The 56,870-nt window shown below is 72.2% G+C and carries 51 protein-coding genes (1 of these 51 cut by a window edge); 25 read left to right on the forward strand and 26 right to left on the reverse strand.

Translation table 11 applies throughout. From position 1 onward, the window contains the following. The first annotated feature begins 136 nt into the window (after positions 1–136). The 4 genes from OG736_RS18345 to OG736_RS18360 all read left to right on the forward strand — a co-directional run bounded on the left by OG736_RS18345 (position 137) and on the right by OG736_RS18360 (position 4,448). Positions 137–682: a cysteine dioxygenase gene (locus OG736_RS18345; protein ID WP_327183401.1), complete on the forward strand. Its 546-nt coding sequence runs from the start codon at positions 137–139 to the stop codon at positions 680–682. A 119-nt stretch (positions 683–801) separates the two neighbouring features. Further along, positions 802–1,761, forward strand: coding sequence for a 2-phospho-L-lactate transferase (cofD, locus tag OG736_RS18350; protein ID WP_327183402.1), 960 nt, complete (start codon positions 802–804; stop codon positions 1,759–1,761). After that, complete coding sequence (locus OG736_RS18355) at positions 1,758–3,107, forward strand: coenzyme F420-0:L-glutamate ligase (RefSeq protein WP_327183403.1); 1,350 nt, start codon at positions 1,758–1,760, stop codon at positions 3,105–3,107. The genes cofD and OG736_RS18355 overlap by 4 nt, the downstream gene beginning before the upstream one ends. Before the next feature lie 336 nt (positions 3,108–3,443). Further along, complete coding sequence (locus OG736_RS18360; RefSeq protein ID WP_327183404.1) at positions 3,444–4,448, forward strand: DNA-3-methyladenine glycosylase family protein; 1,005 nt, start codon at positions 3,444–3,446, stop codon at positions 4,446–4,448. A gap of 220 nt (positions 4,449–4,668) precedes the next feature. On the opposite strand, the gene OG736_RS18365 is transcribed toward OG736_RS18360, so the two are convergent. Both OG736_RS18365 and OG736_RS18370 read right to left on the reverse strand, forming a co-directional pair. After that, complete coding sequence (locus tag OG736_RS18365) at positions 4,669–5,751, reverse strand: mannose-1-phosphate guanylyltransferase (RefSeq protein WP_327183405.1); 1,083 nt, start codon at positions 5,749–5,751, stop codon at positions 4,669–4,671. Between the two features lie 230 nt (positions 5,752–5,981). Continuing rightward, on the reverse strand, positions 5,982–7,733 hold the full coding sequence (locus OG736_RS18370; RefSeq protein WP_327183406.1) for a peptidoglycan recognition protein family protein: 1,752 nt from the start codon (positions 7,731–7,733) through the stop codon (positions 5,982–5,984). A gap of 139 nt (positions 7,734–7,872) precedes the next feature. On the opposite strand from OG736_RS18370, the gene OG736_RS18375 reads away from it, so the two are divergent. The 4 genes from OG736_RS18375 to OG736_RS18390 all read left to right on the forward strand — a co-directional run bounded on the left by OG736_RS18375 (position 7,873) and on the right by OG736_RS18390 (position 13,997). Further along, positions 7,873–8,631 (forward strand): TIGR03089 family protein, encoded by a 759-nt coding sequence (locus OG736_RS18375; protein ID WP_327183407.1) that lies wholly within the window; start codon positions 7,873–7,875, stop codon positions 8,629–8,631. A 499-nt stretch (positions 8,632–9,130) separates the two neighbouring features. Further along, positions 9,131–10,264 (forward strand): LCP family protein, encoded by a 1,134-nt coding sequence (locus OG736_RS18380; protein ID WP_327187638.1) that lies wholly within the window; start codon positions 9,131–9,133, stop codon positions 10,262–10,264. A 241-nt stretch (positions 10,265–10,505) separates the two neighbouring features. Beyond that, complete coding sequence (locus OG736_RS18385; protein ID WP_327183408.1) at positions 10,506–12,281, forward strand: LCP family protein; 1,776 nt, start codon at positions 10,506–10,508, stop codon at positions 12,279–12,281. Between the two features lie 99 nt (positions 12,282–12,380). Then, positions 12,381–13,997 carry an LCP family protein gene (locus OG736_RS18390; protein ID WP_327183409.1) on the forward strand — a complete coding sequence of 539 codons (1,617 nt, stop codon included), beginning with the start codon at positions 12,381–12,383 and terminating at the stop codon, positions 13,995–13,997. 85 nt (positions 13,998–14,082) lie between these two features. On the opposite strand, the gene OG736_RS18395 is transcribed toward OG736_RS18390, so the two are convergent. Then, entirely contained in the window at positions 14,083–15,126 is a 1,044-nt protein-coding gene (locus tag OG736_RS18395; protein WP_327183410.1) for a glycosyltransferase family 2 protein, read from the reverse strand. Between the two features lie 132 nt (positions 15,127–15,258). Here OG736_RS18395 and OG736_RS18400 point away from each other — a divergent pair, with 132 nt between their 5' ends. Both OG736_RS18400 and OG736_RS18405 read left to right on the forward strand, forming a co-directional pair. Continuing rightward, a complete protein-coding gene (locus OG736_RS18400) occupies positions 15,259–16,722 on the forward strand; it encodes an LCP family protein (protein ID WP_327183411.1) in 1,464 nt (487 codons plus the stop codon). Positions 16,723–16,852: 130 nt separating this feature from the next. Next, on the forward strand, positions 16,853–17,215 hold the full coding sequence (locus OG736_RS18405; protein ID WP_020128538.1) for a four-helix bundle copper-binding protein: 363 nt from the start codon (positions 16,853–16,855) through the stop codon (positions 17,213–17,215). A 68-nt stretch (positions 17,216–17,283) separates the two neighbouring features. Here the strand turns inward: OG736_RS18405 and OG736_RS18410 are convergent, their stop codons facing one another. Next, a complete protein-coding gene (locus OG736_RS18410; RefSeq protein WP_327183412.1) occupies positions 17,284–18,564 on the reverse strand; it encodes an LCP family protein in 1,281 nt (426 codons plus the stop codon). Between the two features lie 120 nt (positions 18,565–18,684). Between OG736_RS18410 and OG736_RS18415 the strand changes: the two genes are divergently transcribed. Then, positions 18,685–19,245, forward strand: coding sequence for an acyl-CoA thioesterase (locus tag OG736_RS18415; RefSeq protein ID WP_327183413.1), 561 nt, complete (start codon positions 18,685–18,687; stop codon positions 19,243–19,245). Between the two features lie 166 nt (positions 19,246–19,411). Here the strand turns inward: OG736_RS18415 and OG736_RS18420 are convergent, their stop codons facing one another. Next, positions 19,412–20,569: an acyl-CoA dehydrogenase family protein gene (locus OG736_RS18420; protein ID WP_020128535.1), complete on the reverse strand. Its 1,158-nt coding sequence runs from the start codon at positions 20,567–20,569 to the stop codon at positions 19,412–19,414. Between the two features lie 198 nt (positions 20,570–20,767). On the opposite strand from OG736_RS18420, the gene OG736_RS18425 reads away from it, so the two are divergent. Beyond that, positions 20,768–22,111 carry a UDP-glucose dehydrogenase family protein gene (locus tag OG736_RS18425; RefSeq protein WP_327183414.1) on the forward strand — a complete coding sequence of 448 codons (1,344 nt, stop codon included), beginning with the start codon at positions 20,768–20,770 and terminating at the stop codon, positions 22,109–22,111. A gap of 147 nt (positions 22,112–22,258) precedes the next feature. On the opposite strand, the gene OG736_RS18430 is transcribed toward OG736_RS18425, so the two are convergent. Continuing rightward, positions 22,259–22,786, reverse strand: a complete 528-nt coding sequence (locus OG736_RS18430) for a CGNR zinc finger domain-containing protein (RefSeq protein WP_327183415.1) — start codon at positions 22,784–22,786, stop codon at positions 22,259–22,261. A gap of 93 nt (positions 22,787–22,879) precedes the next feature. Here OG736_RS18430 and OG736_RS18435 point away from each other — a divergent pair, with 93 nt between their 5' ends. Together OG736_RS18435 and OG736_RS18440 are read left to right on the forward strand one after the other, a co-directional pair. Beyond that, positions 22,880–23,239: a VOC family protein gene (locus tag OG736_RS18435; protein WP_327183416.1), complete on the forward strand. Its 360-nt coding sequence runs from the start codon at positions 22,880–22,882 to the stop codon at positions 23,237–23,239. A 155-nt stretch (positions 23,240–23,394) separates the two neighbouring features. Beyond that, positions 23,395–23,793, forward strand: a complete 399-nt coding sequence (locus OG736_RS18440; RefSeq protein WP_327183417.1) for a VOC family protein — start codon at positions 23,395–23,397, stop codon at positions 23,791–23,793. Positions 23,794–23,841: 48 nt separating this feature from the next. On the opposite strand, the gene OG736_RS18445 is transcribed toward OG736_RS18440, so the two are convergent. Then, a complete protein-coding gene (locus OG736_RS18445; protein WP_327183418.1) occupies positions 23,842–25,005 on the reverse strand; it encodes a dipeptidase in 1,164 nt (387 codons plus the stop codon). A 104-nt stretch (positions 25,006–25,109) separates the two neighbouring features. Next, positions 25,110–25,469, reverse strand: a complete 360-nt coding sequence (locus OG736_RS18450) for a MerR family transcriptional regulator (protein WP_327183419.1) — start codon at positions 25,467–25,469, stop codon at positions 25,110–25,112. A 62-nt stretch (positions 25,470–25,531) separates the two neighbouring features. Between OG736_RS18450 and OG736_RS18455 the strand changes: the two genes are divergently transcribed. Next, positions 25,532–26,671, forward strand: a complete 1,140-nt coding sequence (locus OG736_RS18455; RefSeq protein WP_327183420.1) for an alkene reductase — start codon at positions 25,532–25,534, stop codon at positions 26,669–26,671. On the opposite strand, the gene OG736_RS18460 is transcribed toward OG736_RS18455, so the two are convergent. The 3 genes from OG736_RS18460 to OG736_RS18470 are packed head-to-tail and all read right to left on the reverse strand — an operon-like array spanning position 26,620 to position 29,494. Further along, positions 26,620–27,798 carry a dipeptidase gene (locus OG736_RS18460; protein ID WP_327183421.1) on the reverse strand — a complete coding sequence of 393 codons (1,179 nt, stop codon included), beginning with the start codon at positions 27,796–27,798 and terminating at the stop codon, positions 26,620–26,622. The two genes, OG736_RS18455 and OG736_RS18460, sit on opposite strands and share 52 nt — an antisense overlap. A 5-nt stretch (positions 27,799–27,803) precedes the next feature. Beyond that, positions 27,804–28,325, reverse strand: a complete 522-nt coding sequence (purE, locus tag OG736_RS18465; protein WP_327183422.1) for a 5-(carboxyamino)imidazole ribonucleotide mutase — start codon at positions 28,323–28,325, stop codon at positions 27,804–27,806. After that, positions 28,322–29,494, reverse strand: a complete 1,173-nt coding sequence (locus tag OG736_RS18470) for a 5-(carboxyamino)imidazole ribonucleotide synthase (protein WP_327183423.1) — start codon at positions 29,492–29,494, stop codon at positions 28,322–28,324. The genes purE and OG736_RS18470 overlap by 4 nt, the downstream gene beginning before the upstream one ends. A 198-nt stretch (positions 29,495–29,692) precedes the next feature. Between OG736_RS18470 and OG736_RS18475 the strand changes: the two genes are divergently transcribed. Continuing rightward, positions 29,693–30,208, forward strand: coding sequence for a GtrA family protein (locus OG736_RS18475; RefSeq protein WP_327183424.1), 516 nt, complete (start codon positions 29,693–29,695; stop codon positions 30,206–30,208). A 48-nt stretch (positions 30,209–30,256) separates the two neighbouring features. Here OG736_RS18475 and OG736_RS18480 read toward each other — a convergent pair whose 3' ends face one another. Together OG736_RS18480 and OG736_RS18485 are read right to left on the reverse strand one after the other, a co-directional pair. After that, complete coding sequence (locus tag OG736_RS18480) at positions 30,257–31,531, reverse strand: sensor histidine kinase (RefSeq protein ID WP_327183425.1); 1,275 nt, start codon at positions 31,529–31,531, stop codon at positions 30,257–30,259. A gap of 172 nt (positions 31,532–31,703) precedes the next feature. Continuing rightward, positions 31,704–32,381, reverse strand: coding sequence for a response regulator transcription factor (locus OG736_RS18485; protein ID WP_020128522.1), 678 nt, complete (start codon positions 32,379–32,381; stop codon positions 31,704–31,706). 527 nt (positions 32,382–32,908) lie between these two features. Here OG736_RS18485 and OG736_RS18490 point away from each other — a divergent pair. Beyond that, positions 32,909–34,414: a peptide MFS transporter gene (locus OG736_RS18490; protein ID WP_171397671.1), complete on the forward strand. Its 1,506-nt coding sequence runs from the start codon at positions 32,909–32,911 to the stop codon at positions 34,412–34,414. 78 nt (positions 34,415–34,492) lie between these two features. Here OG736_RS18490 and OG736_RS18495 read toward each other — a convergent pair whose 3' ends face one another. From OG736_RS18495 to OG736_RS18520, 6 genes are all read right to left on the reverse strand, one after another. After that, on the reverse strand, positions 34,493–35,761 hold the full coding sequence (locus OG736_RS18495; RefSeq protein WP_327187639.1) for a hypothetical protein: 1,269 nt from the start codon (positions 35,759–35,761) through the stop codon (positions 34,493–34,495). A 68-nt stretch (positions 35,762–35,829) separates the two neighbouring features. Continuing rightward, positions 35,830–36,918, reverse strand: a complete 1,089-nt coding sequence (locus tag OG736_RS18500; RefSeq protein WP_327183426.1) for a hypothetical protein — start codon at positions 36,916–36,918, stop codon at positions 35,830–35,832. Beyond that, positions 36,915–37,751: a COG1361 family protein gene (locus tag OG736_RS18505; protein ID WP_327187640.1), complete on the reverse strand. Its 837-nt coding sequence runs from the start codon at positions 37,749–37,751 to the stop codon at positions 36,915–36,917. The genes OG736_RS18500 and OG736_RS18505 overlap by 4 nt, the downstream gene beginning before the upstream one ends. A gap of 31 nt (positions 37,752–37,782) precedes the next feature. After that, positions 37,783–38,496, reverse strand: coding sequence for an LPXTG cell wall anchor domain-containing protein (locus OG736_RS18510; RefSeq protein ID WP_327183427.1), 714 nt, complete (start codon positions 38,494–38,496; stop codon positions 37,783–37,785). 751 nt (positions 38,497–39,247) lie between these two features. Then, on the reverse strand, positions 39,248–39,796 hold the full coding sequence (locus OG736_RS18515; protein ID WP_327183428.1) for an ATP-binding protein: 549 nt from the start codon (positions 39,794–39,796) through the stop codon (positions 39,248–39,250). 202 nt (positions 39,797–39,998) lie between these two features. Next, a complete protein-coding gene (locus OG736_RS18520; protein ID WP_327183429.1) occupies positions 39,999–40,394 on the reverse strand; it encodes an STAS domain-containing protein in 396 nt (131 codons plus the stop codon). Between the two features lie 239 nt (positions 40,395–40,633). Here OG736_RS18520 and OG736_RS18525 point away from each other — a divergent pair, with 239 nt between their 5' ends. The 3 genes from OG736_RS18525 to OG736_RS18535 all read left to right on the forward strand — a co-directional run bounded on the left by OG736_RS18525 (position 40,634) and on the right by OG736_RS18535 (position 44,661). After that, the gene (locus OG736_RS18525; RefSeq protein ID WP_327183430.1) at positions 40,634–41,569 is read left to right on the forward strand and encodes an RNA polymerase sigma factor SigF; all 936 of its coding nucleotides are present in this window, start codon (positions 40,634–40,636) and stop codon (positions 41,567–41,569) included. Positions 41,570–41,769: 200 nt separating this feature from the next. After that, complete coding sequence (locus OG736_RS18530; protein WP_327183431.1) at positions 41,770–43,335, forward strand: ricin-type beta-trefoil lectin domain protein; 1,566 nt, start codon at positions 41,770–41,772, stop codon at positions 43,333–43,335. Positions 43,336–43,635: 300 nt separating this feature from the next. Beyond that, a complete protein-coding gene (locus OG736_RS18535; RefSeq protein ID WP_327183432.1) occupies positions 43,636–44,661 on the forward strand; it encodes a DMT family transporter in 1,026 nt (341 codons plus the stop codon). On the opposite strand, the gene hutI is transcribed toward OG736_RS18535, so the two are convergent. The 4 genes from hutI to hutU form a co-directional block, all read right to left on the reverse strand. Then, positions 44,601–45,797: an imidazolonepropionase gene (gene hutI / locus OG736_RS18540; RefSeq protein WP_327183433.1), complete on the reverse strand. Its 1,197-nt coding sequence runs from the start codon at positions 45,795–45,797 to the stop codon at positions 44,601–44,603. The two genes, OG736_RS18535 and hutI, sit on opposite strands and share 61 nt — an antisense overlap. Positions 45,798–45,835: 38 nt before the next feature. After that, positions 45,836–47,161, reverse strand: coding sequence for a formimidoylglutamate deiminase (locus OG736_RS18545; RefSeq protein ID WP_442817178.1), 1,326 nt, complete (start codon positions 47,159–47,161; stop codon positions 45,836–45,838). Positions 47,162–47,181: 20 nt separating this feature from the next. Next, entirely contained in the window at positions 47,182–48,384 is a 1,203-nt protein-coding gene (locus OG736_RS18550) for an allantoate amidohydrolase (protein ID WP_442817179.1), read from the reverse strand. A 143-nt stretch (positions 48,385–48,527) separates the two neighbouring features. After that, a complete protein-coding gene (gene hutU, locus OG736_RS18555) occupies positions 48,528–50,192 on the reverse strand; it encodes a urocanate hydratase (RefSeq protein ID WP_327183435.1) in 1,665 nt (554 codons plus the stop codon). 427 nt (positions 50,193–50,619) lie between these two features. On the opposite strand from hutU, the gene OG736_RS18560 reads away from it, so the two are divergent. Genes OG736_RS18560 through OG736_RS18575 form a run of 4 tightly spaced genes read left to right on the forward strand, consistent with a single transcriptional unit; the run spans position 50,620 to position 52,926 of the window. Further along, positions 50,620–51,048: a hypothetical protein gene (locus tag OG736_RS18560; RefSeq protein WP_327183436.1), complete on the forward strand. Its 429-nt coding sequence runs from the start codon at positions 50,620–50,622 to the stop codon at positions 51,046–51,048. Next, positions 51,045–51,962, forward strand: coding sequence for a transcriptional regulator (locus tag OG736_RS18565; RefSeq protein WP_327183437.1), 918 nt, complete (start codon positions 51,045–51,047; stop codon positions 51,960–51,962). Before OG736_RS18560 ends, OG736_RS18565 begins: the two co-directional genes overlap by 4 nt. A 34-nt stretch (positions 51,963–51,996) precedes the next feature. After that, complete coding sequence (locus tag OG736_RS18570; protein WP_327183438.1) at positions 51,997–52,530, forward strand: roadblock/LC7 domain-containing protein; 534 nt, start codon at positions 51,997–51,999, stop codon at positions 52,528–52,530. A gap of 21 nt (positions 52,531–52,551) precedes the next feature. Next, positions 52,552–52,926 (forward strand): roadblock/LC7 domain-containing protein, encoded by a 375-nt coding sequence (locus OG736_RS18575; protein ID WP_020128504.1) that lies wholly within the window; start codon positions 52,552–52,554, stop codon positions 52,924–52,926. A gap of 39 nt (positions 52,927–52,965) precedes the next feature. Here OG736_RS18575 and OG736_RS18580 read toward each other — a convergent pair whose 3' ends face one another. The 3 genes from OG736_RS18580 to OG736_RS18590 form a co-directional block, all read right to left on the reverse strand. Beyond that, positions 52,966–53,550 carry a hypothetical protein gene (locus OG736_RS18580; protein ID WP_327183439.1) on the reverse strand — a complete coding sequence of 195 codons (585 nt, stop codon included), beginning with the start codon at positions 53,548–53,550 and terminating at the stop codon, positions 52,966–52,968. A 113-nt stretch (positions 53,551–53,663) separates the two neighbouring features. Then, the gene (locus OG736_RS18585) at positions 53,664–54,620 is read right to left on the reverse strand and encodes a MurR/RpiR family transcriptional regulator (protein WP_442817050.1); all 957 of its coding nucleotides are present in this window, start codon (positions 54,618–54,620) and stop codon (positions 53,664–53,666) included. Continuing rightward, positions 54,617–56,125, reverse strand: coding sequence for an aromatic amino acid ammonia-lyase (locus OG736_RS18590; protein ID WP_327183441.1), 1,509 nt, complete (start codon positions 56,123–56,125; stop codon positions 54,617–54,619). The genes OG736_RS18585 and OG736_RS18590 overlap by 4 nt, the downstream gene beginning before the upstream one ends. 142 nt (positions 56,126–56,267) lie before the next feature. Here OG736_RS18590 and OG736_RS18595 point away from each other — a divergent pair, with 142 nt between their 5' ends. Then, positions 56,268–56,870: the 5' portion of an ABC transporter ATP-binding protein gene (locus tag OG736_RS18595; protein ID WP_327183442.1), read on the forward strand. The gene runs 450 nt beyond the window's last position; only the first 603 of its 1,053 coding nucleotides appear in the window; the start codon lies at positions 56,268–56,270; the stop codon falls past the right edge of the window.

Consider the following 56,870-nt stretch of genomic DNA (forward strand, 5'->3'; position numbering starts at 1 on the left):
ACCGCGACTCGGCTGCTGTTTCCCATCGGCCCACACCAGGGCGCTCCTGCTCCACCCGTGATCCGGGCGGACGGTACGCGACACCCCGCAGGCCCCCCACTCTTCCGCCTCTTCCGCCGAGGAACCACCGCACCCCATGAACAGCGACAGCGACCTCCAGATCGCGGGCGACATCCTCGAAGTCCCGCACCTCCTCCAGGCACCGCGCGAGCACCCGGCCACCGTCGCCGAGTTCGTCGGCCTGGCCCGTTCGATCGCCGCGGACCGTGCCCAGTGGGAGCACCTGGTCCGGTACGACGCGACGACCCGCTGGTACCACCGGCTGCGCACCGGTCCCGGCTACGAGGTGTGGCTGCTGTCCTGGGTGCCCGGCCAGGGCAGCGGGCTGCACGACCACGGCGGCTCCTCCGGTGTGCTCACCGTCCTGGACGGCGAGCTGACCGAGCGCACCGAGCGCGGCAAGCGGGTACTGGCCTCGGGTGTGCAGCGGGTGTTCGCCCCGGGGTACGCGCACGAGGTCGTCAACGACGCGCTGGAGCCCGCGGTGAGCCTGCACGTGTACTTCCCGGGACTGACGGACATGCCCATGCATCCCCGGTCCCGGCTGCACCCGGCCGGGAGGGCCCCCATCGCCTGCGCGGCGCTCGACACGTACGAACAGGTGGACGCCGTCAGCTCGTGATCCGCTCGTGAGCGGACGCCGTCCGCGTCGGCACGTACGGGTGGACCGGATATCCACAGGCGGGTGGTTGTCCACAACCGGCCGACGGGCTGTCGTGGCCGCCTGCGAGACTTGCCCTCATGCGCATTGTGGTTCTGGCAGGCGGCATCGGCGGTGCCCGGTTCCTGCGCGGTCTGAAGCAGGCCGTGCCGGACGCGGACATCACGGTTATCGGCAACACCGGCGACGACATCCACCTCTTCGGGCTGAAGGTCTGCCCCGACCTCGACACGGTGATGTACACGCTCGGCGGCGGCATCAACGAGGAGCAGGGCTGGGGGCGGGCCGACGAGACCTTCCACCTGAAGGAGGAGCTCGCCGCGTACGGCGCCGGGCCCGGGTGGTTCGGGCTGGGCGACCGGGACTTCGCCACACACATCGTGCGGACGCAGATGATCGGCGCCGGGTACCCGCTCAGCGCGGTGACCGAGGCGCTCTGCGACCGGTGGCAGCCGGGCGTCCGGCTCATCCCGATGACCGACGACCGGGTGGAGACCCATGTCGCGGTCGAGGCGGACGGCGAGCGCAAGGCCGTGCACTTCCAGGAGTACTGGGTGCGGCTGCGGGCGTCGGTGCCGGCGGAGGCGGTCGTGCCGGTCGGCGCCGAGCAGGCGAAGCCGGCGCCGGGGGTGCTGGAGGCCATCGCGGCGGCGGACGTGATCCTCTTCCCGCCGTCCAACCCGATCGTCTCGATCGGCACGATCCTCGCCGTACCGGGCATCCGCGAGGCGATCGCCGAAGCCGGGGTGCCGGTGGTGGGCCTGTCCCCCATCGTCGGGGACGCGCCCGTGCGCGGCATGGCCGACAAGGTGCTCGCGGCGGTCGGCGTGGAGTCGACGGCCGCGGCGGTGGCCGAGCACTACGGCTCGGGTCTCCTGGACGGCTGGCTCGTCGACACCGTGGACGCGGGCACCGTGGAGCGGGTGGAGGCGGCCGGCGTCCGCTGCCGGGCCGTCCCGCTGATGATGAGCGACCTCGACGCGACCGCGCGGATGGCACAGGAGGCGCTGGCACTGGCCGAGGAGGTGCGCGGGGCATGAGCGGTTCCTTCGACACCGGTTACCGGGTCTGGGCCGTGGACGGGCTGCCCGAGGTGCGGCCCGGGGACGACCTCGCGAAGCTGATCGCGGCCGCCGAGCCCGGCCTGGCCGACGGTGACGTCCTGCTCGTCACCTCGAAGATCGTGTCCAAGGCCGAGGGCCGGATCGTCCGGGCGGACGACCGGGAGGCCGCGATCGACGCCGAGACCGTACGGGTCGTGGCCCGGCGCGGGGCGCTGCGGATCGTCGAGAACCGGCAGGGGCTGATCATGGCCGCCGCCGGTGTCGATGCCTCCAACACCCCTGCGGGGACCGTGCTGTTGCTGCCCGAGGACCCGGACGCGTCGGCGCGGGCGATCCGGGCCGGGCTGCGGGACGCGCTCGGTGTGGACGTCGGGGTCGTCGTCACCGACACCTTCGGACGGCCCTGGCGCGCCGGGCTGACGGATGTGGCGATCGGCGCCGCCGGGGTGCGGGTGCTGGACGACCTGCGTGGGGGCACGGACGCGTACGGCAATCCGCTGAGCGCGACGGTCGTCGCCACGGCGGACGAGCTGGCCGGCGCCGGGGATCTCGTGAAGGGGAAGGCCGCCGGGCTGCCCGTGGCCGTGGTGCGGGGACTGGGACACGTCGTCGTGGCCGAGAACACCGACAACGCCCAAGCCGACGCGGCCGACGGGAGTGCGCTCGCCGGGGCGCGGGTCATGGTGCGCGGTGCGCGCGACGACATGTTCCGGCTCGGGACGTCCGAGGCGGTGCGGCTGGCGGTCACCCAGCGGCGGACGGTGCGGTCCTTCACCGACGAGCCGGTCGATCCGGGGGCGGTACGGCGGGCGGTGGCGGCGGCCGTCACGGCTCCTGCTCCGCATCACACGACGCCGTGGCGGTTCGTGCTGCTGGAGTCGGCGGGGTCGAGGGTGCGGCTGCTGGACGCCATGCGGGACGCGTGGATCGCGGATCTGCGGCGGGACGGGAAGTCCGAGGAGTCCATCGCCAAGCGGGTGCGGCGGGGCGACGTCCTGCGCAACGCGCCCTGTCTGGTGGTGCCGTGTCTGGTGATGGACGGGTCGCACACCTACGGCGACGCGCGGCGGGACGCGGCCGAGCGGGAGATGTTCGTGGTCGCGACCGGGGCCGGCGTACAGAACTTCCTGGTCGCGCTGGCCGGGGAGCGGCTGGGGTCCGCGTGGGTGTCGTCGACGATGTTCTGCCGGGACGTGGTGCGGGAGGTGCTGGAGCTGCCGGAGAACTGGGACCCGATGGGTGCGGTGGCGATCGGGCACGCGGCGGAGGAGCCCCGGGCCCGTGGCGAGCGGGAGGTGGGGGACTTTGTCGAGGTGCGGTGAGGTTGAGGCTCGGCTCGGTGGGGTGGGTGCGCGGTGGCCTCCGCCTGGCGGTGAACTGCGCCGGACAGTGACGGCGCCCGGACGGGACCTCCACCGGGGGTGATGCAAGCCGGGCGGTGGTGGGTCATCCGCCGCACCGCGAGGTGACCCCGTGGGGCGAGCCGTACCGCGCCCGACAGTGGCCTGCATGGCGCCGGTACGGGTGTCGCGGTGGCCCGTGGACGCCGCATGGGTGTCGTGGTGGCTCGCGTGGTGCCGTTCTGGGCGTCGTGCGGTGGCATGTGGGTGGGTGCGCCTACTCTCGTAGCATCTCTCTTCCTCTCCCCGGGACTCTTCGTGTCAGGACGGTTCTCTCCCCGGCCCACCCGTACGACCGTGCGCGGTGGGCATGTCGGCGTGCCCGTCGGGGTGCCGCGGCAGGCCTCGGCGGCCGGGCGGGTGCGGAGCTGGGTGCCGGAGGGGCCGATCGATCTCGGACTGGTCCTCGGGCCTCTCCGGCGCGGACCGGGTGATCCGACGTTCCGCGCGATGCCGGACGGGTCGGTGTGGCGGGCCAGCCTCACCCCCGCCGGGCCGGGGACGCTGCGCGTCGCCGTGGCGGGCGGCGCGGTGCGCGGGGAGGCGTGGGGGCCGGGCGCGGAGTGGTTGTTGGACCGGTTGCCGGAGCTGCTCGGGGCGGCGGACGCGCCGGAGGCGTTCGTGCCCCGGCATCGCGTGGTGGCGACGGCCCGGCATCGGCGGCCGGGCCTCAGGCTGACGCGGACCGGGCTGGTGCTGGAGTCGTTGATCCCCTCCGTGCTGGAGCAGAAGGTCACCACCGACGAGGCGTACCGGGCGTGGCGACTGCTGGTGCGCAAGTTCGGGGAGCCGGCGCCGGGGCCCGCGGCGGACGGGCGGCTCTGGGTGATGCCGACGCCCCGGACGTGGGCGCTGATCCCGTCCTGGGAGTGGCATCGGGCGGGCGTCGACAACAAGCGGGCGTCGACGATCCTGCGGGCCGTTCGGGTCGCCGCGCGGATGGAGGAGGCGGTGCGGATGGCTCCGGCCGAGGCCCAGGCTCGGCTGGAGGTCGTGCCGGGGATCGGGCCGTGGACGTCCGCGGAGACCGTGCAGCGCAGCCATGGGGCGGCGGATGCGGTGACCGTGGGGGATCTGCATCTGCCGGGGATCGTGGGGTGGGCGTTGGCGGGGGATCGGGAAGCCGATGACTCCGTGATGCTGGAACTGCTGGAGCCGTATGCGGGGCAGCGGCACCGGGCGGCCCGGTTGATCTTGTTGAGTGGACGGGTGCCGCCCCGGCGGGCGCCGAAGATGCCCCGGGGGGACATCGGGAAGTTGTGAGGGGTGGCCGCTCTCCGCGAGGGCTGGGCGAGGGGGTTTCACCCCCGCCGCCCCTGCCCGTTCCCCTCCTCGCAAGAGGGCTCTGCCTCCTGGCCCCCCATGTCGGCCTGGACCCCCACCATGTCGGCTTGGACCCCCGCGTCGGCCCTGGACCCCTGTGTCGGCCTGCACGGCCTCGTCCTCGAACTGCCACGGAGGGGGCCCCAGACGGGCTGAAGGGCTACTGGTCCGACGAGAAGCGGACCGCGCCCGCCGGGATTCTCGCGTCGCACCACACCCGCGCGCCGTCCCGGAGTTCGTTGTCGGGGCCGACTATCGCGCCGTCGCCGATGACCGTGCCCGTGAGCACGGAGCGTTCGCCCACGCGGGCCCGGGTGCCGATGAGGGAGTCGGTGATGACGGCGCCCGGTTCGATGACGGCGCCGGGGAGGATCGTCGAGCCGAAGACCCTCGCGCCCTGCGCCACGAAGGCGCCCTCGCCCACCACCGTGCCGCCCGTCAGCTTCGCGTCGGGGGCGACCCTGGCCGTCGGGAGGACCAGACGGTCGCCGCAGCGGCCGGGGACCGCTGGGGACGGGGCCCGGCCGAGGACCAGGTCCGCCGAGCCCCGGACGAAGGCCGCCGGGGTGCCCAGGTCGAGCCAGTACGTCGAGTCGACCATGCCCTGCAGATGGGCTCCGGCCGAGAGGAGGTCGGGGAACGTCTCGCGCTCCACCGACACCGGGCGGCCCTGCGGGATCGTGTCGATGACCGAGCGGCGGAAGACGTACGCCCCCGCGTTGATCTGGTCGGTGACGATCTCCTCCGGGGTCTGCGGCTTCTCCAGGAACGCCAGGACCTTGCCCGTCCCGTCGGTGGGGACCAGGCCGTAGGCCCTCGGGTCCGTCACCTTCGTCAGGTGCAGGGAGACGTCCGCCGCCGTCGCCTCGTGGGTGGCCACCAGCCTTCGGATGTCCAGGCCGGTGAGGATGTCGCCGTTGAAGATCAGGACCGGGTCGTCGGGGCCGGAGTGCAGTCGGGACGCCACGTTGCGGATCGCGCCGCCCGTGCCGAGGGGTTCGTCCTCCGTCACGTACTCGATGTGCAGGCCGAGTGCCGAGCCGTCGCCGAAGTACGGTTCGAAGACCTCCGCCAGATAGCTCGTCGCCAGGACGATGTGGTCCACGCCCGCCGCTCTCGCCCGCGCCAGTTGATGCGTGAGGAACGGCACCCCCGCCGCCCTGACCATGGGTTTGGGCGTGTGCACCGTGAGTGGGCGCAGCCGGGTGCCCTTGCCGCCGACCAGGAGGATCGCTTCTGTCACCGTCGTCTCTGCTTCCTGCCGGGACCGGTCGAACCGTCATTCGACCGGCCAGTGTATGCAGACCGTTGCGTGGCGACTTCCAGGCCGTTGGTGTTCCGTCCCAGTCCCAGGAGACTGTCCCCCCGACGGGCTGAAGGTGCCCCCATCTGGATGTGCTTTCCGGCCGTCCGGGGGCGTGCGGCCTCCGGGGCCTCCCCAGGCCCCGGGGCTCCCGAACCGAATCGCCCGCCTCAGCGCCCCTGGAAGCGCGCCGCGGTGGAGCGGGCCGAGCCGAGCTTGCCGTAGAGCTGCCTGCCTGGGCATTCCGTGGCGAACCCGTCCCGGTGACCCGAGATCACATTCAGTCGTACGTTCTTTCCCTTTCCGTAGAGATTGCCACCGCCGGACTTCAGGTATGTCTTTCCTTTCGGATTCGCCCCGAAGAGGCCGAGTTTCCATGCCGTCAGGCGCGCGACGGCGTCGACCGTGGCGGTGGTCGGCTTGGCGGAGGTGAACGTGCCGAGGACGGCGATCCCCATGCTGTTGCTGTTGAAACCGAGGGTGTGGGCGCCGAGGACCGGCTTCGCCACTCCCCCGGCGCGGCCCTCGTAGATCTTCCCGCACTTGTCGACGAGGAAGTTGTAGCCGACGTCGCGCCAGCCCATGCTCTTCACGTGGTAGCGGTAGATACCACGGATGACGGACGGGGCCTGTGAGCACTTGTAGCCGTTGCCCGACGCCGTGTGGTGCACGAACGCGGCCTTGACCTTCGTCGTATAGCGGAAGCCGCTCTCCCGCAGCTTCTCGTCGGCGCCCCAGCCGCGCCGCGTGACGATGCTCGGCCGCGGGCCGATGTACGGCTTCGCCCGCTGGGCCGGCGTCAACTCGGCCCCGCGCAGGGCGAGGAGTTCGCGTTCGGTGCCCAGGCGGTCCAGGGCGGGGATCTGTGTGGCGCCGAGCGGGGCGAGGGGGGCGTTGGCGGCGGAGGCCGCGGCCGTCTCGGCGGTCATGGCGGTCATGGCTGCGGGCTCGGCCCCCTCGGCCCCTTCGCCCGCCTCGACCCCTTCGCCGGCTTCGACCCCCTCGCCCGCCTCGGCCTCGTCGGCCGCCGTCACGGTCTCGTCGGCCGCCGTTGCAGTCTCGTCGGCCGCCGTTGCAGTCTCGTCGGCCGCCGTCGCGGTCCCGGCGGTCTTCTCGGTTGCCGCGTCGGGCGGGTCCAGCGCTTCCGGGGCGCCCGCCGGGCCGGACCCGGTGGTCAGTGTCCGGCTGCGCGGGGGGCCCGCGGGGACGTGCTCGGGGGGTGTCGAGCCCGGGTCGACCAGTTCCAGGCGCAGGCCGGAGGGGAGCAGGGCGGCGGTCGCCGTCTCCTCCGTACGGCGTTCGGTGTCCGGATGGACTCTGATCTCGACGCCGTCGGAGTCACCGACCCACAGCGGGGCCGTGGCGCCGCGGACCCGGCCCGAGGCGCTCTCGGGTGTGCCGGGGTCGGCGCCGTGGTCGGCGTTGTGGGTCTCGACGTCCTGCCAGCCGGACCAGGCGCCGGTGTCGGACGTACGGGTACGGACCTGGACGCGGCCGTGGAGTTCGGCGGCCGGGTCGTCCCAGACGACGCCGAGGAGGGAGAAGTGGCGTACGTCCCGGCGGGGCAGGCCCTGGTCGGTGGCGGCGCCGCCCAGTGCCCGGTCGCGGGCGAGAGCGGTGAGGGGCAGCGACTGGGTGCTGCCCGGGAGGTCGGGAAGAGCGGGCACGCCGGGCAGGTCCGGCTGGTCCGGCTGGTCCGGCTGGTCGGGAAGAGTTCGCTGAGCCGGGTGGTCGGAGAGGAACGGGTCGGAGAGGGATGAGGTGACGGGGGTGTCGGGGCTCGTGGCCCTGGCCGTCCCGCTGGGCGCCGCCTCCGCGGCCGACGCCGGTCGCGCCGTCGCCGCGCTGGCGGGCGGCGTCAGCGGGAGGGCGAGTGCCGCCGCGCAGGTGACACCGATCGAGGTAGCAAGCAATCCGCGCATGCCAACGATCCTGGACATATCCATACATTTCTGTCCATCGGGGAATTGACGGGCCGTCGGGTGCGTTCGGCCGAACCGGTGGCTCCGGGAGGGCCCGGCGACCGGTACGGCGCCCGGGCCGGCGCGTACGCTTGCGCGGGTGACTGCCACCGATCGCACCCCGGCCGACCTGCTGCGTTCCGCGCTGGCCGCGGACCCCGCGCGCCCCTTGGTGACCTTCTACGACGACGCCACGGGCGAGCGGGTCGAATTGTCCGTGGCCACCTTCGCCAACTGGGTGGCCAAAACCGCCAACCTCCTCCAGGACGGACTGTCCGCCGAGCCCGGCGACCGGGTCGCGCTGCTGCTGCCCGCGCACTGGCAGACGGCGGTGTGGCTGCTGGCGTGTTCGTCGGTGGGCGTCGTCGCGGACGTCGCCGGGGATCCGGCGCGGGCGGACTTCGTCGTCGCCGGGCCCGGGTCGTTCGAGGCGGGGCTGGCGTGCCGGGGCGAGCGGTACGCGCTGTCGCTGGCGCCGCTCGGACGGCGATTCGTGCCGGGCCCGCCGGAGGGGTACGACGACTACGCCGTCAACGTCCCGACCTTCGGGGACCGTTTCGTGCCGTACGCACCCGTCGACCCCGAGGAGCCCGCGCTGATCGTGGCCGGGGCCGAGTACACCGGGGCCGAGGTCGTGGAGCGGGCGCGGGCGGAGGCGTCGGGGCTGGGGCTGACGGGTCCCGGTTCCCGGCTGCTGTCGGGGCTGGCGTACGACACGTGGGAGGGGCTGAGCGCCGGGCTGTACGCGCCGCTGGCGAGCGGGGGGTCCGTGGTGCTGTGCGTGAACCTGACGGAGGCCGGCGAGGAGGCTGTGGCTCGGCGGGTGGAGAGTGAGCGGGTGACGGCGACCGCGCGGTAGCCCTCCGGGCGGGCGGGAGGGTCGGTGCTCGGCGTCGGCGTTGCCGGGGGCTTCCGCCCCCAGGCCCCGCTTCGGCCCTGAAGGGGCCTCGCCCTCAAACGCCGGACGGGCTGTTTTACTCGCCCCCGCCCACTCGGAGCCGGACGGGCTGATTTTCCGCGCCGCCGCCCACTCGCTGCCGGACGGCTGATTTCCCGCACCCCAGCCCGCAAGGCGGCCCCGCCGACCCGGCCCCGGACAGGCTGCGTCACGCGCCCCGGCCCACAAGGCGGCCCCCGCCCGCCTCACCCGTTCGGCCCACCCCCGTCCCCCCTCGCGGCCCGCTTCACGGCATCGTCGTAGGGACAGCTCTACACGCTCGTACGGCCGAAGCGGGTCCGGAGGCGGGAGGGGTGGATCGGACGTGAGGGAAGCGGCGGGTTCCGGTGGGCCCCTCGGGCCGGGGGTGGGGGCGTCCGCCGACGGGCGGGGGCTCATACGGCGGCGCCGGCGGCGGTGGATGCGGTACGGGGCGGGGGCGGCGGGGGTGGTCGTCCTGGGGGTCGGGGTCACGGGGTGGGTCGTCTACACGAAGCTGGACGGGAACATCACACCCGACGACGACGCCGCGGCCGAGCTCGAGCGGTATGCGCGGGAGCGGCCGACCTCGCTGGTGAAGGACGCGCAGAACATCCTGCTCATCGGGTCCGATTCGCGGTCGGGGGACGGGAACCGGAAGTACGGGCGGGACTCCGGGACCGAGCGGTCGGACACCACGATCCTGCTGCATCTGGCGGCCGGGCGGCGCAGCGCCACCGCCGTCTCCGTCCCGCGCGATCTGATGGTGGACGTGCCGGGCTGTCTGCGGCCGGACGGGAAGCGGACCGAGCCGATGTTCGCGATGTTCAACTACGCTTTCCAGAACGGTGGTTCGGCCTGCACTATCCGGACGGTGGAGAAGCTGACGGGCGTCCGGATCGATCACCACGTGGTCGTCGACTTCGCCGGGTTCAAGGACATGGTCGACGCCGTGGACGGGGTCGAGGTGTGTCTGAAGGAGCCGATCGACGACAAGGCCGCCAAGCTGCGGCTGCCCGCCGGGAGGGTCACGCTCGACGGGGAGCAGGCGCTCGGGTACGTGCGGGCCCGCAAGTCCCTCGGGAACGGCAGTGACACCGACCGGATGGACCGGCAGCAGCGGTTCCTCGGGGCGCTCGTCAACAAGGTGCAGAGCAATGACGTCCTGCTGAACCCGGCGAAGCTGTATCCGCTGCTGGACGCGGCCACGTCCTCGCTCACCACCGACCCGGATCTGGCGAGTCTTCGCGGACTGTACGAACTCGTGCGCGGCCTGCGGGACATTCCCACCGAACATGTGCAATTCCTGACCGTTCCGCGAGAGTCGTACGTCTACAACGCCAATCGCGACCAACTGGTGGAGCCGGAGGCGGAGAAACTCTTCGAACGGCTGCGCACGGACGGGCCGGTGGTGGTTTCTCAGGAAATTCCCACGAACCCCGCCCCCACGGAGTCGGGCGACTACGGTCCGTTCGGATTCCGCACGCCGGGACCTGCGGCTTCCGGAGCGGTTTCGCCCACTCCGCCCGCCCCCACGTTCCGCGGGAACACCGCCGCCGAGGACGGCTGCGGGTAAAGCGCTTGCCAAGCCGACCTCTTGCGGCGAACACAAGTTCAAAGAAATAGGGCGGATTGCCCGCTTGTAGGGGCGTGGAATTTGTCACGGCCGTCGCTCGCCGCCGAACCTGGCGGATAGTGTGAGCGATCCGGTGCCCCCGGCCACGAGGTCTTCCTGGGGTCGCGCACCGAGTGACCGAGACCCGAGCGCCTTGAGGGGGAAAGGCGCCGCGTGGCCCCGACGGAGGATTCGGACAACCGTGGACGCGCAAGGCCGTGGGCGGGCGGACAACATCGACCCCGCAGACCAGTGGGTGCTCAATCCGAACACCGGCGAATACGAACTGCGACTGACTCCTTCCGCACCGCAATCGTCGGTGCCGGGGCCACGTAGATCCGACTCCGGTCGGACCGGTGGCGGAGGAGGTTCGGCGCGCGGCCGTACGGCGGCGCAGGGCCGGGAGTCGTCGTCGCGCGAGGAGACGCCGGACCCGGAGGTGCCTTCGCCGCGCCGTCGCCGGGGCGCACCGCCGGAGGAAGCGGCGGCGAACCGGCGTGGCCGCCGGCCGGTGAAGAAGAAGTCGAAGGCGAAGAAGATACTGCTGTGGACCGGCGGGATCATGGCCTTCGTCCTGGTGGGTACGGCCGGTGCGGCCTACCTCTATCTCGAGCACCTCAACGACAACATCACGTCCGTCTCCGACGACGGCGCGAGCACCGGTGGCTTCAGCAAGGACAAGGCCATCAACCTGCTGGTGATCGGCACCGACAAGCGCACCGGTTCGGGCAACGAGGGCTACGGCGACTCCGGCAGCGTGGGCCACGCGGACACCACGATCCTGCTGCACGTCTCCAAGGACCGGACGAACGCGACCGCGCTCAGCATCCCGCGCGACCTGATCGTGGACGTCCCGGACTGCGAGACCAAGCAGGAGGACGGCTCCACCAAGGTCATCAAGGGCACGGACAACGTCCGCTTCAACACCAGCCTCGGGCAGGACAACCGCACGCCGAGCTGCACCGTGCGCACGGTCACCGAGCTGACCGGGATCCAGGCGGACAACTTCATGGTGGCCGACTTCAACGCGGTCAAGACGCTGACCACGGCGGTCGGCGGCGTCGAGGTGTGCCTGGCGAAGGACATCGACGACGAGGACTCGCATCTGAAGCTGTCGAAGGGCACCCACACCATCGAGGGCGAGCAGGCGCTGGCCTTCGTGCGCACCCGGCACTCCGTCGGCTTCGGCGGCGACCTGAGCCGGATCGAGCTCCAGCAGCAGTTCCTCAGCGCGCTGATGCGCAAGCTGAAGTCGAACGACACGCTCACCAGCCCGACCAAGATGATCAAGCTGGCGGAGGCGGGCACGAAGGCGCTGACCGTCGACTCCCAGCTGGACACCATCGACAAGCTGAAGGACCTGGGTCTGGAGCTGGGCAAGCTCAACGTGAAGAACCTGACCTTCACCACCGTGCCGGTGGTCGACAACCCGGCCGAGAAGGTCGCGGCCACGGTCGTCGTGAACGCCTCGACGGCGCCCACCGTCTTCCAGATGATCAAGGACGACGTCTCCTTCACCGAGGTGAAGGAGCAGGCGGCGGCGTCCAAGAACGCGGCCGCGGCGGCCGCGGCGGCCCGCCTCAAGGGCACCCGGTCCGCCGCCTCCGCGGTGCGGGTGCAGGTCATGAACGGCGGCGCTCCGGCCGGCAGCGCACAGGAAACTCTTAACTGGCTGCAGAATGATGAGGGCGTGACGAAGTCCGAGAACGCGGGCAACGCGCCCGCGGCACTGAGCAAGACGACGCTCGAGTACGCGCCCGACCAGGCCGACCAGGCACGCAAGCTCGCCGCCATCATGGGGCTGCCCGGTACCGCTCTGAAGCCGGGCAAGAGTGTCGAGAACTCCCAGGGTCTGCCGACGATGACGCTGACGCTGGGCAAGGACTTCAAGGGCGCGGGCGTCTCGCTCACGACTCCGACCACCGTGCCGGACACGGTCCAGAAGTCCACGGCGGACAAGGTCGAGTGCGCCAAGTAGGTAACCCTTCGGGCCCGTCGTGCGTCTGACTTGACGCGGGACGGGCCCGTGTCAGGCGCACGGCGGGGAGGGGCAGGGGAATTGGCGGGGAGCAGTGGGGTGCGGAGGGAGGTTCCCGCGGTCGAGGACACGGTGTCCCCGGCGGCGCGGGAACAACAGGACGAGACCGCGTCCGAGGGGGACGGCGGAGCGGGTGGCGGGCGCGGCGCGGGCCGGAACGCGGATCGCAGACGCAGACGTCGACGCGCGTTGCGCTGGTCGGCGACGGTGCTCGCGCTGGTCATACTCGGCGGCGCGGGGGCCGGATACCTCTACTACGAACACCTGAACGCGAACATCAAGAGCGACGACCTGAACATCGGCGACGCGAAGGACCGGGCGGCCGAGACGGAGGCCAACTCGGCCGGGCAGACGGCACTGAACATCCTGCTGATCGGTTCGGACGCCCGTGACACGGCGGAGAACCAGAAGCTCGGCGGCGCCAAGGACACCTTCGACGGCCCTCCGCTCGCGGACGTCCAGATGCTGCTGCACATATCGGCGGACCGCAGCAACATGTCGGTGGTGAGCATGCCGCGCGACACGCTGCTGGACATCCCCAAGTGCACGGACCCCGACGACGGGACCACCTACGGGGCGCTGACCGACGAGATGACGAACGTGTCGCTCGGTCGCGGCGGTCCGGGCTGCACGGTGGCCACCTGGGAGAAGCTCACCGACATCCACATCGACCACTTCATGATGATCGACTTCTCCGGTGTGGTGTCGATGGCGGACGCGATCGGCGGTGTCCCGGTCTGCGTGGACGCCAACGTCTACTCGCACACCAGCACCGGCAAGGGGTCCGGTCTGAAGCTGGAGGAGGGCACGCACGCCGTCAAGGGCAAGCAGGCCCTGCAGTGGCTGCGTACCCGCTACGGCTTCGAGGACGACACCGACCTGGCCCGTGCCAAGGCGCAGCACATGTACATGAACTCGATGGTCCGCGAGCTGCGCGCCAACGCCAAGCTGACCAATCCCAACAAGCTGCGCAAGCTCGCCGAGGCGGCCACGAAGGCGATCACCGTCGACGACGGCCTCGACACCATCACGAAGATGTACGACCTGGCGGGCGAGCTGAAGAAGGTGCCCACCGAGCGCATCACGATGACGACGATGCCGAACCGCTACCAGGGCAGCCGGGTGGTGCCCACGGACGACGCCAAGCAGCTGTTCCGTCTGGTGCGCGAGGACATCGCCCTCGACGGCAAGGACGCCGAGAAGGCCACGGCCAGCCCGACTCCGACGGTCACCGACCCGGCCGCCGCGCCCGGCGAGATCGCGGTGCAGGTGCACAACGGGACGTCCACGAGCACGCTGGCGGCGGTCCGCGGGCGGGCCACGGCGGTGAAGGAGCTGCTGAAGGGCAAGGGCTTCACCGAGGCCGTCGCGGACCCCTCGGCTGCCACGGCCGTGGTGGCCACGGTGGTCCGCTACCCGAGCGCCGATCTGGAGGGCGACGCCGAGGCGGTCGCCAAGGCCCTCGGCATCCCGACGGGTCAGGTGAAGAAGTCCACCGAGGTCTCCGGGGTCACGGTCGTCGTGGGCGCGGACTGGCGCTCGGGAACGGCGTACAAGGCGCCGGTGAAGGACGACAAGACGCCCGACACGGCCGGGGCGATCAACGCGTCGGACACCACCCAGTGCATGCACGTGGACCCGAACTACACCTGGTAGCCCGGGTCCTGTGGTGCCCTGAGGGCGCGCTCCGGAAGTGCCTCGTGAGCGCGCCCCTGCGTCGGCGGAGCGGTGCGGCGGGTGCTCAGTGCGTGTCGCTGAGCACCGCGGGGCGCCGCGAGGCGATGACCTTCCTGGCCAGCGCCTTGGGGCTGGTCAGGAAGCCGAAGCCCCACGTCATGTGCATGGTGGCGAGGGCCACGGGGATCTGGAGCCGTGCCTTCATCGGCAGCCCCTTGCCGGCCGGCAGCGACCCGGCGACGATCGCCGCGAGGTAGCCGCCGGGGATCACGAAGCCCAGCGGGGTGAGCGCGGCGCCCACGACGATGCCGGCGGCTATCGCGCAGACCGCGGTGGGCGGGGCGAGGTAGCGCAGGTTGATGGAGCCCTCGTGGTAGCGGGCGACGACGTGCCGCCAACGGCCGTAGTCCTTGTACTGCTTGGCGAGCGCCTTGACGCTGGGCCGCGGCCGGTACGACACCTTGAGTTCGGGCGAGAACCAGATGAGACCGCCGGCCTCCCTGATCCGAAAGTTCAGCTCCCAGTCCTGGGCGCGGATGAACTCCTCGTTGTAGCCGCCCTGTTGCTCCAGCGCGGCGCGCCGAAAGACACCCAGATACACGGTCTCCGCGGGGCCGGCCTGCCCTCCCGTGTGGAAGGCTGCGTTACCGACCCCGATCTTCGAGGTCATGGCCGCGGCCACCGCGTGCTCCCAGTCGTTCTCGCCCTCGGCGTGCATGATCCCGCCGACGTTCTGCGCGCCGGTCTCCTCCAGGAGCCGTACGGCGGTGGCGATGTAGTTCGGGGAGAGCATGCCGTGCCCGTCGACGCGGACGACGATCGGATGGCGTGATGCCTTGATCGCGGCGTTGAGCGCGGCGGGCGTACGCCCTGAGGGATTGGGGACCGTGTGCACGCGCTTGTTGCCGGAGGCTGTCTCGGCGACGAGCTGGGCCGCGATCTCTTCCGTACGGTCCGTGGACGGACCGATGGCGATCACGACCTCCATCTCGCCGGCGTACTCCTGCGCGAGGATCGCTTGGACGGCTCCGCGCAGATGCCGCTCCTCGTTGAGGACGGGCATGATGACGGACACTGCGGGGAGCTGCACGTCGGGCTTGGCGTTCATAGGGGGCTCACGTTACCGCGAACGGGGGACACGGCCCGCCCCGCCGGGTGCGCTGCGCCGGTCGGCAGATCGTATGGGCCTACCGTTCCAACGGCTCCCCCCGCCCACCGCCGCCGCCCGGAGGTGCCCCGTATGCCCACCACACCGCCCCGGCCCCCGCGTCGACCCCACCCGCGGCACCGCGTACCCCGCCCCTCCGCCCGGCGCGGACGCCCTCGCTGGGCCATGCGGGCGACGACCACGCTCTCGGTGGTGCTGCTCGCCGCCGCCGGGATCGGTCACTCGGTGGTCGCCGGCCTCGACGCGGACATCGCCCGGGTCGACCCCTTCAAGGACATGAAGAACCGTCCGCGGGCCGGCCACGGCATGAACGTCCTGCTGGTCGGCACCGACGGCCGCGACGACATCACGGAGACGGAGCGCCGCCGCTACCGCCTGGGCGGGGCCCCCTGTCACTGCACCGACACGATCATGATCGTGCACATCTCGGAGGACCGTGAGCGGGCCAGCGTCGTCAGTCTCCCGCGCGACTCCTACGCCGAGACGCCGCCGCACACCGACCAGGTCACCGGCAAGGAGCACAGCGGCCACCCGATCAAGATCAACTCGGCGTACGCGGAGGGCGGGCCGCAGCTCACCGTCCGCACGGTCGAGAACATGACCCACGTGAAGATCGACCACTACCTGGAGGTCGACTTCACCAGCTTCATGAAGACGGTGGACGTGCTGGGCGGCGTGCGGATCTGCACGGCGGAGCCCCTGAAGGACAGGTACACGGGCCTGGACCTGGCACCGGGCACGCACACGCTCAAGGGCGGCCAGGCCCTCCAGTACGTCCGCTCCCGGCACACGGACGCCTCCTCCGACCTGGGCAGGATGAAGCGGCAGCAGCGCTTCCTGGCGGCCCTGGTGGACCGGGCCACCTCCTCCGGGGTGCTGCTGAACCCGCTGAGGTTCCGGGACGTGACGCGGGCGGTGCTCGGCTCGGTACGGGCCGACCGGGGCTTCGGCACGGACGAGCTCCTCGACCTCGGCCGGGCGATGCGCACCTTCTCCCCTTCCTCCTCCGAGTTCACGACGGTCCCCATCGGTGAGATGGGATACGTCGTGAAGGGCCTCGGCTCGACGCTGAAGTGGGACGCCGTGAAGGCGCAGCGTCTCTTCCGGGCCCTGCGCGACGACGAGCCCCTCGCCGCCGCGGGAGCCCGGCCGCGCGAGCGCGGAGCGGCACGCGTGGACGTGGCCCCGCAGCAGATCCACGTCCAGGTCGAGAACGGCACCCGCACGGCGGGGCTCGGCAGGCGCGTGGACGCGGCCCTGGCGGCGACGGGCTTCCGTACGACCCGGCAGCCGGTCAGCGCGGCCGGCCCCTCGACCCGGCGCACGGTCGTCGCCTACGACCCCCGCTGGGACCGCTCCGCGAAGTCGCTCGCGACGGCCCTGCCGGGCAGCGAGCTGCGGGCCGTGAAGGGCCTCGGGTCCACGCTGAAGGTCATCGCGGGGACGGACTTCCACAAGGTCCGCAAGGTGCGGGCGGCCCAGGTGGAGCAGGGCGAGTCGGGAGTGGTGCGGGGGGACGAGGTGGGCTGTTCCTAGGCGGATGTGCGTTTCTGGTGCGAAACGTACGGAACGGAGCCGTCCGCCCGATGGCGCGGGGCACGTGGGAGGCGTACGACGGAAGGGCACGCACGGGGCCCGCCGGGCCCCCTCACCCCCAGGAGGAGCCATGACCCAGCCCGGAACCATGACCGCCATGAGCAAGGAGATGCAGGACTGCGTCGAGGCGTGCATGTCCTGCCACAGCATGTGCGAGGAGACCATGAGCTCCTGCATGCAGATGGGCGGCCAGGCCCAGATGCAGATCATGCGCGCGCTCATGGACTGCTCGGAGACGACCCGCATGTGCGCCGACATGATGATGCGGCGCTCGCCCATGTCGGCCGAGATGTGCGCGATGTGCGCGAAGGCGTGCGACATGTGCGCCGAGGCGTGTATGGCCATGCCGGACGATCCGCAGATGATGCGCTGCGCGGAGTCCTGTCGCCGCTGCGCCGAGATGTGCCGCACGATGGCGGGCGCCACCATGTGACCCGTCGTCCGCACGCACTCAGGGGCACCCTGTGTGGTGCCCCTGGGTGATACCGCCGTGCGGCCGGCTCAGTTGCCCGAGACGGTGACCTTCTCGTCGTTCTTCAGCTGGCTGACCAGCGTCTTCACCTTCGCCTTGTCCCAGACGAGGTTGCCGCCGGTGGAACCGGAGATGGGCATGTTCATCGACTTGCCGTCACCGCTGTTGACGCCCTTCATTGCGAAGAACATCGACCCCAGGTCGTACAGGCCCATGTCCTTGTCCACGATCAGGGTGTCCAGGCCCGCGCTCATGGTCGGGTAGAGCTTGAAGGGGTTGAGGACCGTGCCCGGGGTGGCCACCTGGTTGGCGAGGGCCGCGAGGAACTTCTGCTGGTTCTTCGTACGGTCCAGGTCGGAGCCCGCGAGCGCGTACCGGGTGCGGACGAACGCGAGGGCCTCCTCGCCGTTCAGGGTCTGCTTGCCCTTCTTGAAGTCGGCGCCCGACTTGGTGTCCTTGATGTCCTGCGGGATGTCGATCTCGACGCCGCCGACCGAGTCCACGATGTTCGCGAAGCCGGCGAAGCCGATCTCCACGTAGTGGTCGATGCGCAGGCCGGTGTTGAACTCGACCGTGCGCACCAGCAGCTCCGGCCCGTCCTCGGCGTAGGCGGCGTTCAGCTTCACGTGCCGGCCGGTGCCCTTGTAGGTCTTGCCGGACTCGGAGCCCACGAACGTCGGGATCTCCACGTCGGAGTCGCGCGGGAGCGAGATCAGCGTGTCGCCGTTGGAGCCGGTGTGCAGGATCATCATCGAGTCCGTGCGCTTGCCCTCGGCGGAACCGGTGTGCAGTTCCTTCTTCTCCTCGGCGGACATGCCCTCACGGCTGTCGGAGCCGACGATCAGGTAGTTCGTGCCCTCGCCCGCCTCGGGCCGGTCGATGACCTTCGACAGGTCGACCTCGCGGTTCAGCTTGCCGTCGGCCCAGAAGTACGTGCCCACCGACGTCACGACCAGCACCGTCAGGACGGTGATCGCCGTCCACTTGATGCGGCGGCGCCAGTTCGGCGCGGGACGCGGAGCGCGGGTGCCGAGGCCACCCGGACCGCCGGAGTCGCCGCCGCCCCCGTAGACCTCGCCCGAGCTGTAGCCGCTGTCGTAGCCGGTGTTCTGGGCGTTCGTGTAGTCGCCGTATCCCTGGCCGTTGACGTACGACGGCTGCGGCGGGACTCCGGCGCCCTGCGGCGGCGCGGCGGGGCCGCGGCGGACCTGCCGCATGACACGCGGGCTCTCGGGCTGCGCGTTCGCGCTGCCGCCGCCGTACCGGTTGCCGCGGTCACTGTCGGACCATCCCTCGGGCCAATCGTTCATGCGGACCAGTGTGCAGGGCAGGGCTGTGTGCCGTACAAGGGCCGTCGGAGAATCAGGGCCCCGCTGTTGCCAAGCTGACACAAAGTCCCGGGTTGTCCCCGTCGGCATAAGGTGGAGGACATGACAGACCAGGCCACCGCGGCGGACTCGGGCACCACCCCGGACATCCCGGGCAAGCCCACATCCGCCTCCCGCACCACCCTCAGCCACATCATGAGCCACAACGACACCAACCTGCTGGGGACGGTGCACGGCGGCGTGATCATGAAACTCGTGGACGACGCGGCGGGCGCGGTGGCCGGACGGCACTCCGGCGGCCCCGCCGTCACCGCGTCCATGGACGAGATGGCCTTCCTCGAGCCGGTCCGCGTCGGCGACCTCGTCCATGTGAAGGCGCAGGTCAACTGGACCGGCCGGACGTCGATGGAGGTCGGCGTCCGGGTCCTGGCCGAACGCTGGAACGAGTCCGCCCCGCCCACCCAGGTCGGCTCGGCCTATCTGGTCTTCGCCGCCGTCGACGCCGACGGCAAGCCGCGCGTGGTCCCCCCGGTCCTCCCGGAGACGGAACGCGACAAGAGGCGGTACCAGGAGGCCCAGATCCGCCGCACCCACCGGCTGGCCCGGCGCCGGGCGATCAGGGAACTGCGCGAGCGCCGCGTCGCGGAGGGGCTCGAGGACTGAGCAGGCGCTTCACCCGCCCGCCCCGGCATGATCGGCTTCACGGTGAGGAACCGCACGCCGACTTCGTCTCCGTGTCTCCGTGTCTCCGTGTCTCCGTGGAGGGCTGAAAGCAGCGGAGGGTGCCCGGTTCCCCCGGGCACCCTCCGGCCGTCGGCTCGGCGACCGGTTACGGCAGGTTCCTCGCCATGACGATGCGCTGGACCTGGTTCGTGCCCTCATAGATCTGGGTGATCTTCGCGTCGCGCATCATCCGCTCCACCGGGTAGTCCCGGGTGTAGCCGTAGCCGCCGAGGAGCTGGACCGCGTCCGTGGTGACCTCCATCGCCACGTCCGAGGCGAAGCACTTCGCGGCCGCGCCCTGGAAGGTGAGGTCGGCGTCCAGTCGCTCGGACTTGGCCGCCGCCGCGTACGTCAGCTGACGGGCGGCCTCGATCTTCATGGCCATGTCGGCGAGCATGAACTGGATGCCCTGGAAGTCGGCGATCGCCTTGCCGAACTGCTTGCGCTCCTGGACGTAGCCCTTGGCGTAGTCGAAGGCGCCCTGGGCGACGCCCAGCGCCTGCGCGGCGATCGTGATGCGGGTGTGGTCCAGGGTCTTCATCGCGGTCAGGAAGCCCGTGCCCTCCTCGCCGATCATGCGGTCGGCCGGGATCCGGACGTTGTCGAAATAGACCTCGCGGGTCGGGGAGCCCTTGATGCCCAGCTTCTTCTCCGGGGCGCCGAAGGAGACACCCGGGTCGGACTTCTCCACGACGAAGGCCGAGATGCCCTTCGAGCGCTTCGTCGGGTCCGTCACGGCCATCACCGTGTAGTACTCGGAGACACCCGCGTTGGTGATCCAGCGCTTCACGCCGTTCAGGATCCAGTGGTCGCCGTCCCGGACCGCCTTGGTCTTCATGCCGGCCGCGTCCGAGCCCGCGTCCGGCTCGGAGAGGGCGTACGAGAACATCGCGTCGCCCTTGGCGAGCGGCGTCAGGTACTTCTTCTTCAGGTCCTCGGAGCCCGACAGGATCACCGGCAGGGAGCCGAGCTTGTTCACCGCGGGGATCAGCGAGGAGGACACACAGGCCCGCGCGACCTCCTCGATCACGATCACCGTGGCGAGGGCGTCCGCACCCGCGCCGCCGTACGACTCGGGGACGTGTACCGCGTGCAGGTCGCTCGCCACCAGCGCGTCCAGCGCCTCCTGCGGGAAGCGAGCCTCCTCGTCCACCGCGGCGGCGTACGGCGCGATCTTCGCCTCGGACAGCGAGCGGATGGCGTCGCGGAGCATGTCGTGCTCCTCGGACGGGCGGTACAGGTCGAAGTCAGCCGATCCGGCCAAGGTGTCTCACGCTCCAAAACGCTACGGTCACCGACGCTAATTACCGTTAAGTAACTCAAATTTTAGAGGTCCACCCACCCGAGTGATACGTGAGTTTGGCGACAGGGTGCCTTCTTGTGACAACTGCCCGGTGAGGGGAGCCGACACGCCCCGACTATGCTCGGGCGCGCAGCGACGGCATCCCCACCTGGAGCATTCATGGCCCTCAAGATCACCGTGATCGGCACCGGCTATCTCGGCGCCACGCACGCCGCGGCCATGGCCGAGCTGGGTTTCGAGGTACTCGCTCTCGATGTCGTGCGCGAGAAGATCGAGATGCTGGAACGCGGCGAGACCCCCATGTACGAGCCGGGGCTCGAGGAGCTGCTGCGCCGGCACGTCCCCGGGTTCGAGGGGTCCAGCGGACGGCTGCGCTTCACCCAGGACTGGGCCGAGGTGGGGGCCTTCGGCGACGTCCACTTCGTGTGCGTCAACACCCCGCAGAAGCACGGTGAGTACGCGTGCGACATGTCGTACGTCGAGTCCGCCATGGGCTCCCTCGCGCCGCATCTGGCGCGGCCCGCGCTCGTCGTCGGCAAGTCCACCGTGCCGGTGGGTTCCGCCGACCGGCTGGCCCGGACGATCGCCGAGCTGGCGCCCGCCGGTGCGGACGCCGAGCTCGCCTGGAACCCGGAGTTCCTGCGCGAGGGGTTCGCGGTCCAGGACACCCTGCACCCGGACCGCATCGTCGTCGGGGTGCGCAGCGAGCGGGCCGAGGCGCTGCTGCGGCAGGTGTACGAGACGCCTATCGGCGAGGGTTCGCCGTTCGTCGTCACCGACTTCCCCACCGCCGAGCTGGTGAAGACCTCCGCGAACTCCTTCCTCGCCACCAAGATCTCCTTCATCAACGCCATGGCGGAGGTGTGCGAGGCCGCCGACGGCGATGTCGCCAAGCTGGCCGAGGCCATCGGCTACGACGACCGGATCGGCAAGAAGTTCCTGCGGGCGGGGATCGGGTTCGGCGGCGGCTGCCTGCCCAAGGACATCCGGGCCTTCATGGCCCGTGCCGGTGAGCTCGGCGCCGACCAGGCGCTGACCTTCCTGCGCGAGATCGACTCCATCAACATGCGTCAGCGCGGTCAGATGGTCGAGCTGGCCCGGCAGGCGCTGGGCGGCGGGTCCTTCCTGGGCAAGCGGATCGGCGTGCTCGGCGCCACCTTCAAGCCCGACTCCGACGACGTACGGGACTCGCCCGCCCTCAACGTCGCCGGTCAGATCCATCTCCAGGGCGGGCAGGTCACGGTGTACGACCCGAAGGGCATGGCCAACGCCCGCCGGGTCTTCCCGACGCTCGCGTACGCGGACTCGGCGCTGGAGGCCGTCCGGGGCGCGGACGCCGTACTGCACCTCACCGAGTGGCAGGAGTTCCGCGAGCTCGACCCGGCGCAGCTCGGGGAGGTCGCGACGACCCGGCTGATCCTCGACGGACGCAACGCGCTCGACCCGGTCCTGTGGCGCAAGGCCGGATGGACGTACCGGGCGATGGGCCGCCCGACCGCATAAGCACAGGAACAAGCACGGGCGCGGGCACCGCCACACGCGGGGCGCGGGCCGAGGCCTACGGAGCGACGCCGGTTCGGCCGAGGCTCAGTCGGCCGAACCGGCGTCTTGCTGCATTCTGCACCACCGGCCTGTGCCCCTGCCGGTGAACTACTTCGCCCGGTACCGGCGCATCTTCGCGCGCGCCCCGCACACCTGCATCGAGCACCAGCGCCCGCGGCCCGCCGGACTGCGGTCGTAGTACGCCCAGTGGCAGGTGACGGCCTCGCAGGCCTTCAGCCGGGTCCAGGTGCCCGCGATCAGCGCCTCCGCCACCGCGGCGGCCGTACGGGAGAGCAGCGAGGCCGCGCCGGCGGCGGCGAGGCGGGCGGAGCCGTCGTGCTCGTCGATCGTCACCAGCAGGGGCGCCGACGCCAGCAGCTCGCCCAACGGGGTCACCTCGCGGTGCGGCGGATGTCCCGCGTGGGCCAGCAGAGCCGCGCGCAGGGACTCGCGCAGCTCACGGGCGCGCGCCACCTCGCCCACGGCGTCCCCGGCGGCGTCGGTGTTCTCCGGCAGCCCGAAGCGGGCCCGGCCCTCCGCCGTGTCCAGCGCGTCCGCGCCCGACTCGAGGTCCAGCGTGTTCACCAGGGACTCGACCAGGGCCAGGCTCCCGGGCGCCGCCGATCGGTCATTCATGCTTGCGACGTTACCGCCAATGCGGGAGCATGCAGTAACCGTTACTGGTTACCCGGCTATAGGGGTAACCCATCCGATCGCCAGGAGGAAGGCATGGCTCTCGCCAAGCTGGGTGTCGTCGTTCTGGACTGTCCCGACCCGGGCGCACTGGCCGGTTTCTACGCCGAGGTGCTGGGCGGCACCGTCGAGGGCGAGGGGGACTGGGTCGACGTGAAGGTGCCCGGTGGTCAGTCGCTGGCCTTCCAGGCCGCCGCCGGGTTCGTACCGCCCGCCTGGCCCGCGCCCGAGCAGTCGCAGCAGTTCCATCTGGACCTGACCGTCGACGACCTGGACGCGGCCGAGCGGGGCGTGCTGGCGCTGGGCGCGAAGCCGCTGGACGCGGAGGACCGCTCGCGCGGCTGGCGTGTGTACGCGGATCCGGCCGGGCACCCGTTCTGCCTGTGCAGCTCCTGAGGCCCGCCCGACCACCGGAACCCCGCACGACCGATGACGCAGCACGACCGCTGAGGCAGCACGACCGCTGAGGCGGCACAGACGCTGAAGCCGCACGACCGCTGAAACCGTACGACTGTCGACGCCCCGTACCGCGCTCGAGCCAGGAGGATTCCATGCCGCCCGTCGCCCGCTTCCGTTCCGTCGTCCTCGACTGTCCCGACCCGCGCGCGCTCGCCGACTTCTACGCGGCGGTCGTGGGCGGCACGCCCGAGGCCGAGGACGGCGAGGACGACTGGGTCGTCCTGCGCGTCCCCGGCGGTCCCCGGATCGCGTTCCAGCAGGTCGAGGGGTACACCCCGCCGGAGTGGCCGCGCGCCGACCGCAATCCGCAGCAGTTCCACCTCGACCTCGACGGCGGCGCCACCTGGGCGGAGATCGACGCGGCCCACGAGCGGGTGCTGGCGCTGGGCGCGCGGCCGCTGGACCTGGAGGACAGGGAGAAGAAGGACTTCCAGGTGTACGCCGATCCGGCGGGGCATCCGTTCTGCCTGTGCCGGATCGAGCACCCGTAGCGGTTCTGCCCGGCCGGCGGCCTGCCCGCCCTGCCCTGCCCTGCGGGCCTATCCGTCCAGTTCCGCGATCCTCACCGTCGACGGCTCCCTGCGGTCCTGGGCCGCTCGGGCCGTGAAGTCGGCGGTGCGCAGGACGCGCTGCACGTTGCCCCAGGTCAGCAGGGCGATGTCGGTCTCCGGCCAGCCCCGGCGGAGCAGCTCGGCGATCAGGTGCGGATAGCCGGAGGCGTCGGCGAGGCCCTGCGGGTGGGCGGCGCCGGAGTCGTAGAGGCCGGACAGGCCGACGCAGGCCGGGCCGGCGATCGCGCGGACGTGGTCGAGGTGGTCGGCCACGTCCCGGAGGCCGGGGCCGGTCTGCTCGGCGGTCAGAGGTACCAGGCAGAGTCCCCTGGCCTCGCCCAGCCCGGCGAGCAGTTCGTCGGACAGGTTGGCGGGGTGGGGGCGCAGCGCGCGGGCGGCGGAGCGGGTGCACAGGACCGGCGTCCTGGAGAGCGTGAGGACGCGGGCGACGGTGAGGTCGGAGGCGCCGGAGAGGTCGGCGAGCACGCCGAGCCGGTTCATCTCGCGCACGACCTCCTCGCCGAACCGGGTCAGCCCCGCTTCGCCCCCCGTCCAGGAGGTGCCGGTGAGGGTGAGGACGCGCAGCCCGAGGGAGTGCAGCACGCGCAGGATGCCCAGGGAGTCGTCGAGCGCCGCGGCCGCGGCCGGGCCCAGGACGACGGCGACGCGGCCGCAGTGGCGGGCGTCGATGATCTGCCCGGCGCTGCGGGCGAGCCGCAGTCCTTCGGGGTGGGCGGCGATCACCGACCGGACGAGGTCCAGCTGCTCCAGGGTGGCCCCGAGGGCCCGGTCGGCGACGAGGCCCTCGGGCAGGTGCAGCGACCACAGCAGCGCGCCGACGTTTCCCCGGCGCAGGCGGGGCACGTCCGTGTCGACGGCGCTCTCGCCGAGCTGGAGGTCGTAGCAGGGCAGGTGCCGCAGGGCCGAGGGCAGTCCGCTGTAGCCGTCGGCGACCGGGTGCGCGGCGAGGAGCGCGCGGGCGCGCTCCAGCGGGGTGCTCTCGGGCTCCTGGGCGGCCTGGACGGCCTCGGTGTCCTCGGCGGCCTCCTCGGCCGTGAGCGGCGCGTACGGGCTGAACGGGGCGGCCTGCGCCTCGTCGTCGAGCTCACCGACCTCGGGAAGGGTGTGCGGCTCGTCATGGAGGTCGGCCATGGCGGTCTCCGTACGTCGATCAGCAGTACGGTCACCGTCGCACGGCGGACGGCCGGCTTCCTGGTGGACGGGGCGTTCGGGGTACGGACGCCCCGACGCCCCGGTCAGGTGCCCTCGGCCACCTGGATCACCTCGTCCAGGGTCTCCCGGGAGCGGACCAGGTCGGCGATGGTGCGGTCGATGCGGTCGCGCTCCGCGGTGAGATCGGCGACCAGCCGGGGGGTGGCGACGGCCGAGGGGCCTCCGTCGGAGTCCCGCATGCACGGCAGCAGCTGGGCGATCTTGGTGCTGTGCAGCCCGGCCGCGAACAGCTCCTGGATGAGCACGACCCGGTCGACGGCCCGCTCCGGGTAGTCCCGGTGGCCGCCGGGGGTGCGGTCGGCGGCCAGCAGCCCCTGGGCCTCGTAGTAGCGCAGGGAGCGCTCGCTGACGTTCGTGCGCCGCGCCAGTTCACCGATCCGCATTGGCCGCCCCCGGTCCGGAAGGACTTGAATCTGACATCAGTGTCAGCTTTTACGGTACCGCCATGACACCGACCAAGGACACCCCGTTCCGGCTGGGAGGGCTCGCTCTCCCCCACCGTCTCGTCATGGCCCCTCTGACCCGCAACCGCGCCGCCGCCGACGGCACGCCGGGCGACCTCATGGTCGAGTACTACGCCCAGCGCGCCTCCGCCGGCCTGATCATCGCCGAGGCCGCCACGCCCAACGCGGTCGGACAGACGTATCCGAACATCACCGCGATCCACCGGCCCGAGCACGTGGCCGGATGGCGGCGGGTGACCGACGCCGTACGGGACGCGGGCGGGCGGATGTTCCTCCAGCTCCAGCACGGCGGGCGGGTGAGCCATCCGGCGACCAGCGGGCTGACGCCGGTCGCCCCCTCCCCCGTCCCGTTGCCGGAGACGATCTTCACGCCGGGCGGTCACCGGCCCGCCGTCACGCCCCGGGAGATGGACCGGGACGACATCCGCGCCACCGTCGCCGACTTCGCCTCGGCCGCCCGCAACGCGCTCGACGCCGGGTTCGAGGGCGTGGAGGTGCACGCCGCCAACGGTCACCTGCTGCACCAGTTCCTGGCCGGCAACACCAACCACCGCACCGACGCCTACGGCGGCTCGGTCGCCCGGCGGATCCGGTTCGCGGCGGAGGTGGTGGAGGCGGTCGCCGCGGAGATCGGCGCGGAGCGGGTGGGTGTACGGATCTCGCCCGGCGTCACCTTCAACGGCATCGACGAGGACGACGCCGAGACGGCGGAGCTCTACCCGGCGCTCGTCGAGCGGCTGAAGGGTCTCGGGCTCGCGTATCTGCACGTGGTGTACGCCGACCCGGACGGGCCGCTGTTCCGCCGGATCCGGGCCGAGTGGCCGGGGACGCTCGTCGCCAACCCCGTGCTGACGGAGCTCACCACGGACGCCGTCACCCGCGCGGTCGACCGGCTGCTCGCCGCCGGGGCCGACCTGGTCGCCCTCGGACGGCCGTTCCTGGCCAACCCCGACCTGGTCGCCCGGCTGCGGCAGGGCGCCCCGCTGAACCCACTGCGGGACCGCTACCTGATGTACGTGGGCGGGGCGGTCGGCTACACCGACTACCCCGCCCTGACCGACGGGCCGGCTCAGCCGTCCAGCGACTCGATCGTCGCGTGGGAGGGCGACCGGGTGGCCTGAAGGTCGCGGGCCACGTCCTCCGCCGCGCCGAGTACGCGTACCGCGTTCTGCCAGGTCAGCTTGGCGAGGTCCGGCCTGGACCAGCCTCGGTCGAGGAGCTCCGCGATCAGGTTGGGGTAGCCGGAGACGTCGTCGAGGCCGTCGGGGGTGAAGGCGGTGCCGTCGTAGTCGCCGCCGATGCCGAGGTGGTCGATGCCGGCGACCTCGCGCATGTGGTCGAGGTGGTCGGCGACCGTGGCGACGGTGGCGATCGGGCGGGGGTTCGTCTCCTCGAAGACCCGGTGGACCTTCATCGCCTCGGCCGTGGTGGCGAGGTGGTGGAAACCGTTCGCGCGCATGTTGTCGTCGGCGGCGGCCGTCCAGTCGACCGCCGCCTGGAGGACGAACTTCGGCACGAAGGTCACCATCGCCATGCCGCCGTTGGCGGAGAGGCGTCCGAGGACGTCGTCCGGGATGTTGCGGGGGTGGTCGCACACCGCTCGCGCGGAGGAGTGCGAGAAGATCACCGGCGCGGCCGTCGCGTCGAGCGCGTCCCGCATCGTCGTCGCCGCCACGTGCGAGAGGTCGACCAGCATGCCCTCGCGGTTCATCTCGCGCACGACCTCGCGGCCGAAGGCGGACAGGCCGCCGGCCTTGGGTTCGTCGGTCGCGGAGTCCGCCCAGTCCACGTTGTCGTTGTGGGTGAGCGTCATGTAGCGCACGCCGAGCGCGTACAGGCCGCGCAGGGTGCCGAGCGAGTTGGCGATGGAGTGGCCGCCCTCCGCCCCCATGAGCGAGGCGATACGGCCCTCCGCGCGCGCCGTCTCCATGTCCGCGGCCGTCAGCGCGGCGCGCAGGTCCCGCGGGTGGCGGGCGATGAGCCGCCGCACGCAGTCGATCTGCTCCAGCGTCGCCGGGACCGCGTCGGGCAGGTCCGCGCGCACGTACACCGACCAGTACTGCGCGCCGACCCCGCCCGCGCGCAGCCGGGGGATGTCGGTGTGCAGGTGGGCGTGCTGGTGGCCGGCGATGTCACGGGCGTCGAGGTCGTAGCGGACCTGCTCGCGCAGCGCCCAGGGCAGGTCGTTGTGGCCGTCGACGACGGGGAACTCGCGCAGGAGCTCGCGGGCCGCGTCCAGTGAGGTCATCTGCGTCACTTTCCGAAACCGAAGCCGTTCGAGCCCTCGACCTTGGCGCGCAGGCGCTTGCCCTTCTCGGTGGCCTGGTCGTTCAGCTCCTGCTGGAAGTCCCGCATGCGGGCCAGCAGCTCCTCGTCCTGGGTGGCGAGGATGCGGGCGGCCAGCAGACCGGCGTTGCGGGCGCCGCCCACCGAGACCGTGGCGACCGGGACGCCGGCCGGCATCTGCACGATCGACAGCAGGCTGTCCATGCCGTCCAGGTACTTCAGGGGCACGGGTACGCCGATCACCGGCAGCGGGGTCACGGAGGCGAGCATGCCGGGGAGGTGGGCGGCGCCGCCGGCGCCCGCGATGATCACCTTGAGCCCGCGCCCGTCCGCGTGCTCGCCGTACGCGACCATCTCGCGCGGCATGCGGTGCGCGGAGACGACGTCGACCTCGTACGCGATCTCGAACTCGTCGAGGGCCTGCGCGGCGGCCTCCATGACCGGCCAGTCGCTGTCCGACCCCATGACGATGCCTACAACAGGGCTCATTCGGTGATCGTGCCTCTCAGGTAACCGGCTGCGTGACGTGCGCGTTCGAGGACGTCGTCCAGGTCGTCGCCGTAGGTGTTGACGTGTCCGACCTTGCGGCCGGGCTTCACGTCCTTGCCGTACATGTGGATCTTCAGCTGGGGGTCGCGGGCCATGCAGTGCAGGTACGCGGAGTACATGTCCGGGTAGTCGCCGCCGAGGACGTTGACCATGACCGTCCACCTGGCGCGCGGACGCGGGTCGCCGAGGGGGAGGTCGAGGACGGCGCGGACGTGGTTGGCGAACTGCGAGGTGATCGCGCCGTCCATCGTCCAGTGGCCCGAGTTGTGCGGGCGCATCGCCAGTTCGTTGACCAGGACCCCGGGAGACCCGTCGGCGTGACGGATCTCGAAGAGCTCGACCGCGAGGTGGCCGACCACGTCCAGTTCCTTGGCGATGCGCAGGGCCATCTCCTCGGCGCGCAGGGCGAGGGCCCCGTCCAGGCCGGGCGCGGGCGCGATCACCGTGTCGCAGACCCCGCCCACCTGCTGCGACTCGACGACCGGGTACGCGACGGCCTGACCGTGCGGGGAGCGGACGACGTCGGCGGCGAGCTCGCGGACGTAGTCGACCTTCTCCTCCGCCAGGACGGGGACGCCGGCCCGGAAGGGGTCCGCCGCCTCCTCGACCGAGTCGACGACCCACACGCCCTTGCCGTCGTAGCCGCCGCGGACGGTCTTGAGGACCACCGGGAAGCCGTCGCCCTCGGCGCCCTCGGCCAGGCCTTCGGCGGCGAACGCGGCGACGTCGGCCGGGTCGGTCACGATCCTGTGCCGGGGGCACGGAACGCCGATCGCGTCGAGTCGCGCGCGCATCACCCCCTTGTCCTGGGCGTGCACCAGCGCGTCGGGGCCCGGGCGGACGGGGATGCCGTCCGCCTCCAGCGCCCTGAGGTGCTCGGTGGGTACGTGTTCGTGATCGAAGGTGATCACATCGCACCCGCGCGCGAACTCACGGAGCGTGTCGAGATCGCGATAGTCGCCGATGACGACATCGCTCACGACCTGCGCCGCGGAATCCAGTGGGGTGTCACTGAGGAGCTTGAATCTGATGCCGAGCGGGATGCCCGCCTCGTGTGTCATACGAGCGAGCTGGCCCCCGCCGACCATGCCGACTACCGGGAACGTCACGACCCCAGGGTATCGGCCACGCCACCGCGGCCGAATTCCGTGCCTCTTACCGGGACCTTTCCTGTCTCATACCGACCGTTTCCCCGCTTCTTCCCCGCTGGTCACGAGCCCGTGAGCCGGACCACAGGAAACCGACAAGAGTGGTGGTTAGCATGGCTGGGTTGACGAAACCGAACCCGGACGGGGGCCTGTACGACCATGGCGCATGGTTCCTCGGGGCTGAGGAGGGTCGTCCGCGAGCTCGCGAAGTTCGGAGCGGTGGGCGGCGCGGGGCTGCTGGTCAACCTCGGAGTCTTCAACCTCGTCCGGCATCTCACCGACCTTCAGGTGGTGCGGGCCAGTGTCATAGCGACGGTCGTGGCCATCGCCTTCAACTACGTGGGGTTCCGCTACTTCACCTACCGTGACCGCGACAAGAGCGGGCGGACGAAGGAAATGACGCTGTTCCTGCTGTTCAGCGCGGTGGGACTGGTGATCGAGAACGGTCTGCTGTTCGCGGCGACGTACGGCTTCGGCTGGGACAGCCCGATCCAGAGCAATGTGTTCAAGTTCGTCGGCATCGGGATCGCGACGCTGTTCCGGTTCTGGTCGTACCGGACGTGGGTGTTCCGGGCGCTGCCGGCGAAGGAGGCCGTGGCCGGCGCCGAGTCGTTCCTGACGGTGGCCGAGCAGTCCCGGGAGCCCGAGCCGAGGGCCGGGCAGCGCGTCGGCTGACCCTCGTACCCGACCGCCCTGCCCGACCGCCCCACCTGCCCGACCGCCCTACCTGACCGTCGTCCCGCCGTCCTCCGCGGTCCGCTTCTGCGGGGGCGTGCTGGACAGGAACAGCCCGAAGATCGGGGGCTGGGCCTGGAGCATCTCCAGGCGGCCGCCGTCGGCCTCCGCCAGGTCGCGGGCCACCGCCAGGCCGATGCCCGTGGAGTTGCGGCCGCTGATGGCCCGCTCGAAGATGCGGGCGCCCAGATCGGCGGGGACGCCGGGACCCTCGTCGGTGACCTCGACCACGGACTGGTTGCCGGTGACACGGGTGCGCAGCGCCACCGTGCCGCCGCCGTGCATGAGGGAGTTCTCGATCAGGGCGGCCAGGACCTGGGCGACCGCGCCGGGTGTGCCCACCGCCCGCAGATGGCGCTTGCCGGAGCTGACGATGGCCCGGCCCACTCCGCGGTAGGCGGGGCGCCACTCGGCGAGCTGCTGCTGGATGACCTCGTCGAGGTCGAAGGTGACCGCCGAGCCGGTGCGGGGGTCCCGGGCGTTGGTCAGCAGGCGTTCGACCACGTCCGTCAGACGCTCCACCTGCGTCAGGGCGATCGTCGCCTCCTCCTTCACGGTGTCCGGGTCGTCGGTGAGGGTGATCTCCTCCAGGCGCATGGAGAGGGCCGTCAGCGGCGTGCGCAGCTGGTGGGAGGCGTCCGCCGCGAGGCGGCGCTCGGCGGTCAGCATGCGGGCGATGCGCTCGGCGGAGGCATCGAGGACGTCGGCGACCCGGTCGAGCTCGGGAACCGCGTACCGCTTGTGCCGGGGCCGCGGGTCGCCCGATCCCAGCCGCTCCGCCGTCTCGGCGAGGTCGGTCAGAGGGGAGGCGAGCCGGTTGGCCTGGCGGATGGCCAGCAGCACCGCCGCGATCACCGCGAGCAGCGCCACCAGGCCGATGATCAGCAGCGTGCGGCCGACCTCCCGGGTGACCGTGGAGCGCGGCTCCTGCACGAGGACGGTCTCGCCCTCCTCGCCCCGGGCCGTCGCCTTGATCACATCGCCCTGGGGCTTGGTGCCGACCTGGATGACCGGCCGGCCGGGGATCCGGATCTCCGCGTAGCGGTCCTGCGTGACCTGGTCGCGCAGTATCTCGGCGGTGACGTGCTCCGAGCCCACCAGTCGGCTGTCCACGATGCTGGCCAGCCGCAGCGCCTCGGAGTCCACCCGTTCCTGGGCGCTGTTGCTGATCGTGCGGGTCTCGACGATGACGAGGGACACCCCGAAGACGGCGATGACGACGAGCACCACGGCGAGGGTGGACTGGATGAGACGGCGACGCACGGTGCCCTCCGGACGGTGACTTCACAAGACCGGTGCGGGAAACCGGCTCAGAGGCGCGGGGCTGTACCCGATGTGCGGCTGCGCCGCGTGGGCGCGACCAACCCCCACCCCACCGACCCGCACCCGACCACGCGACGCGCATGGTCGGGCCAACCCCCGCGGAGCGCTCGGCTCAGCTCTTCTCGAAGCGGAAGCCGACGCCCCGCACGGTGGCGATGTAACGGGGGTTCGCCGCGTCGTCGCCGAGCTTCTTGCGCAGCCAGGAGATGTGCATGTCGAGGGTCTTGGTCGACGACCACCAGGTGGTGTCCCAGACCTCGCGCATCAGCTGGTCGCGGGTGACGACCCGGCCCGCGTCCCGGACGAGGACCCGCAGCAGGTCGAACTCCTTGGCCGTGAGCTGGAGTTCCTCCTCGCCCATCCAGGCGCGGTGCGACTCCACGTCGATGCGGACGCCGTGCGTGGCGGGCGGCTGCTGGGGCTCGGACGCGCCGCGCCGCAGCAGGGCCCGGACCCGGGCCAGCAGCTCGGCGAGCCGGAAGGGCTTGGTGACGTAGTCGTCGGCGCCCGCGTCCAGACCGACGACGGTGTCCACCTCGTCGGCGCGCGCGGTCAGGATGAGGATCGGGATGGCGTGGCCCTCCGAGCGCAGTCGGCGGGCCACCTCCAGACCGTCCATGCCGGGCAGCCCGAGGTCGAGCACGACCAGGTCGACGCCGCCCTGCATTCCGGCGTCGAGCGCGGTGGGGCCGTCCTCACGCACCTCGACCTCGTAACCTTCCCGGCGCAGGGCGCGGGCCAGCGGCTCCGAGATGGACGCGTCGTCCTCGGCGAGCAGTACACGGGTCATGAGCTGATGGTAGTCCGCGCCGGGCGGCGGCCGAAGTGTGATCGCCCAGCTGTTTCTTACTCACGGACATGCCGGACAGTCGGCGTGCCGAGCGGTCGGCCGTCCCCCCGTCGATCTTGGTACGGACCTACGGTCGGTGGATGGCATCCTGATGGAGACCTTCAAATCCTCGCCCACGGTTCCCTGATCACCTGTGATCCGTGTCTCAAGTCCTTCCATATCAGGCGTTGTGCTGACGTATGGTGAGGTAACGCCTGTAGCACGCACGGACCTTCGGCGGTCGGCTCGACGTCGAGGGTCTCCTTTGTGTGCGGGCCGGTCCCCGCCGGCCTCCAAAGGAATGACCTGTGGCCGGGCCCCCGACTCGAGGGGGCGTGGATCCCGGTGATCGCCGTCCGCCGCTCCGAGACCCGGAGCGGACTCCCCCGGGGCGTGGGGGTGGACGACGCGGTCCGCCGGTGCCGGCCGCCCCCCACCGGGCGCGCAAGGCTCCACTGCGGCGCGCGTCCCGAGCAGCAAGGAACGACATGGCGTCCAGCCTGACGAAGGACTCGGTCCGCCCGGGCACACCCGGCTCCGGGAAGACCTTCTTCGGCCACCCCCGCGGACTGGCCACTCTCTTCATGACCGAGATGTGGGAGCGTTTCTCCTACTACGGCATGAAGGCCCTGCTCCCGCTGTACCTCGTGGCTCCGACGGGCCTGCACCTCGACAACGCGACCGCGATCACCATCGCTTCGGTGTACGTGTCCCTGGTGTACCTGCTCGCCCTCCCCGGCGGCTGGTTCGCGGACCGCGTCCTCGGCCCCCGCAAGACGGTCGCCCTCGCCGGCCTGATCATCATGCTGGGCCACCTGACTCTCGCGGTGCCCGTGGCCGGCGTCTTCTACGTCGGCCTCGCCCTCGTGGCGCTCGGCTCGGGGCTGCTGAAGGCCAACATCTCCACGATGGTCGGCCACCTCTACGACGGCCCGAACGACCCCCGCCGCGACGGTGGCTTCACCGTCTTCTACGTCGGTATCAACACCGGCGCCTTCGCCGCGCCGCTGATCATCGGCACCGTCGGCGAGAAGGTCAACTGGCACCTCGGCTTCGCGCTGGCCGCGCTCGGCATGGCGCTGGGCCTGGCCCAGTTCCTGCTCGGCACCCGCCACCTGAGCTCGCGCAGCGACATCGTGCCGACCCCGATGTCCGCCGCCGAGAAGACGTCCACCCTGCGCAAGGGCCTGTTCTGGCTGGCCGCCGCCGCGGTCTTCTACGGCGCCGTCGGCCTCTCCGGCCACTTCACGCTCAACTGGGCCATGATCCCGCTCACCGTCATCGGGCTGATCGTCCCGATCTGGGTCATCGCCCGCATAAGGCGGGACAAGGCGCTGGACTCCACCGAGCAGTCGCGGGTGTCGGCGTACGTCTGGTTCTTCGTTGCCGCCGCCGTGTTCTGGATGATCTACGACCAGGGTGCCACCACGCTGTCGATCTTCGCCGACTCCTCGGCCGACAACAGCGTGTTCGGCTGGGAGTTCCCGGTCTCCTGGTACCAGTCGGTCAACCCGGTCATGATCATGGCAGCGGCCCCGGTCTTCGCCTGGCTGTGGCTGTGGCTGAACCGGCGCGGCAAGGAGCCGAGCACGGTCGTGAAGTTCGCCTCCGGTCTCGTCCTGGTCGGCGCGTCGTTCTTCGTCTTCCTCATCCCGCTGTCGATCGCCGACGGCGGCCACAAGGCCGCGGCGCTGTGGATCGTCGCGATCTACTTCATCCAGACGATCGGTGAGCTGACCCTCTCCCCGGTCGGCCTGTCGGTCACCACGAAGATGGCTCCCGCGAAGTACGCCTCGCAGATGATGGGTGTCTGGTTCCTCGCGGTCACCGCGGGCGACTCGTTCACCGCCCTGCTCTCCAACCCGGCCGTCGGCGGGGTCAACCTGGACAAGATGGGCTTCGTGGCGTTGGAAGCCGTCCTCGCCGTGCTCGCCGGCGTCGCGGTGTGGATGTACCGCGGCAAGGTCAAGCGACTGATGGGCGACGTCCACTGACGTCCGCTCCCCCGCATGCCGGAGGGCCGCCGTACCCACGTGGGTACGGCGGCCCTCCGTCGTTGCGCCCCGCGCGGCTCAGCTCGCCCTTCTCCTGGGCATGAACGTGAACACCGCGCCGCCCAGCAGGATCGCCGTGCCCGCGACCAGGCCCAGCGCCTTCAGGGTGCCGTGGTCGCCGGAGCCCGTCTCCGCGAGGCCGCCGCTCGTCGACGTGGACCCGCCCGAGGACGACGAGCCACTGCCGCCGGACGCGCCGCTCGCCTGCTCCGCGGTGTTCAGCGTGAGGGAGACGGCCGTGCTGTCCGGAGTGCAGGTGGTGGTCGTGCCCATGGCCTCGATCGTGAGGACGCCCGGGGAGAGCGTGGACTCACCGGTCGCACCGGGCTTGTAGACGCCCGTGAGGTCCGGGATCTCGATCGGGTCGTTCTGCGGGATCGGCGCGGAGTTCAGCGGGCCCTCCACCGTGACCGAGCCCTCGTCCGCGCCGCCCAGCACGATCTGCATGGTCGGCTTCACCTTGCCGGCCGGGATGTCGATCGGGCTGTCCATGACCGACTTCTTGAACTGCACGGTGAGGTCGTAACTCCCGCCGTTCTTCTTGGCGTTGATCTGGATCGGTGAGGTCGCCTTCTTCTCGCCGATCGGTGACTGGCAGGTGTAGGGGATGTCGACGACCTTGCCGGTGAAGTCGGTCTGGCCGTTGTCACCACCGCTCTCGGACGCCGAAGGGGAGGTGCTGGGGGTACCGGACGCGCTCGCCGAGGGTGACTGGCTCTGGCTCTGCGAGGGGTCGGGGGACGTACTCGGCGAGGCCGAGCCCGAACCGGAACCCGAACTCCCCTCCCCCGCCGTCACGGTGATGGTCGCCGCCGGCTGGACGGCCTCCGTCGGCGCGCACTTGGTGTCCGTGGACAGCGCGTTGACGACGTACGCGTCCGGGGTCAGCGTCACCTGTCCGGCCGCCGTCAGCTTCAGCGTGCCCTTCATGTCGGACAGCGTCATCGCGCCGCCCTTGGGGATCGCCGGGTTCTCGCGCGGCCCCTGCATCGCGATGTCGGCGGTCTGCGCGCCGGCCGCCTTGAGGGTGCCGGACGGCTGGACCGAGTTCGCGGGCAGGTCGATGATGTCGGGGTTCTTCGACGCGGCCTGAGTGAACTTCCAGACGACGTCGACGGTGTCGCCGACCTTCGCCGTCGCCGGTGCGGTGATCTCGACCTTGGTGGTGCCGTTGACGTCGGGCAGACCGATGCCCGAGGGCGGAACGCACTTGGTGGCGTAGGCCACCTCGGCGGCCTGGGCCTGCCCGGCGCTCACGCCCAGCAGGACGGCCGCCCCGGTCAACAGGACGGCGGCGCCCGCCGCTGCCGCTCGCTTCCGCGCGGGCGCACGGTCAGGTGATACGGCTCTCTCACTCACGTGGATCCCTTCCTGCCGGGAGTCGTGGGACTCGTCGGATGGTCTTCGTGCGGTGCGGAGAGCCGGCCCGCCGGGCCCGGACCGGTGTCCGGGGTGAACCACGGCAGGGTCGTGTTCGGGGTGGGGGGCGCGGACCTCGGGGGCGTGATCGCCGTCCTGCGCCTGCGTCCGTGCCCGGGGGCGGGCGAGGGCCGTCGGGCGGCGTGGCGCGGGCGCACCCGGTCCACCACCGCCATCCCGATGCGGAAGACCGCCGACGGCACCACCAGGCAGAGCAGGATCCAGAACAGGGTCACCCCCCAGGGGCGGCCCACCCCCCACGGCTGTTCGGCGAGGACCTTCCCGCCGTACTTGAGGGAGACGGTGTAGTCGCCGTGGGCGCCGGCGGTGAGTTCGACGGGCAGTTCGACGCGGGTCTTCTGGCCGGGGCCGAGCGTGCCGTGCCACTGCCGCTCGTCCCACTGCGGGGCGAACACCCCGTGCGCGGTGCCGACCTGGAAGACGGGGTTCTCGACGGCCGCGGTGCCCACGTTGCCGACGGTGAAGGACAGCGTGCGGGAGGGCGGCGCGCCGAACCAGGTCAGCAGGGAGCCGGAGCCGTCCAGCCGGGTGTCGCTGAGCACGGACAGGCGTCCGCCGGCCGTCTGCGCGGGAAGCGGTTCGACCGGGTGTCCGGCCACCTGGAACACCGCGTCGGCCTGCGCCTTCGCTCCGGTCGCGGTGGCCACGTGCACCACGCAGGGACACGGCACCGGCGGCTCGGTCACCGGCAGTGCCCGGCTGAAACGGCCGTCGGCGTCGGTGGTGACGGCGCGGCCGTCGGCGTTGGCACAGGAGTTGGTGCCGCCGACCACGCCCCGGGCCGGTGTCGCCTGCCCGCAGATCAGCAGCATCAGCAGCGTGCGCGACCGCCAGCCGGTGCCGCTGACGGTGAGCGAACCGCCCGTGCCCGCCTGCGCCGCGGAGAGGGTGACGGCCGGCTTGCCCTCCGCGGCGACGGCCGGGCCGGCCGAGGACGGCGAGAGCGGGAGCAGCATCAGCAGCAGGGCCGGCACCAGCGCCGTGATCCGGGGCTTTCCTCTCATGTCGGTGCTCCCGTCGCCGCGGCCGGGTTCGTGGCCGTTCCGCGTCCGCGTCCGCGTCGCCGTACGGCCACCGCGGCCGCCGCGACCGACAGCGCGCCGGCCGCCGCGCCCGCCGCCGCGCCCCAGGGCACGAACCGCGCCGACGCCCGCCCGGTGGCCCGCGCCGCGCCCGGCGCGGTCACCGTGAGGCGGACGGTGACGGCGTCCAGGGCCGGACGGTCGGGCCACGGTTCGTCGAGCACGAGGCGGCGGCCCGGGGGCAGCCGGACGGGCAGGGTGCGCGGGCCGCGGTCCAGGACGGCGCCGAGGACGCCGTCCGCGTGTACGGCGAGCCGCGGGACGAGGGCCGTGGTGCCGCGGTTGACCAGCTCGTACGTGATGCGGTCGCCGCGCACGGCCACGTGCTCGACGGTCAGCGCGGCCAGCTCCGGGCCGCCGACCCGGATCAGCAGCGGCACGGCGGACTCCCGGCCGGTGGAGTCCCGTACGAGGAGGCGGCCGGCGCGGTCGCCGGGCGGCGCGTCCGCCGGGACCGTCACCGTGAAGGGCACCTCGGCGCGGGTGCGGGCGGGGATGCCGAGGGCCGGTTCGGCGAAGGCGACCCGGAGCCCGTCGCCGGTGGCGCGCAGCCGTACAGTGAGCGGCTCCGTGCCCCGGTTGGTCACGGAGAGCGTGTCCTGGAGCACCGCCCCGGGCGTGCCCTCCGCGTAGAAGGACGGCCGTCCCCCACCGGAGGGCGCGACCGACCAGCCGCCGGGGGTGGCCGGGGTGGCCGCGAGCAGCAGCGGCAGCGACAGGGTCAGCAGCAGGGCACGGGCGGCGGCGTACGGCATCGGCGGCTCCAGCACTCGTACGAGGGGACGGTCAGCGGGGGACGCGTGCCGTCCGGCCCCGCCGGGTCAGCCACAGGGCACCCGCCGCGCCCGCGAGCAGCACCGTGCCGCCGAGGGTGCCGAGGGCGATGGCGGAGTCCTCGGGGCCGGTCTGCGGGAGGCCGCCGCCGGAGCCGCCGTCACTCGTGGCGCCGCCGCTCGTGCTGCTGCCGCCGCTCGTGCTGCTCCCGCCGCCCGACGCGGTCACGTCGAGGGTCAGCGAGGGGCCGGCGTTGTTGGTGGGCGTGCAGATGGTGGTCGTCCCGAGCGCCTTGATGGTGAGCACGCCGGCCGTGAAGGTGACCTTGCCGGTCTTCTTCGGGGTGTACGTGCCGCTCAGGTCGTTGATCTTGATGGGGGTGTTCTCGGGGATCGCGGCCTGGTTGGCGGGGCCGGTGACCTCGAGGGTGCCGCTGTCGGCACCGCCCAGTCTGATCGTGGCGCTCGGCTTCATGGAGCCCGCGCCGAGTTCGACGGGGCTGGAGGAGACGCCCTTCTGCCAGGACATGGTGATCTTGTAGCCGCTGCCGCTCCTGACGCCCTTGATGTCGATGGGCGACACGGCGCTCTTGTCGCCGATGGGCGTCTTGCAGGCGTAGTTGACGTTCACGACCTCGGCCATGGCCGCGGGGGCGGCCATCCACACCGCCGAGCCGGCCAGGGCCGCGGCAGTCGCGAGCGCGGCGGTTCGCTTCCGGTACGACACGGTCCCGTCCCCTCACTCCCACCGCCCCGCCCTTACTGACGAGGCATCAGATTGAGCCGTCAAGGTACGCCCGGGGCGATGAGGAGGGAAGAGAACGTACGCGCCGGAGTTGTGGCGATCCGGCGCGCGGGTTCAGGGGGTTTCGAGGACGCCCGGACTCCCCCGGCGCCACAGCGCCACTGGAACGACGACCGCCCCGCCGGGACGCCGGCACCACCCCGAACCGGCCGATCCCGCTCACCGCGCTCCCCCGGGACCGGAGCCCGTCGAGAGGAGGCGGGACCGGGGCTCTCGTCGGCCGGGAGTTGCCCCGCGCACCTGGCGGGCGGAAGTTGGCCTGGTCGGCGGGGCATGGGGCCCGGGGGACCGTGGGCAGGAGTTGGTCGGCCGGGTGTGGGGTCCGTGGGTCTGGTCGGCCGGAAGTGGAGCCCGGGGGGCCGTTCGGCCGGAAGTCGACCTTGGAGCAGGATCGGCCGGGCCTCGACCCCGGGGGCTGCTCGATCGGAAGTCGGCCCGGGGGGCCGTTCGGCCGGGCGTAGGCCTCGTGGGCCTGCTCGAGCGGAAGTAGGTCCGGGGGCGGTCGCCGGGCGGCCGGGAGCACGGTCGGCCGGGCGCCGACCCCGGGGGCTGCTCGACCGGGCGTGAGCCCCAGGAGCCCGCTGGGCGGGAAGTCGGCCCAGGAGTCCGGAGGCCGGACCGGGGCGGAAGGTTCCGTGGGCCCGGGGTGGAAGGTTCCCGGGCCCTGGGGTGGTCAGGCCGGGGCGCCCAGTTCCGCCCAGACCGTCTTGCCCGTGACGTCCGGGGTCCGTACGACGCCCCAGTCCAGGCAGAGACGCTGGACGATGAACATGCCGTGGCCGCCGGGGCGGCCCGCCCGGTGCGGGGTGCGAGGGGCCGGCTGGCCCGTGCCGCGGTCCGAGACCTCGACGCGGATCACCTTGTTGTCGCAGCTGAGGACCATCGCGTCCGGCCCCTCGGCGTGCAGGCACGCGTTGGTGACCAGCTCGGAGACGACGAGCAGCACATCCTCCGCGGCGGCCCGTTGGTCGGCGGTGGCCGCGGGCAGCCAGGCCCACGCGTAGAGCGCCTGGCGGGCGAAGTCGCGGGCGAGCGGGACGACCCCGCTGGCGCCGTCGAAGCTCAGCCGACGTACCTGGCGGCCGCCCGGCGACCCGGACGCCACGGTCGCCGCGCCCGCTTGGGACGCCTCGACTCCCGGTGCGCCCGCTTGGGACGCCCCAGGAGCGTCGCCGGGCTCCGGGCCGCGGTCGCCCGGCGAACAAGGCCGGGTGGTGCTCATCAGCGCTTCACCTCACCGATTCCCCGATTCACCGGTTCACAATTCACAAGTCGGATCACTGCAAGTCCGTACGTAGGCGGACGGCGTTCGCGTCGGCATTGCCGCCGACATGTTCGGGTTCAGGATGTCTCCTGCCCGAGAGAACCGCCGGAACACCCCCCGTTCACGTCCGTTCGCACCCGTTTCCGGCGGACGGCGAAGCTCAGCCGTCCTCGTCACGCTCGTCGTGCCCGTCGCTCAGGGCCGCTTCCACCGTGGCGTGCACGGTGAACACCGCGTCCGCCCCGGTGATCTCGAAGACCCGCGCCACCACGGGCAGCATGCCCGCCAGATGGACCCCGCCACCGGCCGCTTCCGCCTTCAGGCGGGCGCCGAGCAGCACGTTGAGCCCGGTGGAGTCGCAGAACTCCAAACGGGTGCAGTCCACCACGAGGCGACTGAGGCCCTTGGAAAGGCAGTCCTCGAGTGGCTCACGCAACAGATCGGCGGTGTGGTGATCCAACTCACCCGCCGGGGTCACGACGGCGCTGGAGCCCTCTTGCCGCACCTCGACCAGAAGCCGGCCAGACTGTGCGCTGCCGACCGTCCCGCGGTCCATGCCGTCTCTTCTCCTGGGGTCGTTGACTGCTTGCTGACGCCCTCGCACCCTACGCCTTCGACCCGCACCTCAACACCCGAACAATCGCACACAAACGGACATAGACGGACAAAATGCACTTGCGGCGGGGCAAGTAAAGCGGGTAGGGCTAGTAGAAGCACGTAACCGACACGGCCGGCTTTGGAGGCGCCGCACACCGCAGTGCGCTCACTGGCTTCGGCAGCCATACGCCGAGAACGATGGAGGACATCATGTCACCCCGGCTCGACGCACCGCCTACCCGCGGAGCGACGTCGACACCCCCTCCGGAACAAGAACATCTGAAACCCATCGCGCAGGACGCGGCGCCGGACGTCGACCCCACCGACGTCCTCGCCGGACTTCCGGAGATCCCCCCGTACGACGAGGTCGGAGCCGTCGACGCACGGGCCCTGTCCAAGACCCTGTTCGCACGGCTCGAGTCCCTCGAGGAAGGCACGTACGAATACTCGTACGTCCGCAACACCCTCGTCGAACTGAACCTCGCCCTGGTCAAGTTCGCCGCCTCCCGGTTCCGCTCGCGCAGTGAGCCGATGGAGGACATCATCCAGGTCGGCACCATCGGCCTGATCAAGGCGATCGACCGCTTCGAGCTGTCGCGCGGCGTCGAGTTCCCGACCTTCGCGATGCCAACCATCATCGGCGAGATCAAGCGCTTCTTCCGCGACACGTCGTGGTCGGTGCGCGTCCCGCGCCGGCTCCAGGAGCTCCGGCTCGACCTGGCCAAGGCGGGCGACGAACTGGCCCAGAAGCTCGACCGGGCGCCCACCGTCGTGGAGCTGGCCGAGCGTCTCGGCATCTCCAACGAGGAGGTCGTCGAGGGCATGGCCGCGTCCAACGCGTACACGGCCTCGTCGCTGGACGCGCAGCCGGAGGAGGACGACTCCGAAGGCGCCCTCGCCGACCGCATCGGCTACGAGGACCACGGACTCGAAGGCATCGAGTACGTGGAGTCGCTGAAGCCGCTGATCGCGGAGCTCTCCTCCCGTGACCGGCAGATCCTCTCCCTCCGCTTCGTCGCCGGTCTGACCCAGTCGGAGATCGGCGAGGAGCTCGGCATCTCGCAGATGCACGTGTCGCGGCTGCTGTCGCGGACCCTGGTGCGGCTGCGGAAGGGGCTGACGGTCGAGGAGTGACCCGTCCCGTCCGTGTCCGGGTGCCCTCCCGGGCACGGACGCCGGTGTCACCCCGACCCGCCGCCTCCGCCCCCTCTCGTTACCGCCGGAAACCTCCCCACGGAACCCCTTGGGCCACTAGGGTCACCTCCACCACAGACTGACCGGTACGTCAGCAACCGGACGCGGCGCGCTGCGCATCCGGCGAGGAGGCGACCCCCATGGCCCGTGCCGACGTGGACGGCGACAGAAACAGTGACGGTGAAGACGACGGTCCCGAGCGCGGTCACGGCGGCGGCGACCTGAGCGCCGACGCCTCGGACGCGTACCTCACCGACCGGCTCCGCGCCGCCCCCGCCGCCGCGTACCCGGCGCTGCGCGCACTGCGCGCCCGACACCACCCCGCCGTCCTGGCCTACGCCCGCCGCTGCACGACCGGCGAACCGGCGGCGCGGCGCCTCGCGGCCGAGGCGTTCACCCTCGCCGCCCGGGAGACCGCCCGCGGCAACGACCCCGGCGGGTCCTGGCGCCACCGCCTCCTGCTGCTGTCCGGGCAGGTGGCCACCGACTGGGCCCTCGACGACCGGGCCGGCGGCCTGGACGCGGGGCTGCTGCTCGTCCTCAACACGGCGGCCCCCGGCGGCCCGGTGCCGCCGCTGCTCGCCGCGTTCCGTTCCCTGCCCTCCCGCGCGCAGGGACTCGTCTGGTACGGCGTCGTGGAGCGCGAGCCCGTCGAACGGACGGCCACGCTGCTCGGCCTGACCCCCGAGGACGTCACGTACGGCACGGGTCCCGCCCTCCACCTCCTCGCCCAGGCCTGTCTCCGGCACCGGCTCGCCGCCTCCGACGACCCGCGCTGCGGGGACTTCCGCCGGCTGATCGAGCAGTCCGTACGGCCGGACGCCCCGCGGCACAGCCCCGATCTCGAAGCCCACAGGGCGCACTGCCCGCACTGCGCGACCGCCTACGAGGAACAGTGCGCGCTGCGCGACGATCCTCGCGGGGCGCTGGCGGAGGGGTTGCTGGTGTGGGGCGGGTCGGCGTACGTGAGGGACGACCGGCAGCCGTCCGGCGGCCGGGGACCGACGGCCCCGAGACGACCGTCGCGGCGGGTGGCGCTGGCCTCGGCCGCGTTGGGGGTGGCGGTGGTGCCCTTGGCGGTGGCTCTGCTGCTGACCTCGGGCGACTCGGGGGACGCGCAGGACGCGGCGGGAGCCGTCGTGACGGGGCCGTCGGCGGTCCCGCCGGTGACCGTGACGGCGACGGTCTCGGCGCCGCCGGCCTCCTCCCCCGCCTCCCCCTCGCCCTCCCCGACGCCGAGTGCGTCCCCCTCCCGCACGAGCGCCCCGCCGAAGCCGAAGCCCACGCCGTCACCGACCCGCGCGCCCGGCGGGACGTTCGCCCAGGTCGTGAACGTGGACAGCGGGCGCTGCCTGGAGGTGGCGGGCGACTTCGACAACGGCACGGACGTGGTGACGGCCCCGTGTTCCGGCTCGCCCAGCCAGCGGTGGCGGGTGGACGCGGCGCGCGGGGTGCTCCAGTCGTACGCCGACCAGGACTTCTGTCTGGACAGCAGGGGCTCCGTGGAAAAGGGCGTGGGGGTGTGGGAGTGCGCCTCCGTGGACGGCGATCACGGGGCGAACCTGCGGTTCACCGTGGACGGCGACGGGACCGTCCGCCCGGCGATCGCGATCCTGACGGCGCTGACGGCGGACGCGGGCGGCGGGGTGTCGCTGGAACCGCTGGACGAGGACGGGGACCAGTTGTGGCGGGCCGGGGCGGCCTGAGCGCACGGCGCGGTGCCCGCCGTCGGATGTCCGGTGCGTCCAGGTACCGGCTCTCCCATTCTCCGGCTCACCGGCTCACCGGGTCGTCGGGTCGTCGGGTCGTCGGCTCACCGGGTCGTCGGCCTCCGGGTCTCCCGGTCGCCGGCCCCCGGGTCGCCGCTGGGTCGGCGGCCTCCGTGGCGCCGGGTGTCCTCATGCTGAAAACCCCCTGGCCGGACTCCCGTCGGTGACTACTCTGGCCCAGCCCTCTGACCAGCAGAGCCGCTGGGCCAGCCGCGTCATCTGCTCATGAGGAGCCCCATGCCCGACTCCCCTGCCTCCGCCCCGGCCTCGCCCGCTCCTGCCTCGCCCGCCCCGGCTGCCGGTCCCTCCGCGCTCGGGCGGCTCGCCGATCTTCCCGTTCTGCTCGTCGCCGTCGTCTGGGGTTCCAGTTATCTCGCCGCCAAGGGCGTCACCACGGCGGACACCGTGCCGGCCGTGCTGGTGCTGCGGTTCGCCGTGGTGCTGCCGGTGCTGGTGGTCGTGGGGTGGCGGCGGCTGCGCGCGCTGAGCGGGCCGCAGTGGCGCGGGGCCGGGGTGCTGGGGCTGATCCTGGCCGGGATCTTCCTGCTGGAGACCTACGGCGTCGTGCACACCTCCGCGACCAACGCCGGGTTGATCATCAGCCTGACCATGGTGTTCACGCCGCTCGCGGAGAGCCGGGTGCGCGGGGTGCGGCTGCCGGGGGCGTTCATGGCGGCGGGGCTGTCGGTGCTCGGCGTGGCGCTGCTGACGCAGGGCGCCGGGTTCACCGCTCCGTCCGGCGGCGATCTGCTGATGCTGGGGGCGGCCGTCGCCCGTACCGTGCACGTGCTGGCCATGGCGCGCATGGACTCGGTGCGCGGCGCCGACGCGCTGTCGCTGACGACGGTCCAACTGGGCTCCGCAGTGGCCGTGTTCGCGGTGCTGGTGGCGCTGCCGGGGGCGGGCGCCCCGCCGTGGGCGGCCGCGGCGGACTTCGACGGCGGCGACTGGCTGGGGCTGGTCTACCTCTCCGTGTTCTGCACGCTGTTCGCGTTCTTCGTCCAGATGTGGGCGGTCCGCCGCACATCGCCGTCCCGGGTCAGCCTGCTGCTGGGCACCGAGCCGGTGTGGGCGGCGGCCGTGGGCATCGCGCTGGCCGGGGACCGGCCGGGGTGGCTCGGCTTCGTGGGCGCGGTGCTCGTGCTCCTCGGCACCGGATGGGGTCGGACGGTGGCGGACCGGGACAAGGGGCCGAAGTCGGCTCAGACGACCCGTACGCCGCGCCGCCACACCCCCGAGACGAGCGGCACGCCGGGCCGGTAGGCCAGGTGGACGTGGCTCGGGGCGTCCAGGAGGGTCAGGTCGGCGCGGGCGCCGGGGGCCACGCGGCCCACGTCCGTGCGGCGCAGGGCCGCGGCGCCGCCCGCGGTCGCCGACCAGACCGCCTCGTCGGGTGTCATCCCCATGTCCCGCACCGCGAGCGCGATGCAGAACGGCACCGACGAGGTGAAGGACGAGCCGGGGTTGCAGTCCGTGGACAGGGCGACGGTGACGCCCGCGTCCAGCAGCCGGCGCGCGTTCGGCCACTCGGCCCGGGTGGAGAACTCGGCGCCGGGCAGCAGCGTGGCGACGGTGTCGCCGCTCGCGAGGGCGTCCACGTCCGCGTCCGTGAGGTGGGTGCAGTGGTCGGCGCTGGCCGCGTCCAGCTCGACCGCCAGCTGCACGCCGGGCCCGTAGGAGAGCTGGTTGGCGTGGATGCGGGGGTGCAGTCCCTTCGCCCTGCCCGCGGTGAGGATCGCGCGGGCCTGGTCGCCGTCGAAGGCGCCCTTCTCGCAGAAGACGTCGATCCAGCGGGCGTGCGGGGCGCAGGCGTCGAGCATCTCGCCGGTGACCAGGGCCACGTAACCGGCCGGGTCGTCGGCGTAGTCGGGAGAGACGATGTGCGCGCCGAGGTAGGTGACCTCGTCGGTGTGGGCGGCGGCGAGGCGCAGGGCGCGGGCCTCGTCGGCGACCGTCAGGCCGTAGCCCGACTTGGTCTCGAAGGTCGTGGTGCCCTGGCGCAGCGCCTCGGAGAGGAAACGGGTGAGGTTCGCCTCCAGTTCCCCGTCGGTGGCCGCCCGGGTGGCCGCCACCGTCGTGCGGATGCCGCCCGCCGTGTAACCGCGGCCCGACATCCGGGCGTTGAACTCCTCGGTGCGGTCGCCCGCGAAGACCAGGTGGGAGTGGGAGTCGACGAACCCCGGGAGGACCGCCCGGCCACCGGCGTCGACCCGGTTGTCAGTGGCGGGTGCTTTGCTTGATTCACCGGTCCACACGACGCGGTCGCCCTCGATGACGACGGCCGCGTCCCGGACCAGCCCGAGCGGGGAGTCGTCGCCGAGGGAGGGATCGTTGGTGACCAGCGTGGCGATGTTCGTGATGACGGTGGTCGTGCCGGTCGTGCCGGTGCTGCTGCTCATCGTCGTGTCCTCGTGGGGGCGGGAGCCGGTGGTGGTCGCTAGGCGTGCAGGGCTGCCACGGCCCGCGCGAGGGCCTGCGGCACATCCGGTACGAGCGTGTGCGCCCCGTCGCGTACGACATGACGCCCGGCGACGACCGTATGGCGCACGTCCGCCGCGGTCGCCGCGAATACGGCCGTCTCGGCGCCGAGCCTGGGCACCGGGCCCGCCGTCCTGACCGAGTCGAGCGCGATGGTCGTGAAGTCGGCGGCCGCGCCGGTCTCCAGGGCGCCCGCGTCCGGGTTGCCGAGGGCCGCGTGGCCGTCGGCGGAGGCGGCGCGCAGCAGGGCGGCGGCCGTCCAGTGGCCCCGGGTGCGGGTGCGCAGCCGCTCGTTCAGCTCCATCGCGCGGGCCTCTTCGAGCAGGTCGATGACGGCGTGGCTGTCGGAGCCGAGGGAGAGCGGTGAGCCCGCGGCCTGGAGGGCGACGGCCGGGCCGATGCCGTCGGCGAGGTCCCGTTCGGTCGTCGGGCACATGCAGGTGCCGGTGGCGGAGCGACCGAGGAGGGCGATGTCCTCGTCGGTGAGGTGGGTGTTGTGGACGCCGGTGGTGCGCGGTCCGAGGACGCCGTGCTCGGCGAGGAGCTGGGTGGGCGTGCGGCCGTGGGCCGCGCGGCAGGCGTCGTTCTCGGCGGTCTGCTCGGACAGGTGCACATGCAGCGGCGCCCGGCGTTCCTCGGCCCAGCGTGCCACCGTCGCCAGTTGCCCGGCGGGCACGGCCCGTACGGAGTGGATCGCCGCCCCGATCCTCGCGTGATCCCGTTCCTTGAGAAGTGCACAGCGTTCGGCCCAGGCGTCCGCGTCGCCGTCGGAGAAGCGGAGCTGGTGGGCGTTGGGGGGCTGTCCGAAGCCGGCGGACAGATAGGCGGTGTCGAGGAGGGTGATCCGGATCCCGGCTTCGGCGGCTGCCTCGATCAGGGCCTCGCCCATGGCGTTGGGGTCGGTGTAGGGGGTGCCGCCGGGCGCGTGGTGCAGGTAGTGGAACTCGCCGACGGCCGTGATGCCGGCCAGCGCCATCTCGGCGTACACGGCCCGGGCCAGCTGGTGATAGGTGTCCGGGGTGAGCCGGTCGGCGACCGAGTACATGACCTCGCGCCAGGTCCAGAAGGTGCCGGAGCCGACCTGGACGGTGCCGCGCAGGGCACGGTGGAAGGCGTGGCTGTGGGCGTTCGCCAGGCCGGGGAGGGTGAGGCCGCGCAGGATCTCGGCGCCGGGCGGCGGGGTGTCGACGCCCGTCCGGACGGCGGTGATGCGGCCGTCCGTCACCTCCAGGGCGACGCCCGGCTCGACGTTCGTGTCGAGCCAGGCGTGCTCCAGCCAGTACATCCGTGTCCGCTGCGTGGGGGTCACCGGCAGGCCAGTCCTTCCAGTACGTCGGCGAGGGCGTGCACCCCGGCCACGCAGTCGTCCTCGGCGGCGAACTCGGCCGGGGAGTGCGAGACGCCCGTGGGGTTGCGCACGAACAGCATGGCGGTCGGGACGGTCCCGGAGAGGATTCCGGCGTCGTGTCCGGCGCCGGTGCCCAGGACCGGGACCTTGAGGGCCGTGTCGCTGCCGAGGATGCGGGCGAGTTCGTCGCGCAGGGCGTGGTCGAACTCGACGACCGGCGTGAACGACTCACGGACGACGTCCAGGTCGATGCCGTGGACCTCGGCGTACTCGCGGGCGGCCTTCTCCACACCGCCGACCACGGTGTCGAGCGTGCCCTGGTCGGCGGCCCGGGAGTCGAGCCAGCCGCGCACGAGGGAGGGGATGGCGTTGACGCCGTTCGGCTCGACGGAGATCTTGCCGAACGTGGCGACGGCTCCCGCGAGCCGGGCCTCGCGGCGGGCGGCCAGCACGGTCTCGGCGTACGGCAGCATCGGGTCGCGCCGGTCCACGAGGCGGGTGGTGCCCGCGTGGTTGGCCTCGCCCCGGAAGTCGAACCGCCAGCGTCCGTGCGGCCAGATGGCACTGGCCAGGCCGACCCGGTCGCCGCTCAGGTCGAGGGCGCGCCCCTGCTCCACGTGCAGCTCCACGAAGGCGCCGATCCGGGCGAGCCGCTCCGGGTCCGCGCCGATGGCGTCGGGGTCGTGGCCGGCGGCCTCCATGGCCTGCGGGAGGGTGATCCCGTCGCCGTCGGTGAGCCGGTGGGCCTGCTCCACGGTGAGCCGGCCCGCGGCGAGCCGGGAGCCGACACAGGCGAGTCCGAAGCGGGCGCCCTCCTCGTCACCGAAGTTGACGAGAGCGAGCGGCTTGGTGAACGTGACGTCCCGCGCGCGGAGTTCGTCGAGCGCGGCGAAGGAGGACACCACGCCCAGGGGTCCGTCGAACGCGCCGCCGTCCGGCACCGAGTCGAGGTGCGAGCCGGTGACGACGGCGTCGCCGGCCGCCGGGTCCCCGAGCCACGCCCACTGGTTGCCGTTGCGGTCGACCTCGTACGTCAGGCCCCGCGCCTCGGCCTGTCCCCTGAACCAGGCCCGGCAGTCGGTGTCGGCGGCGGTCCAGGCGTAGCGGCGGTAGCCGCGGGACTCGGAGTGCCGACCGATGGGCGCCAGCTCACGCCACATCTCCTGGAAGGACGCGCGGGCCGCCACCGGCTGTGGACAGTCGTTGCGCAGGGCGGAACCGGTGGGCGCAGCCGAACCCGCGGTCGGCGACGAGGGCTCAACCCCCGCCGGACCGTTGCCACCCCGCTCGTCTCCCGAAAGGGTCACGCGTCGTCACCTTCACGCATGGGCACCCGCACGCCCCGCTCGTCCGCGACCGACTCCGCGATGTCGTACCCGGCGTCCACGTGCCGGATGACGCCCATGCCGGGGTCGTTGGTGAGGACGCGGCGGATCTTCTCGCCGGCGAGCTTGGTGCCGTCCGCCACGGAGACCTGGCCGGCGTGGATGGAGCGGCCCATGCCGACGCCGCCGCCGTGGTGGATCGACACCCAGGACGCCCCGGAGGCCACGTTGACCATGGCGTTCAGCAGGGGCCAGTCGGCGATCGCGTCGGAGCCGTCGAGCATCGCCTCGGTCTCGCGGTACGGGGAGGCGACGGAACCGCAGTCGAGGTGGTCGCGGCCGATGGCCAGCGGGGCCGCCAGCTCGCCCGACGCCACCATGTCGTTGAAGCGCTCGCCGGCCTTGTCGCGCTCGCCGTAGCCGAGCCAGCAGATGCGGGCGGGCAGGCCCTGGAAGTGGACGCGCTCACCGGCCAGCTTGATCCAGCGGGCCAGGGACTCGTTCTCCGGGAAGAGGTCGAGCATCGCCCTGTCGGTCTTGGCGATGTCGGCCGGGTCGCCGGAGAGCGCCGCCCAGCGGAAGGGGCCCTTGCCCTCGCAGAACAGCGGGCGGATATAGGCGGGGACGAAACCGGGGAAAGCGAACGCCCGGTCGTATCCGGCGAGTTGGGCCTCGCCGCGGATGGAGTTGCCGTAGTCGAAGACCTCGGCGCCGGCGTCCATGAAGCCGACCATCGCCTCGACGTGCTTCGCCATCGACTCCCGGGCCCGGGTGGTGAAGCCGGCCGGGTCCTTCTCGGCGGCGTCGGCCATGTCCTCGAAGGCGATCCCGGTCGGCAGGTAGGCGAGCGGGTCGTGGGCGGAGGTCTGGTCGGTGACGATGTCGATGGGGGCGCCCATCGCGAGCAGCTGCGGGACGAGCTCGGCGGCGTTGCCGAGGAGGCCGATGGAGAGCGGCTTGCGCTGGTCGCGGGCCTCGACGGCCAGCTGGAGCGCGTGGTCCAGGTTGTCGGCCCTGACGTCCAGGTAGCGGTGCTCGATGCGGCGCTCGATGGCGCGCGGGTCGACGTCGATACAGATCGCGACGCCGTCGTTCATCGTCACGGCGAGCGGCTGGGCGCCGCCCATGCCGCCGAGGCCGGCGGTGAGGGTGATCGTGCCGGCGAGGGTGCCGCCGAACTTCTTGGCGGCGACGGCGGCGAAGGTCTCGTAGGTGCCCTGGAGGATGCCCTGGGTGCCGATGTAGATCCAGGAACCGGCGGTCATCTGGCCGTACATGGTCAGGCCCAGCTGCTCCAGCCGGCGGAACTCCTCCCAGTTGGCCCAGTCGCCGACGAGGTTGGAGTTGGCGATGAGGACACGCGGGGCCCACTCGTGGGTCTGCATGACGCCGACCGGGCGGCCGGACTGCACGAGCATGGTCTCGTCCTGCTTGAGGGTCCTGAGCGTGCGGACCATCGCGTCGAAGGAGCGCCAGTCGCGGGCCGCCTTGCCCGTGCCGCCGTAGACGACGAGCTTGTCGGGGTGTTCGGCGACCTCGGGGTCGAGGTTGTTCTGGAGCATCCGCAGGGCGGCTTCCTGCTGCCATCCCAGGGCGCTCAGTTCCGTACCGCGTGGCGCTCGTACGGGGCGGGGTCCTGACATGGTCTGCCTCCTTGCGGATGGGTGATCCCGGCGGTTGTTGCTTTTGTTATTCACATCCTGACTCGATGAATAGGGCTAGTCAATACATCGGGGCCATGGCATCGCGGTCATGGCATCGGGACCGCGGCATGCGGAGGCGGCCGACAGGAAGGCGGTGGCGGCCGACAGGAAGAAGGGGGCGCGCGTTTTCGCGTTCACCACCCCGCAGGGACATGCGCGCCGTTGACGCGCGCCGGTGGGCCGGTGTTGAACGGTGGAGAAGGGGCGCACGGGGCACCGATTCGGCCCGAAACGGGGTCAGTCGACCCACGTTAGCCGCCCCGCCGCATGTTCCGCTGGAAAATGCCAGAAGACTCACCCCTCGGCGCCTACGTTGCGTAGCTTCTTCATCACTCAGCCGAACCGAAGGCGGGAGGGGAGCCCAACGGTGCCCGGAATCGACGAGTGTCTACTGGAGGCCATGCGGCTGCCCGGTGCCCGGGGTGCCGCGCTGGTCGACTGGACCAGCGGGCTGGCCCTGGGCGCGGTCGGGGAGTTCCCCGGCGGCGACCACGAGGCGGCGGCCGCCGAGGCGGCCGAGGTGGCCCGGCTCACGGCCGAGCAGCGGGCGTTCGCACCCGACGGCTACGACCGTCGCGACAGCCAAGACGGCCAGGGGAGCGGGGGCGGGGTCGCCGATCCTCCGGTCGAGGACCTGATCATCAGCAACCGGGACAGCTACCACGTGCTCCGCTTCGTACCGACGTCCTTCGACAGCAGCGTGTTCCTGCACGTGTGGCTGGCCCGGCCGGACGGCAACCTCGCCCTGGCCCGGATCCGGCTGGGCGAGATGGCCGGACGGCTGGTGCTGGGGTGACCGCGGTGAGAACGACCCCGCAGGGGACGACCCCGCCGCCCCGGCTGCCCGTGCGGGAGAAGTCCGCGGCCCGGGAGCGCGGCAGCGGACTGTCGCCGATGCTGACCCGGCTCGCGGCCGAACGGGCGACCGGTGTCCTGGAGCGCGAGCGCGGCTCGCTCTACCTCGCCGAGGGCCGAGTGGTGCACGCCGAGAGCCCCCTCGCCCCGGGCCTCGACGTGCTCCTCCTGGCCCACGGCACCCTCGCCCCCGCCGTCTGGCAGGACGCGGTGGACCGGGCCGACGAGGAGTACGGCGTCGCCCGGCTGCTGCTCGACGCCGGCCGCGTCCCGCGCGGCGCGCTGGAACTGTGCCACCTGGAGGCGGTCTTCGACGCGGCGTACTTCGCGCTCACCCCCAGCAGCACTCCCGGCCGCTTCCGGTACGGCGCCGGGCACTGGCTGGGCACGCTCCGGCCGGTCCCGGTCGAGGCGGTGGAGCGCGAGACGGTGCGCCGGCGCCAGCTGCTGCACCGGCTGTGGCCGGACCCGTTGACAGACGGGGCGCCGCTGCGGCGGGCCGAGACCGTCGCGGCGCCCGCGCCGACCGCCCGGCAGAGCGCGGTGCTCGCCTCGGTGGACGGCGTACGCACCGCGTCGGACATAGCCCGGGAGCTGGGCCGGCAGGCCTTCCACACCCTGGTGGACGTCCGGCGGCTGGCGGCGGCGGGGCTGCTGACCGCCCTCTTCCCGCCGCCCCGGCAGCACCGCCCGCCGCCGGCCGCGCCCCCGCTCCACCCCGGGCCCGCCGCAGGTCCCGCCGTGAGTCCCGTCGCCCCCGACCCCGACCCGCCACCGGGCATCACCCTGCCCCGTGTCAACGACCCCGACATCACCTTGCTGAAGAGGCTCAGGGATGCGCTGGAGGCCCTTTGAACGGCAGCGACCGCGTGCCGAGAGGAGCGAGCTGATGGTGTCCGAGCCAGAGATACTCGACGAACTCCGGCGGCTGCGGGCCCGGGTGCCCCAGCTGACCGGCGCCCTGACGGCCGGCGTGGACGGTCTCGTCCTCGCCCACGACACGCCCGGCGTGGAGCCGGAGGTGGTGGCCGCCCTGACCGCCGCCGCCCTCGGCGTCGCGGTGCGGATGGCGGACACCACCGGCCAGGGGGACTTCCGCGAGCTGCTCGTGCGCGGGGTCTACGGCTACGTCGCGACCTACGCGGCCGGTGAGAGCGCCGTACTGACCCTGCTCGCGCAGGACCGCGTCAACGTCGGCCGGCTGCATCTGGAGGGCCGCCGGGCCGGGGCCCGCATCGGGGAGCTCGTCGACGCCTGGGAGGCGAAGGCGCGGGAGGCCAAGGCCGCCGCGCCACCGGTCAGGGCGCCGGCGAAGACCCCCGCGAAGGCGCCCGTCCGGACGCCCGCCAAGCCACCCATCGTACGGACCAGATCGGCGCGCGGATCGGCGACCACCAACGCGCGCACCACCACGGAAAGTTGAGAAGGAACCGAGGAGCACAGCATGGCCAACACCGAAACCACACTGAAAGAGTGTCTCGCCTCGATCGAGGGCGCGACCGGAGTGGCGCTCGTCGACTACACCAGCGGCATGGCGCTGGGCACGATGGGCGGCAGCAAGACCTTCGACCTGAACGTCGCCGCCGCCGGGAACACCGACGTGGTGCGCGCCAAGATGCGCACCATGGAGCACCTCGGGCTCAAGGGCCAGATCGAGGACATCCTGATCACGCTGAACGACCAGTACCACCTGATCCGGCTGATCAGCGGCCGCGGCGGCAACGGGCTCTTCATGTACCTGGTCCTCGACGCCAAACGGGCCAACCTGGCGATGGCCCGCCACCAGTTGAAGAAGATCGAGGAGGACCTCGAGGTATAGCCCGGCCGGTCCGTCCGGACCGGCCGGTCCGGTCCGTGCCTAGACCAGCGCCGCGGTGCGGCGGCGGGACCCGCCCGGGGCCGCGTCGCCGGCCGCGATGCCGGTGCTGCGGTACGCCTTGACGGCCTTGCCCGCCGGGCGTCCGCCGCGCCGGTCCAGCCAGTCGACGCGCACCCACAGCAGCGCGTCCTCGGACCGCTCGCGCCGTCCGAGCCAGGCGGCCTTCAGCCGCAGTCCCGTCCCCCAGCCGGCGAGCAGCAGTCCGGCGGCCGCGGGGACCGCGAAGGAGCTGCCGAGCGCGGCCACGAAGGCGAGCAGCAGCCACCAGCGGTGCCCGCGCCGCCAGGTGCGCACGGTCACCGCCCGGTCCTGGAGCACGTCGTGCTTTCCGGCCCGGGCGGCGCCGTGGCCGAGTACGGTGATCCGCCTGCGGCCGCGCCACGCCACCACGGCGACGGCGACGATGAACAGGGCGGCCCCGGCCAGCACCCCGATCCGCCGTCCGGTGAGGCCGGGCACCAGAACCCCGACCCCCGCCGCGAACACCCCGCACCACCACAACGGCGCGGCTCCGGCCCGTACGACGACGGCCACCCGAGCCAGCCCCTGCCCTCCGCGCGCCACGTCCGCCTCCTGGTCTCTCCGGCACAGTCTCGTGACCGTTCAGACTAGTGAGCGAAGGTGAGACGAGTCTGAGAGAACGCCCCGAAAAAATCGCGTTCTCCGCAAGCGGCGGCCTACTCCACGAAGAGCCCCCGCGCGGCCGCCCGCGCGTCGAACTCCTCCAGCCGGGCCTGCGCGTCGGGCAGGTCGTCGCACATCGCCTCCAGCAGCACCCGCCCGAGCAGCATCGGCGCGCACGCCGTGTCGAAGGCGAGACCGGTGCCGACCGCGGCCGGCAGCAGCAGGTCGGAGACCTTGGCGACCGGCGCGAACGCGGAGTCGGCGACGGTCACCACGCTCAGCCCCGCCTCCCGGGCGTAGCCGAGGGTGTCGACGACCTCGCGCGGATGCCGGGGCAGCGCGAAGCAGAGCAGGGCCGAGGCGCCCGCCCGGACGGCGGCGTCGATCCGGTCGTGGATCATCGTGCCGCCCTCGTTCAGCAGCCGTACGTCCGGATGGACCTTGGCGGCGAAGTACGCGAACCCGTACGCCTGGGAGGCGGCGGCCCGCAGTCCGAGCACCGGAAGCGGACGTGAGGCCGCCAGCAGCCGGCCCGCCCGCTGTACCGGCCGGGGATCGGCGAGCAGTTCGGCGAGGTGCTTCAGGTTCTCGATCTCGGCCTCGACGGCCTGCTGGTACTCGTTGTACGAGGCCGGTCCTGCCGTCTGCTCGGCGGGGGCGACCTCGCGCAGGTGCTTGCGCAGGGCGGGGTAGCCGTCGAAGCCGAGGGCGACCGCGAAGCGGGTCACCGACGGCTGGCTGACGCCCGCGAGTTCGGCCAGCTCCACGCTGGACAGGAACGGCACGTCGGCGGCGCGCCGCACCATGCTGTGCGCGATGCGCCGCTGGGTCGGTGTCAGCCGGTGCCCCTCGAAGAGCGCCTGCAGCCGAGCGGCGGGACTGTCCGGCACACCGGCGCCCGGTACCCCCGGATCCGATGCCGCCCGACCCGGCGCCCCTGGACCCGATACCCCCGGACCCGGCGCCCCTGGACCCGGCCCTCCCTCACCGATCCCCGTCTCCGCGCTCATGCCCCGCTCCCCCTCCAGATGTCCGTGAACCGGTCCAGCAGTCCGGCCGCCGCCCGCACGTCGTCCGTGAGCGGCCGGTCGGCCTGTTCCGCGTCGAGCACCGCCTCGGCCAGCTCCAGCGCCCGGCCCGCCGGAAGTCCCGGCTCGGGCCGCAGCTCGCGCTGGCGCAGCGCCCGTACGGCGGCGACGAGTTCGCAGCCGACGACGAGACGGTACGCGGCACAGGCGCGCAGTGTCTGCCGGGCGGCGAGCGAGGCGAAACTGGCCTGTTCCTCGACGCCCCGGGAGAGTACAGCGTGGCCGAGCGAGGCGGGCGCCGAGAAGGCCCGCAGGTCACCCAGGGCGGCCGCGGCGGCGTACTCGAGGATCATCACGCCGGAGGAGGCGGGCTCGGGGTCGGCGAGGAAGGGGCGCAGCCGGGTGTAGGCCGGTTCGTTCAGGGTGGAGAGGCGGGAGGTGGACAGCCGTGCCACCTGGGTCAGCGCCAGCCTGAAGTGGTCCAGAGCGAGGGCGAGCTGGGCCTGGTAGAAGCCGCCGTGGTGGTAGGCGGCCATGTCCTCGGGGGAGATGAGCGGGTTCTCGGCGGCCGCGTTGATCTCGATGCCGACCACGTCCTCCAGGGCGTCGGCGGCGTCGTGCGCGGGGCCGTGTATCTGGGGCAGGCAGCGGAAGCCGTAGGGGTCCTGGATCCTGCCGAGGGGTGGGGTGGGCCGGTCCTGCGCGCCGATCAACTCCCGCATGCGGCGGGCGACCTCGGTGGACCCGCGGTGCGGGCGGGCGGCGTGCACGGGGGCGGCGTACGCCTCGTGCGAGCCGTCCACGGCGAGCAGGGAGAGGGCGGCGACGACCTGGGTGGCCTCCAGGAGCCCGCGCAGTTCGTGCAGGGCGAGGGCGGACTGGCCGAGGGTGAGGGCGTTGCTGCTGATGAGCGCGAGGGCGTCGTTGTTGTCGAGCTGCTGCGGTTCGGGGATCCCGGTGCCGCGCCACGGGTGCTCCCCCACCAGCGCGAGCCCGACCTGTGCCAGCGCGGCCAGGTCGCCGGTCCCCACCGAGCCGAACTCGTTGACGACCGGATACGCCCCGCTCTCCAGCGCCTCGCACAGCGCCGTGACGACGCCGGGCCTGAGGCCGGCGCCGCCGGCGAGCAGTTGGTTGGCGCGGACGGCGAGCATGGCCCGGACCTGCCGGGCGGGCAGTTCCTCGCCGATGGCGCCGGCGTGACTGCGCAGCAGGCGCAGGCCGTGCTCGGCCGCCGCCTCGGTGGGCACGTCCTCGTTCCGGTTGGCGCCCACCCCGGTGGAGCGGCCGTAGACGCGACCGGTGGCGGCGATCCGGCGGGCGGCGTCCCAGGACTCGGTCATCCGCTTCGTCGCCTCGGTGCCGGGGACCGGGCGGGCGGCCCGGTCGGCGAGGCGGGCGACGTCCGCGACGCCGAGGGCGATCCCGTCGAGGACGACGAGACCGGAGCCCACCCCATAAGGGGCGTCCATCATCCGAGACGACATAAGGCCACGAACTCCCATCAATCCGGACACTCGATCTTGCCTGTCGGTCATCCGTTACCTCGGATTAACACCGAACCGTTGACAAGCTATTCACCTACCGAGAACTCTGCATGACGTTATACAGCCGGGCAAGGGACAACTCATGATCCAGTTCGACGCGGTCCACAAGCGCTTCCCCAACGGCACGACGGCGGTCCACGATCTCTCCCTCCGCATGCCGGAGGGCGGCGTGACCGTGCTGGTCGGTTCCTCCGGTTGCGGCAAGACGACCACCCTGCGGATGATCAACCGCATGGTCGACCCGACCTCCGGAACCATCGAGGTGGGCGGCAAGGACGTCACCCGCCAGGACGCGGCCGAGCTGCGCCGCTCCATCGGATACGTCATCCAGCAGTCGGGGCTCTTCCCGCACCGCACGGTGCTCGACAACATCGCCACCGTGCCGCTGCTGCTGGGCCACGGCCGCCGCAGGGCCCGCGCCCGCGCGGCCGAACTGCTGGAGACCGTCGGCCTGTCCGCCGACGCCGGCCGCCGCTACCCGCACCAGCTCTCCGGCGGCCAGCAGCAGCGCGTCGGGGTGGCCCGCGCGCTCGCCGCCGACCCGCCGGTGCTCCTCATGGACGAGCCCTTCGGCGCGGTCGACCCGGTGGTCCGCACCCAGCTCCAGGACGAACTGCTCCGGCTCCAGAAGGAGTTGAGCAAGACCATCGTCTTCGTCACGCACGACATCGACGAGGCCGTCCGC

The sequence above is a fragment of the Streptomyces sp. NBC_01334 genome (assembly GCF_035983595.1).
Lineage (GTDB): Bacteria > Actinomycetota > Actinomycetes > Streptomycetales > Streptomycetaceae > Streptomyces > Streptomyces coriariae.

Coding starts and splice junctions, on each gene's coding strand:
- OG736_RS18345 (WP_327183401.1), top strand. CDS start 137: ATGAACAGCGACAGCGACCTCCAGATCGCGGGCGACATCCTCGAAGTC.
- cofD (WP_327183402.1), top strand. CDS start 802: ATGCGCATTGTGGTTCTGGCAGGCGGCATCGGCGGTGCCCGGTTCCTG.
- OG736_RS18355 (WP_327183403.1), top strand. CDS start 1,758: ATGAGCGGTTCCTTCGACACCGGTTACCGGGTCTGGGCCGTGGACGGG.
- OG736_RS18370 (WP_327183406.1), bottom strand. CDS start 7,733: ATGCGCGGATTGCTTGCTACCTCGATCGGTGTCACCTGCGCGGCGGCA.
- OG736_RS18380 (WP_327187638.1), top strand. CDS start 9,131: ATGCGGTACGGGGCGGGGGCGGCGGGGGTGGTCGTCCTGGGGGTCGGG.
- OG736_RS18395 (WP_327183410.1), bottom strand. CDS start 15,126: ATGAACGCCAAGCCCGACGTGCAGCTCCCCGCAGTGTCCGTCATCATG.
- OG736_RS18400 (WP_327183411.1), top strand. CDS start 15,259: ATGCCCACCACACCGCCCCGGCCCCCGCGTCGACCCCACCCGCGGCAC.
- OG736_RS18405 (WP_020128538.1), top strand. CDS start 16,853: ATGACCCAGCCCGGAACCATGACCGCCATGAGCAAGGAGATGCAGGAC.
- OG736_RS18410 (WP_327183412.1), bottom strand. CDS start 18,564: ATGAACGATTGGCCCGAGGGATGGTCCGACAGTGACCGCGGCAACCGG.
- OG736_RS18415 (WP_327183413.1), top strand. CDS start 18,685: ATGACAGACCAGGCCACCGCGGCGGACTCGGGCACCACCCCGGACATC.
- OG736_RS18425 (WP_327183414.1), top strand. CDS start 20,768: ATGGCCCTCAAGATCACCGTGATCGGCACCGGCTATCTCGGCGCCACG.
- OG736_RS18430 (WP_327183415.1), bottom strand. CDS start 22,786: ATGAATGACCGATCGGCGGCGCCCGGGAGCCTGGCCCTGGTCGAGTCC.
- OG736_RS18435 (WP_327183416.1), top strand. CDS start 22,880: ATGGCTCTCGCCAAGCTGGGTGTCGTCGTTCTGGACTGTCCCGACCCG.
- OG736_RS18440 (WP_327183417.1), top strand. CDS start 23,395: ATGCCGCCCGTCGCCCGCTTCCGTTCCGTCGTCCTCGACTGTCCCGAC.
- OG736_RS18445 (WP_327183418.1), bottom strand. CDS start 25,005: ATGGCCGACCTCCATGACGAGCCGCACACCCTTCCCGAGGTCGGTGAG.
- OG736_RS18450 (WP_327183419.1), bottom strand. CDS start 25,469: ATGCGGATCGGTGAACTGGCGCGGCGCACGAACGTCAGCGAGCGCTCC.
- OG736_RS18455 (WP_327183420.1), top strand. CDS start 25,532: ATGACACCGACCAAGGACACCCCGTTCCGGCTGGGAGGGCTCGCTCTC.
- OG736_RS18460 (WP_327183421.1), bottom strand. CDS start 27,798: ATGACCTCACTGGACGCGGCCCGCGAGCTCCTGCGCGAGTTCCCCGTC.
- purE (WP_327183422.1), bottom strand. CDS start 28,325: ATGAGCCCTGTTGTAGGCATCGTCATGGGGTCGGACAGCGACTGGCCG.
- OG736_RS18475 (WP_327183424.1), top strand. CDS start 29,693: ATGGCGCATGGTTCCTCGGGGCTGAGGAGGGTCGTCCGCGAGCTCGCG.
- OG736_RS18485 (WP_020128522.1), bottom strand. CDS start 32,381: ATGACCCGTGTACTGCTCGCCGAGGACGACGCGTCCATCTCGGAGCCG.
- OG736_RS18490 (WP_171397671.1), top strand. CDS start 32,909: ATGGCGTCCAGCCTGACGAAGGACTCGGTCCGCCCGGGCACACCCGGC.
- OG736_RS18500 (WP_327183426.1), bottom strand. CDS start 36,918: ATGAGAGGAAAGCCCCGGATCACGGCGCTGGTGCCGGCCCTGCTGCTG.
- OG736_RS18505 (WP_327187640.1), bottom strand. CDS start 37,751: ATGCCGTACGCCGCCGCCCGTGCCCTGCTGCTGACCCTGTCGCTGCCG.
- OG736_RS18515 (WP_327183428.1), bottom strand. CDS start 39,796: ATGAGCACCACCCGGCCTTGTTCGCCGGGCGACCGCGGCCCGGAGCCC.
- OG736_RS18520 (WP_327183429.1), bottom strand. CDS start 40,394: ATGGACCGCGGGACGGTCGGCAGCGCACAGTCTGGCCGGCTTCTGGTC.
- OG736_RS18525 (WP_327183430.1), top strand. CDS start 40,634: ATGGAGGACATCATGTCACCCCGGCTCGACGCACCGCCTACCCGCGGA.
- OG736_RS18530 (WP_327183431.1), top strand. CDS start 41,770: ATGGCCCGTGCCGACGTGGACGGCGACAGAAACAGTGACGGTGAAGAC.
- OG736_RS18535 (WP_327183432.1), top strand. CDS start 43,636: ATGCCCGACTCCCCTGCCTCCGCCCCGGCCTCGCCCGCTCCTGCCTCG.
- hutI (WP_327183433.1), bottom strand. CDS start 45,797: ATGAGCAGCAGCACCGGCACGACCGGCACGACCACCGTCATCACGAAC.
- OG736_RS18545 (WP_442817178.1), bottom strand. CDS start 47,161: ATGTACTGGCTGGAGCACGCCTGGCTCGACACGAACGTCGAGCCGGGC.
- OG736_RS18550 (WP_442817179.1), bottom strand. CDS start 48,384: ATGTGGCGTGAGCTGGCGCCCATCGGTCGGCACTCCGAGTCCCGCGGC.
- hutU (WP_327183435.1), bottom strand. CDS start 50,192: ATGTCAGGACCCCGCCCCGTACGAGCGCCACGCGGTACGGAACTGAGC.
- OG736_RS18570 (WP_327183438.1), top strand. CDS start 51,997: ATGGTGTCCGAGCCAGAGATACTCGACGAACTCCGGCGGCTGCGGGCC.
- OG736_RS18575 (WP_020128504.1), top strand. CDS start 52,552: ATGGCCAACACCGAAACCACACTGAAAGAGTGTCTCGCCTCGATCGAG.
- OG736_RS18585 (WP_442817050.1), bottom strand. CDS start 54,620: ATGAGCGCGGAGACGGGGATCGGTGAGGGAGGGCCGGGTCCAGGGGCG.
- OG736_RS18590 (WP_327183441.1), bottom strand. CDS start 56,125: ATGTCGTCTCGGATGATGGACGCCCCTTATGGGGTGGGCTCCGGTCTC.